Raw genomic sequence first — 57,671 nt, forward strand, 5'->3', positions numbered from 1 at the left:
GTTTTAAATAGCGTCTCATCATCGGCCATCAACACATTTTTGTAGGCCATAAATACCTTGAGCGAAGTAATCCCTTCATTTCGTACGACTGCTCCTAATTCCTCGAGAACTTGATCGTTCGCATCTGAAACCATCAGGTGGAAGCCGTAGTCGATGACCGCTTTGCCCCTTGCTTTTTCGTGCCAAGTCGAAATGGATGAATGCAATGGTTCTCCTTTACTCGTCAGGCAAAAATCGATAATGCTCGTCGTCCCGCCAAATGCTGCTGCCTTTGTGCCTGTATAAAAATTATCGGAAGTAACCGTTCCGCCAAAAGGCATATCGAGATGGGTATGTGGATCAATTCCTCCTGGAAAAACATAGTATCCGGTAGCATCGATTATTTCGGCATCTTTCACATCCAGATTGGAGCAAATTGCGACTACCTTTTCCCCTTCAATCAAAATGTCCGCCTGATACGTGTCTGACGCTGTCACGACTGTGCCATTTCGAATCCATTTTTTCATCCGATGATCATCTCCCCTTCAACCCGTCATCGAGTAGACATGCCTTCCCTTGTACACGCTATGCACCCCGGGCCGAAAACATGACTGCCTTACAGCTCGCAGCTGCCACCCGCAGACAAAGCAGCCTGTCGCTGATTCCAGCTGAGAGGGACTTTTTCGCTCGGAATTTCGACCATCTCGATCGTTCCTTCCACCGGACAAACGATGGAGCACAAATTACAACCTACACAATCTTCTTCGCGTACGACCAAGCGCTCTTTGCCCGTCGCTGCATCAGGAACAATGTCAATGCATTGATGCGAGGTGTCCTCACAAGCGATATGGCACTTGTTGCAATTAATACAGGTCTCTTCATGGATGTGCGCCACGACCTTGTAATTCAGATTCAGATGTCCCCAATCCGAGTACGTATGCACGGCTTTTCCGACAATATCCATCACAGAGGCAATTCCGCGCTGATCCAGGTAATTGTTAAGCCCATCAATCATGTCTTCCACGATCCGGAATCCATGATGCATGGCGGCTGTACATACTTGAACACCCGTTGCTCCCATCAGCAAAAATTCAACGGTATCGCGCCAATCAGAGATTCCTCCAATACCAGAGATTGGGATACCAACCTTGGGATCGCGTGCACATTCTGCGACCATGTTCAGAGCGATTGGTTTGACAGCAGGCCCACAATAGCCGCCGTGCGCCCCTTTTCCATCTACATGTGGGATCGGCAGCCATTTGTCGAGATCAACCCCAATCAAACTGTTAATGGTGTTGATCATGCTGATGGCATCGGCTCCACCCTGAGTCGCGGCCCGTGCTGTAAAGCGTATGTCCGTAATGTTTGGGGTGAGCTTGACGATGACGGGGGTCTGGGCTACTTCTTTTACCCATTCGACCTGTTGCCGGATTAAATCTGGATGCTGACCGACCGCAGAGCCCATCCCGCGTTCTGCCATGCCGTGCGGGCAGCCGAAATTCAGTTCCAGACCGTCTACGCCGATTGCCTCCACCTTTTTGACAATCTCGTGCCACGCTTCCTGCTTATGTTCAACCATTAGCGAAGCAATCAAGGTGTGCTTCGGAAAACGGCGCTTCGTTTCATCCATTTCCTTCAAATTGACCTCGAGCGGTTTGTCCGTAATCAGTTCAATGTTGTTGAAACCAAAGACGCGCTGACCCCCGAAGTTCAGTCCTGCAAAACGGGACGTGACATTGATGATCGGCTCTCCGAGTGTCTTCCAGACCGCACCACCCCAGCCCGCTTCAAAGGCACGCTGTACTTGGTAGCCTGAATTAGTCGGCGGCGCAGAGGCCAACCAGAATGGATTCGGGGATTGGATTCCCGCCAGATTAATGCTGAGATCTGCCATGATAGGTCTCCTCCTTATACCGGCTGTTTTTGATCACTGAGAGATTGGTGGATGGCATGAGCAGCTCGTTTCCCATGATTAGCTGCATCGACTACCATCGCATCTGTCTTGCCTCCCCCAAAAATGACATCACCCGCCGCGTAAACTTTGACATGGGAGGTTCGATAGGTGCTTTCCTCGACCTCGACAATCCCATTGCGGTGTTGAAGCCCAAATGATTCAATCAAAGACAGATGTCTGTTTTGTCCGATCGCTTTGACGACATAATCTACTTCGATGACAAAATGACTGTCTGGAATTTGTACCGGACGCTTTCTTCCTTTCTCATCCGGCTCACCTAGCTCCATTCGCACTAGTTCCAAGCCTTTCACACGGCCGTTTTCCTCCAGAACACGTGTTGGGGCAACGAGCCAGCGGAATTCTACGCCATCCTGCTTGGCGAATTCGTACTCAAACTGATAACAGGACATCTCTTGAACCGTCCGCCGGTACAGAATCTGAACATTGTCTGCTCCCAGTCGTTTCGAACAGGTGGCAGCGTCAATCGCCGTATTCCCAGCACCGATGATGACGACTTTTTTGCCGAGCATCCCATCTGATAGTGGCTTGGTCTTAGTCTCCTCCACGAGTGCGATGGCATCGAGGACACCTTCCAATTCTTCTCCCGGGATATGCAGTGAAGGGACATTGCCCATACCTGCTGCCAACAGGACGGAATCATATTGGTCCAATAGCTCTTCTGGTGATACATCCACGCCGATTCGCGTATTGGTACGTATCTCTACTCCCAGTGCTTCTACTTGCTCTACTTCCCATAGCGAAATTTCCTGTGGCAGACGGAAGGAGACGATGCCGTACGTGTTCAATCCTCCTGCCTTTTCCTTTGCTTCAAAAACCGTAACCGCATAGCCGAGACGTGCAAGCTCACGCGCAGCTGATAACCCCGCCGGGCCTGCTCCGATGATGGCTACCCGTTTCCCATTTGCTTCGCCTTTTGAAAAAAGCGTTACTTGATTTTTGATTGCCCAGTCTGTCGCGTGACGTTGGAGAAGACCGATCATGATTGGCTTGGAAGCTGAATTTAGTACACAGGCACCCTCACACAGCTCCTCTGTTGGACATACGCGCGCGCAGCTCGCCCCGACGGGATTCGATTCCATGATCGTCCGGGCTGATCCGAACATATTCCCGCTCGCAATTTTTTTGATGAAGGAAGGGATGTCAATTGACGTGGGACAAGCCTTAATACAGGGTGCGTCGTAGCAATACAAGCAGCGATTCGCCTCATCGATGGCTTCCTTCGGTTTTAGGGCAGGCACGACTTCTGCGAAATTTTTCGCGAGCTCATTAGGAATGCTCATCTGTCCACAACCTCCTCACCAGATCTATACATGCTTGCTATTAATCAATGTGCGAAATCGCTTTTTTATGATTGTTACATTTCGTATTTGCCTAGCAAGGAAACGAAATCAATCTGCTTGTATTGACATGAATGATTTCAAGTTCGAATAGGATGTAAACAAACACGCAAGAAAGGGCCGTCCCGTATGAAGGATTACGACCTCGAGATCAGGATAGTGAAACAAAAAATCGCGGATGCACAAACACTTCTCAGCCAATTGGAAGCCGAGCGCAAGAACTACCTGACGCAACTCGAAAGGCGCAAAGCGTTTCTCTCTTCACGCGAAATACTAGACATCCTAGAGACGAAAACTGGCCGCTTAGGCAGTATGGCTACTGTCAAGCGTTGGGCAGATCAAGGCTATTTAGGGGATTATTTAGACGAACGAGAGACCTTCCCCCTTTTGGTCAGTAAGCAAGGAAACAAACGATTTCTTTTTCCTCGAGAATCCGTACTCACTTATCTATATAAAAAAGGGTATCTTCGCCCTAGCTATGAGGTTTTGGATCGTGTCCAGCTCACAAGAGATAGCCAATGCTGCTGGGGAATTATTACCTCCGTCGAGCGAAGCGATCAGCACTTCACCTACCAAGTCCAATTGGAAAAAACGGGAGAAGTATTGTTGTCGGTAGCAGAAGAAGAACTGCTCGTCCCGTAAGGAGGCACTATGGAACTGGCCGTCATCAAGCTGGAAAATACAGTTGCCAACCAAGAGAGATCACGACAAATCCGCGACTTGCATAAAAAAAAGGGCCAGCCCCTCGCGATTCGTTTTAGCGAGGAACTGACCCATATTATTCTAGAAGCACCATGCTTGTATATCCCCGACCAGGAATGGTTGGACGAAGCTGTTGTCATCGAAGGCTCCTTAAAAAAGTCAACGGAGTACCACGAGCTGCACCCGAGAACCAAAGGGAAAACTGTCAACCTTCACTTGGATTCCGAATTGGTAGCTGAGCTGGAGCTCATTCGCTCTCTCGTCAGCAGCAAAACACAGCAAGAAGTCCTTCGTGAGTTGTTCGTTCGAGGTATGCGCTCATACTTAGCCGAGAAGGAAACAGCCAGCTCGCCCCTCAGCGCCAAAAAAGAACGCTAATCCCTGCTCTCTACCAGGTGAACGTGATTTTGTCACCCGTGATTTGATAGCGAACGGTGTAAGTCTGTTTCTTCTCTTTCATGCTAACTTCAAACATGATTGCTTTTTTCGCTAGATCAGGCTTGACTGTATTGACATCCAGCATATCAAACGGCTCGTTTGCCTTTTTCTCCATCCCTACAATTTCTATCTTTTCATGTGTAGTGACATGATAAACTCCCACACCCATCATCGTCTGATACAAGACCCAATTGTTGTCCAACCATGTTACTTCATCGAGAAAATAACCTGGAAACAGTTGAGCTTGCGGTGTGTAGTCTGGCTGATAGAAGCGAATGTTCGCGGTATTGTACAAATTGTCTGAATCAATTACCGCGATCTTTTTCTTGTCTGGTGATGGAATTCCAGCTTTTTTCGCCAATTCGATTTTTTCTTTTTCGGTTTCGATTCTCATTTTTTCGATCAAGAACAGGGAATCTTCTTTGGAAAAGACGATGTTTTTTACGTTTTTCAAGTCAGGGAGCTTGTCTTTGCTCGGAAAATTACTGTAGATGGTTAACGTTGCATCATCGGGCATCCCATCGTAGGCGATGCCTCTGGATGGATATTCCCACGCATATGTACCAATTCCTCTGAGGTGGTACGAAAAATCTGGCTTACCCCATGCACCAAAGATAGAAAAATCAGCATATTCAGCCGGTTCCCCTAATTTCTCACCATATTCCTGCAAATTTTTAGCCATATCAACAAGCGCTTTTGTATCGGCAATCTGATCTCGACGATAAATGGAAATGGCTTTTACTTTATCCTGAGCGAACGTGAAAAACAGGTGATAGCCCTGTTCCGCATAGCCAATCAACTCGAGTTTTTCATCCGAAAAATGTGGTTTACCCAAGACTCGGACAATCTCGTCTTTTCTTTTGGAGGTCGTAATCCCTTTTACAACTTCTCCTTTATAAGAAGGTTCAACAAGAACGGCAAACGCTTGCTTGTTTTCGTCCCACTTAATGCTGACTCCTTGTGGATAATACACATATTCATCAAATTCTTTCACGGATTTCCCTAGTAGCTTCGTAAGCGAATCTTGTCTCCACTGATGGGAAGTGAAGGTATTCACGAGCAGCCCTTTTGACAAATCTGCTGGCGCCTGCACGGATGTTCCTGTTCCAATTTGCAGTGAGGTTGGCATTGTCGATGATGCGCTTGCTGCGAATGCTGTCGAAGCTAATAAACCGCAGGACAACAGTAGAATTATCGCTTTCTTTTTCACTTCATTCCCTCCCAAACTCTCAGCATAACTATACAACCATCGCCATAAATCAACGGTTATCCCTAAATCATACCAGAAATAGACAAAATCCGCTAAAAGGATTTTTTAATTCATTATCAATGGAACAGAATAAAGCGTCCTTTCCCCGTTTTTACGAAGTAAAGGACGCTTTTCGATGTACAGTATTTACTTCGATTCGCCGTTGAGATAGTTAAAGAACGGTTGATCAACCCAGAACTTGTATGTTTCTACCTTTACTTTGTCATTCAGCTTTTGAAAGCCTTCCACCACTTTTGGTGATGCTTCATTCAGAGAGAAAGACTGTACGACATAACGTCCATCTTTTAACACGTTGTTCGTAATGACAGCATAATCTGCCAGCTCCGTACGGGAATGATAAAGCGGCTGCCACCAAGATGCCTTGAGCAATCCGGTCATGTCTTCTTGATCCCGTTTGGCGTATTTCAAAACAAGTGGCTGGAACTTCTCTTTCTCTTCTACACTGTCAAATTCCAGGCTGAGATCGTACTCCTTGGCATACGCAATGTAGTTGCCGTTTTCAATCTGAACGACCTGATAATCCGCTGTTTGAACGGGCTCTCCCCATTCCTTCAAGTAAATGAAGGCAGAAGTTTTCGGTTCGAATTGAACTTTTGCCTGGACGCCTTCACTTTTTAACAGTCCGATTAATTGAATGGCGTGGGCGATATCACTATGCCCATACGTAATCGTGCGCTTTGGATCAAAATGAGGATCGAATGCGGCATCCTTCAGATTGTAGCCAGTAATCAAGTTTTGCTTCAAGCCTTTGTCTACGAGCTCTTGCAATTCACCGGCTTTAATGATTTGCGATTCGTTCCACGCCTGAGCGAGCTTGCCAAAAATCTCTTCATCGGCGATTGTGCCCAAATAGTTTTTGGCGGAGCCATGGAACTCTGCTACTTTTGCTAGCAATTGACTCGCAAGCTCTGCGGATACTGCCCCGTCTACAGAGGCTGTCTTCAAAGAATTGGCGGACACAAGCCCCGTGTCAATGGCTACAGCCAGCTCTTGTGCTGCCTGCAAGGTAAGCGTGCCACCTTTTTTGTAGGAAATCCCTGCTTTTTTCAAGGCAACCGCTACTTTTTCCTCGCTATATGTATACCCGAGTTCTTTTAACTCTGCAGCTTTTGCAGCAGCACTGACCGCTTCCCATACAACCAGCTTGGAGGCATCTTTGGATTCAGGCAAGAAAGTTTTGGCTGACACGTCTTTTTCCGATATACTAGTGGTTGTAGATACGATCTTGAGCAACGCTTTCTCAAATTGCTCGCGAGTTACCGTCTTGTCAAAAGTCACACCGTACTGCTGCTGCAAAAAGCTGTTCCACTCTACGTGTGCTTCTACCGTTGTTTTCGTTGTAGCACCGACTGCAGTTGGAAAAACGAGTGCCGCTGAGAGTACAGCAGCTGAAGTGGAGAGTTGTAGCCATTTCGCTGATCTGTTCATGAAGAATCCTCCTGACGTATGAAGACGAATCATATTGATATTATTCCTATGTATTTACTAGGGATATAATCAACTACATTAGCACTCCTACATACATCCTGTCAATAACTAGAATAACCCGAATTCCTCCCACAAATGGAGGGCTTCGGGTTATTTTTTTGCACGTTGTTAGTTATCCAGTTCCGACCATTTGTCTACTTTCACTGGCGGTGTGTAATCTCGCATACGATCCAGCAAAACAGCAGGATCACTCTCGCAAAGGATCAATTCGCCCTGCATAGCGGGAATAAATCCGGCTTCGGTCGCATGCTCCACCATCTGCATCAGCGGCGTATAGTAACCATCCACGTTCAACAGTCCGATTGGCTTTTGGTGAATGCCAATTTGACCCCAGCTCACCACTTCAAATATTTCTTCAAAGGTTCCCAATCCGCCGGGCAAAGCAATGAAGCCATCAGACAAATCGATCATTTTGGATTTGCGCTCGTGCATCGTCAAAACCTCATGCAATTCTGTCAGCCCTTTATGTACGATTTCTCCGCGGAACAAACCTGTAGGCATGACTCCGATTGCTTTGCCGTCGCCTTCCAGTACTGCATTTGCAACGCGCCCCATCAGTCCCATGCTGGAACCACCATAGACCAATTCAAGACCACGAGCGACCAGTTCTTTCCCCAATTCCTGTGCATACCGCTCGAAAAATGGATTTACACCCGGATTGGAACCTGCATAAACACAAATACGTTTCATGTCATCCTCCCAAAACTTGTTGAAGTAGAATGGCTTTTCCATAAATTTCTTTGCATGTAATATAATTATACTAAAATCAGGAAGGGACAGATATATGTGAATATTACTGAGTTTCAAAAATGGGTCGGAGATTTTTATGAAGAACGCGGATGGACAGGGTACGGTCCGTTTATTCGTGTAGGTTTTCTAATGGAAGAAGCTGGCGAGCTGGCAAGAGCTGTACGCGCCATTGAAATTGGCCGAGATCGTCCGGATGAAGGGGAAAAGCCCGCAGCAGAAGCTCGGCAGGAGCTGGTGGAAGAGTTGGGCGACGTACTCGGGAATTTAATCTTGCTGGCAAACCAATATGAGGTTTCTTTTGAAGAGATTTTGGAAGCACATCGAGTGAAGCTGCAAAAACGCTATCAAAAATCGGAGACCGAATAAGAACAGCGGCAGCTTAGGATTTTCGCATGAACTGCACCCCGTCAAGTAGACAGTACAAATAATAAAAATTTAGGCGGCCTTGGTCCTGAACTCCATCGGACTGAGGCCGTTTAGTTTTGCTTGTAATCGTTCGTTATTGTAAAAGTGGATATAGGCCTCAATATCTCTCTCAAGTTCCTCAAAAGTATGGTACGTGTGCAAATAGTACTTCTCACATTTGAGGGTCCCCCAAAAAGATTCCATTGGGCCGTTATCGATGCATCGTCCCACACGGGACATGCTCTGGATTATGTTGTTGTCATCCAAAAGTTTCTTAAAGCCCAAGGAGGTGTATTGGTAGCCTCGGTCGCTATGAAGCATGGGGCTGCTTCCTGGTACTGCCTGCAAAGCCCGTTTCAACGTCTGGAATACAAGTGGATTGTTATTGGAACGCCCTAATACATAGGCGACGATGGATTTATCATGAAGGTCGAGAATAGCGCTTAAATACGCTTTCTGGCCGTTACCGTACTTGAATTCCGTTACATCGGTGAGCCACTTTTCATTCGGAGCATCAGCATGGAATTTACGGTTTAGTAGGTTCTCCGCCACCTGCTGCGGCGTGGCGTTCGCGTACTTTCTTTTCTTTCTCCGGATAACAGACTGGATTCCCATTATCTTCATTAACCGCTCTACGCGCTTATGGTTAATGATTTTTCCGGTTTGTTTGCGCATATGCAGGGTTAATCGACGGTATCCAAAAGTACGTTCCACTTTCTCATAGATAGTCATCATCACCTGGGTCAATTGCTCATTCTCCAGCTCTCGAACACTGGGTTTGCGATTTAGCCACTTGTAATAACTTGAACGTGCAATTCCTGCAATTTCACATAGGAGTTGGACGCTAATTAACCCATCCTTTTGAAGTGATTGGATGGCAAGGTAAATCGTTTCCTGCCGTGTCTGATTTAGCGTCGCCTTCTTTCTAGCTCCTCTAACTTTTTTAAGAATGCATTTTCCGCCCGAAGTCGCTCAATTTCGTACTCCATCTTCTTCATCTTGAGTTTCTGTTGATCGGCCTCTGTTAACTCCTCCGGAGTTTTCTTTCTCCCTCGGCCATCCTTTAACGCATCCTGACCGCCATCTTCGAACTTCTTCACCCATTGGTATACTTGCTGGTAGGAGACCTGAAAATGTTCAGCTGTCTTTTGGTAATTATGTTCATGTGCCAGACAATACTGCACAATCTCAATCCGTTCTTGCCAAGTCGTAGAGCGACCCTTTGTCATAGCTTTTGCTTCCCCTTTATAGGCTTTTAAGCTGCTATGACCATTATACTTGTTGATCCAATTAAAAAGCTGTCTCGTGCTAGCAATCTTGTATTTATCGATGATCTGGTACTGAGACAATCCCCCCTCAAGGTAATCCTTTACCGCTCGGAGCTTAAGCTCAGCACTGTTGCTTTGAAGATGCGTACGGCGCTGCAGTCCTTCATATCCATACGTTTTGTACCGACGCTGCCATTTCATTAAGGTCGTCTTGTTAATCCCATATTTTTTCGCAGCTGCCAGAAAACCAATTTCCCCATTCGATACTTCCTCAAGAATGGTGAGTTTCTCCAAAGCATTATATTTTGCTCTAGACATGAAAAAGCTCCCCTTACTGTAGCAGGCTTTTTATTATTTCACCTGTCTACCGTATGGGGAGCATATCAGCATCTCCTAGTCTGCCGCTTCACTCATCTATTCGTCTTTTCGTCCAAGCTTCCTACTCCAATGTCTCAAACGCTTCCCTCATAACCTGCGCAATAAAATCGATATCATCGCTCGTCGTGGTAAACGGCGGTGAGAGTGTCAGCACATTGTTGAAGCTCGGAATAGTGTCGCCATTACGCCCGATGATCAGTCCACGTTTTTTGCACTCGGCAATCACCTGTGTCAATTTTGCGGGCGCAGCTGGTTCCTTCGTTTTGCGATCCTCTACCATCTCGATTCCCATCAAGAATCCAAAGCTGCGAATGTCACCAACGTATGGATGATCCGCGAGAAACGCCAGTTTGGCTCTCAATTCTGCACCGAGTTCCTCTGCTCTCTCCACCAGTTTTTCCTCTTCTAAAATTTCGAGGTTTTTCAGGGCCAGCGCGCATGCCGCCGGATTGCCCCCAAACGTGTTGACGTGACGGAAATGCAGGTTGTTCCCCTGCTCATTGAACTTGTCGGCGATTTCGGCCCGCACAGCCGTTGCGGAAAGTGGCAGGTAGGCGCTGGTAATACCTTTGGCCATGGTCACGATGTCTGGCTTGATTCCGAAGTTTTGGTGGCCGAACTTTTGACCGGAGCGACCGAATCCACAGATGACCTCGTCCACGATCATCAACACGCCGTACTTATCACAGATTTCCCGCACTTTTGGCATGTATTCCGGCGATGGAACGAGGACGCCTCCCCCGGTAATGGTCGGCTCCATGATGACTGCTGCCACTGTCTTTTCGCCTTCCCAATTAATCACTTGATCGTAATATTGGGCACACTCCAGATTGCATTTGCCGTACGATTTTCCCGCTGGACAGCGATAGCAGTAAGGCGGCGGTACGTGAAGAAAGCCAGGCGCTAATGGCTCGTATTTTTCCTTGCGTATGGATTGACCCGTTGCAGCGAGAGCCCCCATCGTATTCCCGTGGTAAGCACGATGCCGCGATATAAACTTGTAACGTCCCGGCTCCCCGTTCTGGTGATGATATTGACGTGCAATCTTGAATGCGACCTCGTTCGCTTCCGAGCCGCTGTTGGAAAAGAAAACACGATACTCCTCCCCAAGCCATTCGCTGATCTTCTCGGATAAACGAATGGCAGGTACGTGGCTTTGTGTGAGTGGAAAATAAGCCAATTGCTTCAACTGCTCATAAGCGGCGTCTGCGAGCTCCTGTCGGCCATAGCCAACATTGACGCACCACAAGCCAGACATTCCATCCAGGTACCGGTTCCCGTCGATATCTGTGATCCATGATCCGCTCGCTTCCGTTACGATCATCGGATTGGGATTGTAAGGGGACATATGGTGCCACATATGCGAGCGGTCGGCATCCAGTAAGCTCTCTTTATCAAAATCTTTTGTCACTTGTTCTTGCTCCATCGCGCAATCCTCCTTTTTTTTCGCAAGAGGCTATTTGACAAACACTTTCTGCGAGCCGATGCTGGTATCTCCATCCTCAAACCACCTGGAAGTGACCGTTTTCTTCTTGGTGAAAAACATCACGCCATCCTTTCCGTTCGCATGCAGATCGCCGTAAAAGGACTGCTTCCAGCCCGAGAAAGCGAAGAAGCCCATTGGAGCCGGAACCCCAACATTGACACCGACCATACCCGCTTCCACCTGCTGAACGAATTCTCTTCCCCATTTTCCGTTGTTCGTATAGATGGTCGCCCCATTGCCAAAACGGGAGCGGCTGATCGTCTCTAGGCCCTCTGCAAAGTCTTTCACACGCATGACACTCAGAACAGGCGCGAAAATCTCGTCGCGGACAATGACCATCTCGGCTTCTGCCTTGTCAAAAATCGTTGGCCCGAGGAAGTAACCATCTGGCAGCTTGCTTGCATCCTCGCGACCATCACGAACCAGCGCGGCACCAGCAGCAACACCTTTTTCGATATAGTCATGTACTTTGGACAAGTGCGAATCACGGATGACAGGACCGAGGTCGACGCCTTCCTCCAAACCATTTCCCATGGCCAAAGCATTGGCTTCCTCGATCAGATGCCCGATCAGCTCATCGGCAATCTCCTCAACAGCCACTACGGCGCTCGCTGCCATACACCGCTCTCCTGCACAACCGAACGCTGAGCTGGTAATGGTTTTGGCTGCGCGCTTCAAATCCGCGTCAGGCATGACCAAATGGTGGTTTTTCGCACCAGCCAGTGCTTGCACACGCTTCCCGTTCGCCGCTGCTGTCTTGTACACATATTCCGCAACTGGCTGCGAGCCGACGAATGAGATTGCTTTTACGTCCGGATGTTCCAACAGACCATTGACGACATCGTGCGCTCCGTTTACAACGTTGAATACACCGTCTGGCAGTCCTGCTTCCTTGAGCAGTTCAGCAATCCGAATCGAAGACAGCGGCGTACGCTCTGAGGGCTTCAGTACAAACGTATTTCCTGCCGTAATGGCAATCGGGTACATCCACATCGGGACCATTACAGGGAAGTTAAACGGTGTAATTCCGCCCACTACCCCCAACGGAAAACGGATCACCTGACTGTCGATGCTGTTTGCAATATTGGGCAATGTTTCCCCCATCATCAGTGTCGGCATCCCACAAGCGAACTCTACCATTTCCAGCCCACGCAATAGTTCCGCCTGTGCCTCAGGTAGATTTTTGCCGTTCTCCATGGTGATCATCCGGGCGAGTTCATCCTCGTGCTTGACGAGAAGACTATGAAAACGAAACATAATGCGCGCACGATCCACGACAGGGGTAGCACTCCAGCTCACAAACGCTTCCTTCGCAGCAGCAACAGCCTTGTCCACATCTTCTCTCGTAGACAGTGGCACGCGTGACAACAATTCTCCTGTTGCCGGATTGGGTACATCCTCAAAACGTGTTGTCAGTGAATCTACCCACTGCCCCCCGATGTAGTTTTTCAACGGATTTCCAACGATAGCTGTGTTCATCTCTTCAACTCCTCACGTTCAATTCATTGACAATTCCATTTTATCTAAAAATAATGCCTGTCAGCACTAGACAAAGCGTAACGCGTTGCGTAGGGTTAATCATACAAAGTGTAAATGGAAGAGGTGATCCCGATGAGCAACGATTTGCGCCTGACTATTGCAGAAATCATCAAGCGTCCTTTGTTTCTACATGCCCAAGTCGTGGCGGGGCATCGCGGCCTGTCCCGTCCTGTTCGCTGGGTCCACGTCTTGGAGACTGCCGATACGGGACAGTTTTTGAATGGCGGCGAGTTGATCCTATCAACCGGGCTAGGATTTGGCGAAGAAAAGGAAAAGCGACTCGCCTATTTAACAGAACTCATTCGGCGAAAAGCAGTCGGGCTGTGCATCGAGCTCGGACGTTACATCCCCTCCATCCCTGAAGATATGCTAGAGCTGGCCAACCACCACCAGTTTCCGTTGCTCGTTTTTCATCAGCCTGTCCGCTTTGTCGACATCACGCAAGATTTGCACGAGCATTTGATCCATGCGCAGATGCAAGCACTTCGCAATCTCGAAGCATACTCTCGCAGCTTGCAACAGCTCAGCCTGCAGGCAGCGGGCACGCCTAAGCTACTACAGCATTTTCAGGTGGCTGTTCAGACTCAGGTCTTCTATTACGCACCAGATGGCTCTACACAATTTGCTCCGGTGGTACCGCATGATGTTGCCGTTGAGATGAGCGATTTGATGCGGTCTCATTTTTCCGAACTGGATAGTAGTGAAGCGGGCGTCCGTTTTCTTTCTCTATCGGCGACCAGGCAGCTTGCCTATCAGCCAGTGATGGCGATGGGTCACGTACTCGCCTATGTCGGCATTGTCTTGTATGAACGCAGTCCGGACGAGTATTTGCTCCTGACCTTAGACAATACAGTCAGCGCGATGGCCCAAATTTTAATGCGGAAAATGTTTGTGGAGGAACAAGCGCTTGCTACCGAAAACCGGCTGTTTGATGACTTGATTGCCAACCGCTCCATCCCGGAAGAACAAATGCGTTCCTTGCTCGGTATCACAGGCAGTGGTAAAGCCTCAACATATCACATGATTATCCTATCGTTTGAGAAGACGAAGAACCTGGCTGAGGATTCCCTTCCGCCGCACGATCTGACGGCCATTTTCCGATCGCTATTGACGCGTCATCGCTTTCGTCCTTTCATACGTTGCATGGGCCATCGCTTTTACTTTTTACTGATCGAACAGCAGCCGCTTGCAGATTCCCGTCGTTCCCTGGAAAAAGCCTTTCGCGATGTCAAAAGAATCATGACACAAATGCTAGGAGCAGACGTTCAAATACGGATGGGGGTCAGTCGAGCGGGAAAACGGTTGTCTGACGCTGGACGGCACCTCGCGGAGGCTGAACAGGCATTGGCTTTTTGTCATGAATCATCCAGTCCGTTTTTCGCAGATCTCGGCTTGTTCCGACTCCTGTTTTACGTACCGGATGAGCCTGTGCTGAAAGCCTTCATTAGCGACTACCTCGGCCCGCTGTTAGCTCATGACCAAGCTCACGGTTCCTCGCTCGTGCATACGCTTCGAGTCTATTTGGATGCCAACCTGTCCAAACAAGAGGCAGCGGAAAAACTGTACATTCATCGTCAAACTCTCTATCATCGCTTGGAAAAAATCGCAGAAATACTCGGCGAGGACTATACGGAAACGCAAAACCGGATTTGCCTAGAGATCGCCCTACGAGCGCGGGACTGGCTAAGCAAAGAGGAGCAGCATCTCTAAAAAAAGACACAACCTTTCATCTGTTCAAAAGACGAAGGTTGTGTCTGTTATTTATTTTCCTGGCTGATTCATATACATGCGATACTTTGCTTCTTTGCCTTCCGTTAGCACTACCCGAATTTTGTACAGGCCGCTTCCTTCGATATTCACCGTTAATTGCTCAGGATTGTCGGAGGTTGTTGCAGAAGCAAGCTCTTTTGAACGACTGTTATATACGTACAAATCGACATCTGCATCCTCCTTCCATTCTACGGACAATTTCAAATCCCCAGGCTCATTGACGCGGATTAAATATTCCATGTACTTCTGCTTTTTCGTCAGCGTCCCTGTTCGCGAAGGCTTCCCTCCAACCGGTGGCTCTTCCTCTTCCTCATCATCAGTCTTTTGCCATTTTCCCGTTGTCGCTAACGCATACGGCTGAGGTCCTTTCGGGATGTTATAGCCTTCGACAGTTACGGTGTAGGTTCCCTCTTCGGGCTCGGTAATCCATACCTGTTCGACGTTGTTAAGGTTGTCCACTTCGTCGTTGTATGGGGCCTCAAAAAAGTCGTTGCCGTTCAGTTTTTCTCCACGCGGTGTCGTCACCTTCAGATTCAAATCATTGACCAGCGCACGTTTTGCCACAATGGCAGCGGGATAATCTGTCCACGCAAGGGTGATTGCCAAAGGCTTGGAATCATCTGAGACCTTGACCTTATACGTGACTTTTTCACGCGTGCGAATGCCATCCTTCTCGTCCTTATAGCTCGTTTCAATCGCATGCGCCAGATTGGCTCGTCCGAAGCCTTGCTCTCGCATGTCTTCATCCAAGTTGTCTGCACTCGTCAACAGCATAGCCTTCACTAATGCACCACTCGGATTTTTTTCTCCTTCTTCCTGTAAAAATTCCCGAATTTGCGCCACACCGCCCGCTAAAATCGGCGTAGCCATGCTCGTCCCATTCATATAAGCGTAATATTCATTAAAACGCTTGTAGAAGTTTTTGCTCGGTGCCAGTGAAGAACGCGTGGACAAGATCGCTGAACCAGGCGCGACAATATCGGGCTTCAAACGTCCGTCGTCCGTTAAACCGCGACTGCTCGATACCCACACGTCGTCCGCTCTATCAGAGTTCTTCCCCAAATTGGGCCGGACATTTTCTGTAGCACCCACAGCAATGACGTTTTTAGCCGTAGCTGGGCTCCCGATCGTTTTATAGCCTTTCTCGCCATCGTTTCCAGCCGCAACAAGCACCGTCATATCTGGATGCTCCCATAAAAAGCGATCAAATAGAAGCGATGACAGACTGTACGCTCCCTTATCATTCGCTCCCCACGAATTGGAGTGAATGCGGGCTCCCTCTTCGTATGCTTCCTGCAAAATGGTCTCGACATCCGTGACGAGCTTCCCTTTCGCGTTCTCTATGGAATGAAAAACGAGCTTCGCACCCGGTGCTGTTCCTTTATACTGTCCATCGGATGCTTCTCCTGTGCCGACAATCGATCCAGCTACATGCGTACCATGACCGTGGACATCACTGGCATCATTCGGTCGGCCAAGTGAAATGAGCTTCTCAATCTGGCCCTTAAAATCTGGATGCATTGTTTGAAGCTTTCCTGTATCCAGTCCGGTATCGGCGACTCCGACAATTTGTCTCTTCCCTGTGTACCCTGTCGAGGCCAGCTTGTCCGAACGAATGATGGTAGCTGCCACATCATTGTGCAGCTTGTTTTCTGGTACAGGGACGACCGCAATGACATCATCCGATTCGATCACTTGTTCAACCGTTTGCTGATCCATCTTCGCGATTGAAATATGCGGAGCATCTTCTGGCGTTTGAATATCTCGTATCTCTTGATCCTCCGTCATTTCCGTCATCGTTCGATACATGTCTACCCGTTGATTGAAACCGATAACGGCAACCTCGACCCGCTCTCTGTTGCCCCCTGCAAAGCGAAGCTCAGGCGAAACCTTAGACTTGGGTGTGAACGCCATGACGTCTTCGACAAAGGACAACTCCTCGACCTCCCTTCTTTCTTGTTCATCCTCGATTTTCGCGATGAATGCATAATCCGGTATGTAATCACCAAGTATGACGCCGATATCCTCCAGTTCTTCTTTCCATTCCTCACGAACAGGACCAGAAAGCTGGATAACGACGAGCTCGGACTCTCTCTTCTTCGACGAGAGCTTGTCCAGTGCCAGACCCTTATCGGCCTCGATCTGGATATTGCCCCGACGCTCTCCCTCTTGCTTGGCATCCGCCGGAATGCCCTCCAGCGAAAGTGTCAGAACAAGTGTCGTGCATAAAGCTGCCTGCCATTTTTTTCGCAAACCAAACACCCTTCCCCCATGGCGTAATGTAACCATTAATATCCATTATAAGAGAAAGGGTGAATTGTCAAAAGAGTAAGAAGGCACAGACATGGGACAAAAACTAATTTTTTGCCCCATCTTCTTCCGTCCATTGTAGTAGTGGTTGAAAATCGACCCATACCAGTTGCATCAGCATTTCCTGATTCCATTCCTGCTTTGGAATATCCATCAGTCGCACGGCCTGGTTTTGGATCGCCTCTTGCAAAAGGTTATAGCTAAAGCGACCGTTGCCATTCAAACGAAGATCACTGGCTGCTTTATCCAAAGACTGCGAGATCATTTCCAGCACGTTCTTCTCAATCGCATACCCAACGTCACATGCAGCCTGTTCAAGAATGTGCACGAGCTCCTTAACTGTATAGTCAGGGAATGCAATGTATTTTTTAAACCGCGACAAGAGTCCGGGATTGCTCATCAATAATGAATTCATTTCGAGTGGGTAGCCTGCGAGGACCACGACCAGATTCTCTTCGTGTTTGGTCATCTCTTCTACGAGCGTGTCAATTGCTTCCTGACCAAAATCCCGCTCTCCCCCGCCGAGCAGCGAATACGCTTCATCGATAAACAAGACCCCGCCCAAAGCTTCTCGAACTTTTCTGCGAGTAAGCGCTGCGGTCTGACCGACATACCCCGCTACCAAGTCGGCTCTACTCGCCGTAACAAGATGACCCCGTTTCAAATAACCGATTTCTTGTAAAATCTGTGCATACAGCTGAGCAACCGTCGTCTTCCCAGTACCTGGATTTCCAGTAAAGACAGCATGCAGTTCAATCGGACTTTTCGGCAGGCTTCTTGCTGCGCGTTCTTGCTGGACGGACACATACGCAGCGATTTTTTTCAGCTCCATCTTCACTTGAGCAAGACCAATCAACGCTTGCAGTCGAGCTTCTGCATTCCTTTCTTTTTGCGGCGAATCGAAGCCACGGACATCCTCTGGTTTCAGAATGGTAAAGTCATCCCATTTCAGTTCCTTGCCGTCTGTCTCGCGCCCTTTGGCAAAGATCGCATCGAGCACGATGTTCGTGACTGTCCGCGCATTGCCAAACGTCTCGTCTACTTGCGCTTTTTCAATACGCTGACGCAGGGTAATTTTTGCTGCCTCTGTAAGAGTAAAATCGTTCCGTACTGCTACTTCTTCTGCGATTTGCACCAGTTCGCCCGCCTGATAGTCCGGCAGTAAAAAGTGGCCCGTCTCTGGAAAACGGCTATTCAGCCCAGGGTTCGCGTACAAAAAATGACGCATTTCTTCCGGATAGCCCGCCAGCATCACGACAAAGCGTCCTGCATACTCGCCACTCGTCATAGCGGATACAAGCGTGTCGATCGCCACTTGTCCGTAGTCACTGCCAGAGCTATCTGGGCGCTTCAAGCTGTATGCCTCATCGATAAACAGCACTCCACCGTCAGCCTGCTTAATCGCTTCCATGACACGCTGCTCTGTCTGTCCCACGTAAGCACCGACCAACTGAGAACGATCCACCTCGATGAGTTGTCCTTTTGCCAACAGCCCTAGCTCCTGATACAGCTTGGCAATTAAGCGAGCCAAAGTCGTCTTACCCGTGCCTGGGTTACCCATCAGCACGAGATGAAGGGGAAGCTGGTCTTTCATATGCCAGCCTCTTTCTTCGCGCAGCTGGCGATAATTGAGAAATTTTGCCAACTGCCGAACCCGATGTTTGATCTCGCCCAAGCCGATCATCTGCTCCAATTGCTCTAAGGCACTCAAATCTTGCTGCGGCGCTTTTTCACGTTCTTCTACCATTTCGTTTCTTTGTGAAAGAAGCTTTTCCTTCTGTTCTTGCTGGTTGGTTAACGTGCGGATCGTCTCTTGCAATTGGACGAGCATTTCACTTGAATAAAAGACACCGGATAAAGATGCTCCGTACGCTTGAACACGTTCTTGCAATTGTGCCAGTAAATGTTGTCGTTCGGTGTATAACTGCACGAGGCCAGCAGCTGTAGCTTCCGCCTCCGAATCGTTCCATTTTTTCGCTGCATGGAGCGTCTCCTCCGCAAGAGAGAGCCACTTTGTGATTTCAGCCAGTTCATTGGTTGCCTGCTCTTCCAACACTTCAACAGTTCTCCTGCGCATGACGACGTTATCCGTTTCGCGCACGGACTTGAATGCAGTCAGAAGGGCATGAGATCGTAACTGAGAAAAGTACAGATTGAGCTTAACCTCTCCTGCGTAGTGATAATCTGGGGCTAGTTGAAGCGCACGATCCACCCACTCAGTCGCAAGCGTATGGCCTCCTGTTTTGTGCATCCGTAAAGCAGACATCCGCGTCAACACCATCGCTTCCGTCAAATCAAGCGCTTCGCCTGGATGTTCTTGTCGATGCTGTTCGATCATTTGCAGGAATGTTAGGCATTCGCCTTCGGATAGTGATTGGATGCTGGACGGATTGTCGCTCATACTTGCAATCAGTAACTTCGGGTCCCGTTCTTCTTGATGCTGCATTTTTGATTGCTCCTCCCGCTCCATTGTTTCATTCCTGTTGTAGCATATTTAGCCGAACATGAAAAGTCTGTCCGAAAATCAGAACTCCCCTTGACTGTTCGCTACGGTTCTTTTCACCTTTTGACGTGCAAATAAAGTCGCCAATGCAATGAGGATACCGGCAATTCCGAATTCGAGCCAGATTCCGCCCCATTCTAGCAGCATAGCACCTACTACCGGACCTGCGGCCATCCCCGTATAGCGGATGAAATTGTACACACCAATGGCCGTTGCACGCTCAGCTTCAAATACTTCGGACAGCAAGATTGTGTGTGCAGACAGTCCTACTCCCAAGGTTAAGGCAAACAGCGTACTTGTCACCACAAGCAGGAGAAAAGAAACATCAGCCGCAGTCATAAATAGAAACATCGCCAAAGCATTTGAACCGGTCGTCACCAGTAAAGTTGTACGTGCTCCCCATCGATTTTGCAAAAGAGCAGACAGCTTGCTACTGATAATAAAGACGACTGACACGAGCAAGAAAACCAATCCGATTTTTTCAGCGGAGATCTGGTAATGATTCGTCAATTGGCCAGGGAGAAACAGCAAAAAACAATAATAGGCGTACATTTGGCTAAAGCCGATCATAATGACGGATGCACCAACCGGGTGGAGCAAAATATTGAGGAATGACCCTAACGAAAAACCGCCCGATGAGGTTGCTTGATTCCTCTTCGTTTCGGGTAACAGTGTTGCATTTATGACGACGAGAAAGACCGCGCAGATCGCCAAAAACAAAAAGACCGCAGAATGTCCACCGAGGCCACCTAGCCAGCCACCTAACAGTGGACCAATTGCCGGACTAAGCGCTAGTAGCATCTGATAGGTGCCCATCGCAGATGCACGATCGTTTCCTTTAAACAGGTCTCCAATAATCGTTGCTGCTACAATCGGAATGGCAGCAAAGCCCGCCCCTTGCAATGCCCGGAAAAATAACAGCGCATAAATAGAATCGACCAGATAGCATCCGATCGAAGCAATCGTATATAAGATCAGGGCAGGTATCATCACACGTTTTCGGCCCAAACGATCGATAAATGGCCCGTAAATCATTTGCATAATCGCGAGCATGATGGTAAAGATCGAAATGGTCCAGTTAATCATGGTTGCACTCGTCTGAAACTCTTGTTGCATGGCTGGTAAAATAGGCATGAACAAATTTTGCGCGAACATACCTAGCATAAGTGTTATTCCAAGCAGATAAAGTACTTTTTTTGAACTCATGATTGCTCTCCTCTTTAATCTTGTTATTATTGTGTCCAAGGAAACTATTTTTACAAAAAAAATTAAGTCAAGATTGTATGTTTCCCCTATTCCTCTGTTGCTTCTCTTAGGACATCCTCCAAAAATGCCATTTCAGCGGGAGTATACCGATCCAAAAATCGGTACATGTCTATCTCTAGCTGTTGATGGTAACGTTCGTGAATCTCGTTTACCATTTCTCCTACTGATGTCAGCCGAAAAAAAACTTCCTTCTGATTGTCTTCGAGTTGGTAGCGCTCGAGTAATCCTTTTTTCATCAGCTTGACAGTTATTTTGGATATCGCACTCTTTGTTACCCCAATTTGCTGGGCAATCGTCGTCACATTCACTCGATCTTTACCCCCTACCTCTTGAAGGACGTGGAGTTCTGTTATAGATAACCTTCCAACTTTATCGTAATCAGGCACGCTGCTTCTGATCTCACGCAATAGCAATTCTTCACGTAGCTTGCTGCGCTCCTCCTGTTTATGTAGAAAGGTGATCCATCGATTCCAAATCTTCTTTTTAGGGTCCAATGCAGCATCAGCTCCTCATCTATTTCGATTTTTAGTTTCCAAGGAAACAAAATAACCTTATCATGAGATTTCATTTTGCGCAAGAAAAAACCGCAGCCCTGCATGCGCAAGCTGCGTTCCGAATCCAGTCTCTATCCATTTAGATTGCCCAATTCCTTGTCCCCACTAAAATGAGCACGAGCAGCCTCAAACACTTCACTTTCCGATCCGGCCGAGATTTTGAAGCTCGATACCACTTTCTTGCCGCATCGCACTTGAACATTATACTGTGAATCACCATCATACGTTGACTCGAAATGATAATCCTCACCATTGACCTGAATAGTTCGTTCCATGGTTACACCTCCCACCTTAGTGTGACCAAGCAACATCGCAATCATCCACTATTTTGTTGCAAAGAAATCCTTTTTCCTGTTGCAGCTGACTCCAATGTGTTCGTAGAAGACGTACCATATGATCGCATACTTCAATTGGCAAGCCTTCCTCGTCTTTTTTGTCCAGAACAGCCGTTAAGGCACTGACCTGCACGATTTCTTCCTGAAGCAAATAACGCAGCAGATCTACTTTATGAATGCCCAAGTCTCCTGCAACACCGAGTGCAGAACGATTCTTTGAGAATCGCACCGGTAGCCTTAGCAGCTGCAAGCATAGCCTAGGTACCTTCACTCGTCGTTGCGAATGAGCTAAGATAGGCGCACGTTCCTCTATGACTACCACGAAATCGCCCGACATACCCATGGAAAGCTGCGTAAGGCCGAAAAACTGACGTTTTCAAACGATTAATCCAGATCTCTAGCCCAACTAACTAACTCTTCATCTTCAAAATTATATGGATTCTTGTAAATATTTGAGTAATAGTACTCTGCTTCTAGTACGTCTCTAATTTTATTGAACGTATGATTGGTTGCATCAAATCCATTACTGATTGGAGCAGTAAACGCGAGTGAACCATTATGAAATCCATCTAGAGAGCCTGAAAGTTCTTTTTTGACTATAGATTCAACTGCTTCTATCTTTTCTTTGATAGGCTGCTCTTTGTAAATTTGTATACAGAAATTTCCACCATGCTTTATTAATTCAAAATCTCCGTTGGGATGGAGTTTTAATGTATCTCCTTTCGCAAGGCCTAGAGCTAGCCCTGGAGATGCACATAATTTGAAATTTTGATCGCTTAGGTATTCTGCAGGAAGCTCTTCTAAAACTGATCCCTGTGAACTTGTGCCAGCAAAAACCTTAATCAATGTTAATTTATCTTCCATACGATGCTCCACACCTATTTTTTATTTGTATGACATATCATCAGGATGCCGATCAGAGGTTGTAGCTGCTACTTATGACTTAATCATACTAAGTAATTACGTAGTTCAACAACAAAAAAACACCACCTGTTTCCAGTGGCATTTTCCCGAAATATGAATCCCCCTCTCATCAAACAGGTTTACCAACGATCATACCAACCAGGTATTACTAATTTTAGTGTCACGCAAAAGGATGTCTGGATCTGCAGCTTGCAGGAACTGAATAGATTCGCCGTAATCCCATCCACTAGGAAGATACCCTCCTATAAAAACTGGACGTGTTACTGTCAACAAAGTGTGGCACGACGCTGGTTGGTCAGCACCGTGCCCCTTTTCTACAAATTAGCAGTGCGACGTGCTTTTTTTCGAGCCAACCTCTTTTCACGAATCCCCTCAAAGGTCGCATAAAGAACAGGAACCAAAACGAGTGTAACCAGGGTATGAAAAATCAAACCCGCAATCACTCCAGTAGCAAGAGGCGCCTCTAGTTCCGCTCCTTCTGCAACAGCGAGGCCCATTGGCAACATACCGAGTATCGCTGTTAGCTTGGTCATAATCACCGGACGAACTCGGTCTCGTGTGCCCTGGACAATCGCCTCTTCTAACCCCATTCCCCGTGAGCGGAGCAGATTGATTCTGTCAATTAACAGAATCGCATTGGAAACAACAATTCCTACGAGCATGATAAGCCCTATCATCGCCATTTCACCAAAGGTTCGCTGCGTGATCACGAATCCGAGAATGACTCCCACCAAGGCCATAGGTAACGACAGCATGATAATAAACGGCTGGGATAACCTGCCAAACTGTGCCACCATAATCACATAGATGAGGGAAACGACCGCTACCAAGACGATGATTCCCTGGGTAAAGGTGTTACTCTGTTCCTTCAAATCACCAGCAATCTCGAGCTTGTATCCAGCGGGCAAAGCCACAGTGCCCAGCTTCTCATTTATTTGTCTGCCCGCCGTACCAATGTCCGTGCCCAACAATTCTGCTGACACTGTGATGATTTGTTCTCCTTTTTCATGCTTGATCGTAATAGGAGATTTGCTGAAATGAAAATCAACCAGCTCTTGTAACGGCACCTGTGAGCCTGTTTCTGTTCGTAGCATAATCTGTTGGAGTTGATCAGGATGCGTCGTCCATGACTCTGGAAATCTGGCGACAATAGAGGTTTCAATACCATTTTGACTGATTGTGGAAAGAGGTTGCTCCCCAAGTAACATACTGATTTGGCTGTACAATGAATCAGAGTCAACCTGCAATTGAGACATTGCCTCCTGATTCGGTGTCAGGGTTACCTTTTCTTTCCCTCTTTCAAAGTCATTTCGAATATTGATGACTCCGGGAATACTCTCCAGCATTTCTTCTACTTTTGCGGAAATCGACCGGGAAACCTCCAAATCTTCGCCCGCCACTTGCAACTCAATGGGTGCCGACTGACCTGAGAATCCAAACGTCATACTCGTCCGTTCCACTCCGTCAATGGCATTCAAACGACCGTTTACTTCTTGCATAAATTCTTCTTTCTCTTGCGTTCGTTGCGACTTGGTCACCAACGTGATATTTAACTCCACTGTCTCTTTTTTTGCCGTGAAAAATACTTGATTCACATCGGACAACTCTCTTAACGCTTTTTCCGCTTCAACTGCCGCTGTTCGCGCCTGTTCCAAGCTAGTGCCGTCAGGCATAGTTAACGTGGCAAAAATTTGATTCTCATTGGCATTCAAGCCATTTCCTATTTTAATCAATGGAAAGAGACTCAGCGCCCCTACAAACACTGCAAGAGCCACCAGCAAAGTGAGAATCCGATGACGAAGTGTGATCAGCAGCAGTCGCTGAAAGAGAGAAACAATCCGATTCTTCCCTTCTTTCTCGCCGTGGGGCTGCAACTGCTTATCATGTTGGAGAAAACGCTCCGAAAAAATCGGAACAAACAGAAAAGCTGCAATCGTTGACGCAATAATGGTCGAGGAAACGGTAAACGCAATGGTATGAAGAATGGGCTTCAGCCACTGTTCAAAATCCGCTACTACAAGCGGTAAAAACACAATGATCAAGGTTAGTTGGGAAGCGAAAACAGGTGCCATCACTTCTTTTGAGCCCTGAACGATGGCCTGTTTCAATGGCATTCCCTTTTCTCTCAGATGATAAATACTCTCTAGAACAACGATCGCGGCATCCACAATCAATCCGATTGACAAACTCAGTGAAATCAAAACCACCATGTCAATGTTATAGCCAGCAGCTTTCAGAGCGATGAAAGTCATCAGGATGGAGAGGGGCAGAGTCGTTGCAATGACCATCGTCACGCGCCAATTTCGCAGGAATATCCAGAGAACGAGGATTGCCAGTATTCCGCCAATCACAACATCCCGACTCAAATTAGTGAGCGCTTTTTTAATAAAGGAGACGGACTCAAACATGACTCTCAGCTCGTAGTTTCCGCCTGCTTCTTCATTGATTTGCCTCACAACTTCCTCGACTTTCTTCTGTGTGGTGATCAGGTCACTCCCCGCAGCGCGCTTGACGCTTATTTGCACAAAGAGGTTTCCTTCTGTCATGGAAATAGCGTCCTTCACGCTTCCGCGCAGGTCACTCACCGTTGCCAGTTGTTCGAGAGCAACCTTGCCTTTGGGTGTTTTGATCAACACGCTGTTGAACTCTTCGATGCTTTTAAAGCTGTTATCCATCATCACAACGGTGTCAAACCCTGGATTCTCCAATATCCCCACAGCTTTTTTCCAGTTAGCACCATTCAGCTGACCAACAACCTCCGCTGCAGTCGTTCGATAGGCGGTAAGCCGCTCAGGTCGAAATGTGATCGCAACCTTATTTTCAAAACCGTCCTCGGATACAACCACTTCCTTCACACCAGGGACGGATTCTATTCGATCCTTAATCGTCGTCTTCATCAAGGTAAGCATGGTCTGTGTATCGGCACCCACCATTGCGTAGTCGATTAAGTCCTCATCACCTAAGTTCGTTTGCGTGACTGTGACGGTATCCACTACTTTGGGAAACTCGTTGCGCAGCCGATTCACAATATTTTGTGTCTCTTGCTTGACCTTTTCACCTTCCCCATCCTCTGCAAGGATCGAGATACCAGAAAACCCCGTCCCTGTTTTCGATGAGAAATTTTTAATGCCAGCCACAGATTTCAATTCTTGCTCTATTTTTTTTGTGACCTTTTCCACCATCTCTTCAGGCGGCAGCGCTCCTCCTGAAATATTTACTTCAACCCAAGGCAAATTCGTTTTAGGTACGAGCTCCACGTGGAAGGAAAAGAGAGCACCGATTCCTGTAAGCACGATAAGGAAAGTGCATAAATAGAGGATCACCTTTCGTTTCAGCAAAAAGAGAATGACCTTGTCCATCGGTTACTCCCCTTTCACCGTAACGACTTCTCCTTCGGCATAGTACGTTATGCCGGAGATTAGGATTTGGTTGCCTGACTGAAGACCCGATAGAATCTCGACCTTATTTCCAAAAATTTGCCCTACTTCTACGTCGCGTCTCTTGATTACACCATTTTCGACAACCATTGCAAAGCGCTGCGATTCTTTAATGCCAACACTTTGGACGGGAATGAGCATTCCGTTTACTTTGCGTGACATCTCTACAGTCGCAACCATCCCCTCTATCAAAACGTTGTCATTGTTAGAAACAGCTATCTCTACAAGATACTTTCCCGTTTCCGCATTAAGAACGGGGGAGACAAATGTAATGGTCCCTGTACTTTTGGCCTTTCCTTCTACTGCCACAGTCACCGTGTCCCCTTGCTTGTGGTTTTCCATCACATCCAATGGGACATCGACCTTCAGCTTTACTTCCGAGCTGTCCACAAGGTGAATGATACTTTGACCTGGCTGGGCAAGACTGCCTGCCTTCTGGGTCACATCGATTACTGTACCGCTAAACGGCGCGACCAGCTGCGTTTCTTGAAGTGTTTTCTTTGCGAGCTCTACTTGACTGCTTGCTTGTTTCAAATCGGCATCTACACTGGCAATCTCGTTGACTTCAGCACCCTTTAGCAACTTTTCCAGCGTAATTCGCGCCTCTTGTAGCGAAATCTCGATTTGCTCTTTTTCCGATCGCGCACTGTCCAGCTCACTCTGTGAAATAGCGCCCCCTTTAAACAGTTCCTGGGATACCTCCCATTTCCGTTGCGCATCCTTCATCCGTTTTTCCTGGCTTTCCACTGCCAAGCGTTGTTTACTAACGAGATCTGCACTGGCTCCTTGTAACGTTTTTGAACGCAATGCAGATGCGCTTTGAACTTGGCTCTGTGCCGCTTCCAGCCCTTTTTGATAATAGTTCGTATTTAATGAGCTTAATATTTGGCCCTGTGTCACCTTTGCCCCTTTCGATACGTTCATACGTTCAATCGTACCTGATGCCCCAAAGGCCAATTGGCTCTCCTGTTTGTATTCAACGAAAGCAGTAAGTGAAATCGGCAAGGAATCCGTCTGTTTTACGGTGTGCACCTGCACGATCTTTTGTTTGGTTTGCTCCGTTTCCTGTTTCGTTTCCACTCCACATCCCGTGATGAACATCAGTACAACGGTCAAAACGACGTAGTGCATACTCTTCACGTAGAGTCCTCCAGAAGTTTTGTCATTGTCTTTTTGAATGAAACTGACATCATATTCTCTCTCTAGTTATCGTGACCTTGCTCAAGCAGACTTGTCTGTAGCAACCACCGGTTCATCTTTTTTCTTAAAGTATTGACTCACTTGTTTGTTCAGATGAGCGATCAAGGCGATCACGAAAATGACGGCACCTGAGACCAACACGAGATACGGCCAATAAACGGCCTCCAGTAAAATACCGTACAACCAGATCCCAAACGGTACGGCCACTCCGGTAAAAGTGCCGACCACACCAAACATGCTGGCACGCAAATGCTCAGGCGTGTTTAATTGAACAAAAGTAAAGATCGGGATGTTCCCCATGGAGTTGAAGATTGCGGAGACCAATAAAATTCCGACAAACACGCCCGTAATGATCCACGAGGCGTTACTCGTTTCCGGAACAAAAATCGGAAAGACCCACGTCATCAAGAGAATCCCTTGCACTTGAATCAAAAGGAAGATTTTATTCTCAACGTATTTGCTCACCTTTTTCATAGAAACAACGGCCGCTCCAATAATAATCCCGATAAACCAGGACGACTGAATAAAGGAGAATTGCTCCATCGATACTTGTTCAACTCGATAGGCAATATGCAGCAGCCCCACATACATGAGCGGAGGGAAAATAAAGTTGAGCAAAAGGAAAATCAGGAACAAGTACTTCATGACAACCTGTTCTCGGATATATTGGAAGACTTCCTTGATTGTGTCTGTATAGCTTTGCGTTGTCTCCTGTACTACCTCGGTCTTGCGGAAACGGAGGAACATCTGCATGATCCCTGCTCCGATAAAAGAAAGGCCATCAATCAGCAAAATCATTTCCATCCCCAGTAAACCATAGGCAACTGCCCCTACCAAAGGACCCGCTACATTGAGAATGGCACTGATCGCTTGATAAATAGAGTTCATACTTCCTACTCTATCCTCGTCTACCAGCTCAGGAATGGATGCTTGCAAAGCGAGATACGTAAAAGCCTGAATGGTACTGATCGTGAAGGCGTATCCGACAAAAAGCCATAGATTTGTGGGGAACTGGAGGAAGAACAGTAAAAACAAAAGAACCAGCGCCCCGCTTAAAATCTCTGTGACAACCATGATCGTCTTCTTGTTGTGTCTATCAATATAGGCGCCTGCAAAAATATTAATCAGCACCCCTGGCAAGTAGGAAAAACCCAAAACAGTTGCAAACGCAGCGGAAGAACCCGTCACATCCGCAATGTACAGGGCAAGAGCAAATTTGTATACACCACTACCTAATTCTGTGATGAAGCGAGTAATAGAAAAAATAAATATATTTAATCGGTACGATTGGTTTCCCATCTTAACCTCCCTGAATAGTAATCCCTCTAGGTGACGACTTATTTCGGCCGATGATCCCGCCACACCCCAAGGACAATTGGCCCCGGAATAGAGCGGAATCCATCTGCCGATTTCCAATACGATGCCTAGACGACTCTTAGCGTATGACTAGAGGTGTTCCTATCAATTTTTTCGCTTCCTCCTCTAGTACCACTCGTAGCTTCCTTTCATCCTCTCGATATGGCAAAGCCATAAAAATAGTCATTTTGCCCGTGGATGTATAAGAAGCCTCAAAAAGAATACGCTTCTTTCCTTTTATAAACAGATGATCGTATTCATTTGGTTGACTCTTGTTCTGCTCTCCCAAGAAGTTGCAAATCATAGGTGTCATCTGCAAGGATCGCATCAGCGTTTGATTGGAAAGAGGATATTTTTCTGTTACGTCAGGATTTTGCGCCAGATTGGTAAAGTGTATGTTCCTCTCTTTTGTGACATCTAGCCGAGCCTTCACATACGTTTCCAACTGATCGAGACCCCACGACGGATCAATATGAAGTGGAATATGATCGATGCATTCGCCAAGCACATCGAAGAAATGGTTCCCCATAAAGGATCTACCAAAGTTCATCAGGAAGATGGGAGCCTTTTGGACTCCATAACTTCTTTCACAAAATCTGGCTAAGAGAGCAATCGGAATCCGCGCATTTTCTGTCTCCTGTGCGTTGTCCATATTTAGTTCGCAGGTAACAATCGTGTATCCGTCCAAAGCGGATGACGATGGAAGCTGTCTTTCTATGGACAAAAGACTATTCTCAAATGCGTGAAGGTCAAATTCCTCCATGAGCTGCTGATCTTCGATACTGACTGGACCCTTGGTAATTTGCCGGACGAAATCCCAATACGTATTCCGATCATTTTCCGAGAGATCTGTGCCATTTTCCAGCGCTTCGTAATACAGGTTGATGTCATTTTGCAGGACTTCACTGCTAATAAAATCAAAAATGAGATGCGATGCAGGCAATATTAACGAGTACTCTTTCTCGCTCTCTTTCAGCAAGATCACTTTGTATGACAAAGAACCGATCGGACCATCCTGCTTGTAAAAATATTCGCTCAGTAAAAGATGGCGCACCTCTTCTTTTTTGTCTTCCGAATCGCTCGATACATCGACCACAGGGAGCGCAATCTCACTAGGGCAAGGATATTCTTTCCAATATGGCTCTTCTTGCTCAAAAGCCAACGTGCATCGAAGTAAATGATGCCGCTCCAGGACGCCCAGAAAGGCCTTCTCCAGCAACTTTGGTTCGATCATCTGCTCAAAGCGAATCACGGTTCCAGAAATGTCCTTTTCCTGTACATGATAGCGCTGTGAAGGTGACAGAGGCTGTCTGATAAAAGTCTGCTGATTGACGATTGCCTCTGTGTAACGAAGGAGCTTCTGATCGAGGTCGTTGACGAGGCGCTCCTGCCATGGCAAGGATTCCTTCTCATCAAGCGTAGCCTCTGGGAAATGATTCTGCTCTTTTTCCCATGCTTTTTGCGAGAGATCCCGATAATGAATCGCGTGCGGCTGAATCGCAGGATCGCAAGACTTTCGCAAAAGGGACAGTATTTCTTGGTGTTTGTCCCGCCCATTTTCCTCCACGTACAGAACAGCCCCGTGCTTGCTTCCAAAAGGCATCTCTACATAGTGGCTTCCTACTTGAAAATGAGCGTAGATCAAGGCTTCCAGCTCTTTTTTATCTTTCGCTTTTGCGGTGCGGATTCGGTTTACTGTATCTAAATATCCTGCTAGCTCTCTGACAGTATCGTATTGGAAGACCGTTTGAATCTTCACTTCTATTCCTTCCTTATGAAGCCGTGCTACCAGTTGGATCGCTTTAATAGAATGTCCGCCCAGATCATAAAAATGGTCATCCACACTGATTTCCTCTAGGTCGAGCACTTCTTTCCAGATTTCTGCAAGCTTTATCTCCTGCTCTGTAACAGGGGGATTCAGTTGCTTACCTGCCTCCCTGATCATGACAGGCTCAGGTAATGCTTTCCGATCTATTTTTCCATTGGGTGTTATAGGCATTCTCTCAAGGATGTGGATATACGTTGGTACCATATAGGCAGGAAGAGTGGCCAAAAGCTCCTGACGCAAATCTCTGCTCCATTCAGGCTGCTCCCAGACCAGATAAGCAATTAGGCTGGTATCTCCTCCCTGCACTTTTTTTGCCAACACGACAGCTTCCTTCACTCCTGCCTGGGATAGGATCACGTTTTCAACCTCATCAAGCTCGATACGAAAACCACGTATCTTGACCTGGTTGTCCATACGCCCCAAATATTCCAGACTGCCATCCGCAAGCCATTTCACCATATCTCCTGTCTTGTAGAACCTCGAACCCGCAATAAACGGATCTGCCACAAATTTCTCGCTCGTCAATTCCTCGCGATTGATGTAGCCATCAGCGATCCCAATGCCCGCGACAGCCAACTCACCAGGAATTCCCTGGGGCTGCAAATGACCATGCGCATCCAGGACGTACACTTTTGTGTTGGCAATGGGCTTTCCGATTGGCACTTGCTGCGGCAGCCTCTCTTGCCCTTCATACGTCCAAGTCGTTGCACAAATCGTTGTTTCGGTTGGACCATATGCGTTGATGTATCGGCAATGCGCGCTCCATTTATGGACGAGCTCCCAGTTTGCTGCGGAACCTGCGGTGATTAACGTTTGCAAAGTCGGAAAATTTTCCGGCTCCAAATACGTCACAAAGGTAGGCGGAAGCGTCGCAACTGTTACTTCATGCCGTTGCAAATACTGACTAAAAGCTTCGGGATCAAGAACGACATCCTTTGAAACAATGACCAATCTCGCCCCAGTCAATACCCCCATCGTAAACTCCCAGACAGAGGCATCAAATGAGATGCTGGCAAATTGCAATACCTTGTCCTTTTGTGTAATACCGAGATCGTTGATGAAAAACTGCTGGAGGTTGGCGATTCCGACGTGGTGCAGCCTGACCCCCTTTGGCTTCCCCGTTGACCCGGATGTATAAATGACGTAGGCCAGGTCACTGGAACGGTGAAGGGTCTGTATATCAGAGGTAACGCCTTTGTATAAACGCGTATCATCAAGATTCATCAACGTTGATGAAGGGAGAATACGCTCTGCATACGCTACAGTTGGATCATGGATCAAAACAATACTGGCTCCACTATCTTCGATCATATAGCTGATCCGTTCACTCGGATGGTCGGTGCTAATTGGGAGAAAGGCACCGCCCGCTTTTAGAACGCCCAATATGGCGAGGCTGTAAGCAGTAGAGCGTTCCACCATTACAGCAACAATGCTGCCTGGTTTTACCCCTTTCTCACGCAGCACATGGGCTAGCGCATCAGATTTGTCATCTAATTCCTGATACGTGTAGGTGCCTTCTTGATCGACTACAGCAATTTGATGCGGTCCCTTTTTGACCTGTTCCTTAAATAGCTGGTCCATGGTTAGCGTTTGATCAACCAGCATATCCGTGTCATTCCATTGTTGCAAAATGAGAGCCTGCTCCTCGTCCGTGACCATTTGCATTTTGGCAATCGGCTGGTCGGCATTGTGGATGACACTTTGAATCAACTGATTTAAATGCGCTCGCACTTTTTGCAGATAGGCATCGCTGTAAGCAAGTGCATTATAGATAAAGTGAACTTCCAATTCCTTGCCGGGAATGATGCATAAGTTGAAGTCGTAGCTGGTCTGCTCATAGCCTTGGACATCAGTAATTCCAAATAAACCGCCTTTTCCATCTTCGTCGAAAGTATCCTCCGTCAATGGATAGTTTTCAAAGACCATGAGATGCTGAATCAGGTTTTGTTTTAATGCGGTTTCGGACTGAATATCCGCCAGAGACAAGTATTGGTAGCTGCTTGTAGCTGTGAAGAACTGTTGCACCTGCCGAAGCAATTCTGAAAATGTCTGTTTGCCTTCACTTCGAATCCGCATCGGGATCGTATTGACGAACAATCCGACCATTTCCTCGACGCCAACAAGTTCAGAGGGGCGTCCCGAAACGACTGATCCGAAGACAACATCATTGGCATAATTGTATCGTTGCAGCAACAAGCCCCAGAGGGAGTGAAAGACGATGCTAAGTGTCACATCATTTGATCTTGCTATCTGCTCCAAACGAGCAGTCGTTTCCCGATCAATACGAAACACGATCGATTCTCGTTGGTATCCCTTACCGGTTGAAATATATTCAACCGGTAAAGGAGATTGCTGATCAAATCCATCCAGACTCTCTCGCCAGAACAAGAGTCCCTCTTGTTTGTTTTGCTTGCCAAGCCAGGTGACATAGCTACTGAAGGAATACGGTGGAGCCAGTTCAGCCTTCTTATTTTGAAGATAAGCGTGGTAGATATGGAAAAAGTCTTTGGCGACAATCCCCAGGCACCAGCCATCCATAATAATGTGGTGGAAGCTCCACACCATCTTGTAGTTTGATTCACTCAATTTAATTACGGTAATGCGAAACAGCAAGTCTTTCTCCAGATCAAATCTCTTGCGCCGATCCTTTACGAGAAATTGCTCCACAAATACTGCTTGCTCTTCCTGAGTCAGGTCAGAGATATCCTCGATCTGAATCGCTGCTTCTCTTTGCTTCAACACAATTTGAAGTGGCTTTTTACTATCTTTATAGTGAAAGACTGTTCGCAGGATATCGAATCTTTCGACGAGGTCGCGGAAGCTCTGATTAAGGTGATCAAGCTGCAACGACTCCTCCATCGTAATCACCGTTTGTTCGAAGTGAACCTCTGATTCAGGATGAAGGATAAAGTGATACAGCATCCCTTCTTGCATAGGTGTCAATCGGTATATATTTTTTATCTGAACACCATTCAAATCTCATCACCATCTATCATTGAATTTTGTCACCCAGCAATTGGGAAAGATGATCTAATTCCTCAATGGACAGCTCATCGTATGTGAAATCTGTTGGGCTTTGCTCGACTGACTCTTTCGATATGCAGTGCGTAATGATTTCGACGATTTTTTCTCGGTAAGCATCCAAGAGGCGCTGAATGGTTCCTTCTTCAAACTCTTCACGATGATACGTAAACGTAAGGGTCAGCTTGTGATTCACCACCATTCCATTCACATCAAGCGCAAAGGATCGAATCGAGGTGGGACTGATTTCTCGGCCTGGAGAAAGAGAGGAAGTCGTCATGCTTCCTGACTCCAAGTCTGTATCGAACTGTCCCAAGTAGTTGAAACTGATCTCGGGCTTTACTTGGAACGTTAACGGAACATCGGTTTGTCTCGCAGTCACATACTGTAAAATGCTGTATCCAACACCTTTGTTCGGCACACGTCGCAAGCTGTCTTTCACCATTTTGATCTGGTAGCCAAGCGATTCGGATCGGCTCATATCCAGTACGAATGGATACTGGGCTGTAAACCATCCGACGGTGCGGGAAATATCGATGCCCTTCACGATCTCTTCTCTGCCATGTCCCTCCAGATTGACAAGCACATGTTCTAACCCCGCCCACTCTTTTACCGTCAAGCCCAACGCCGTAAGCAACAGATCGTTCACTTCCGTGTTATAAGCCTGGTGGCTCTGCTTCAATAGTTTTTCTGTGTAGGCTTCGTCAAGCTCGATGGTGACATCTGTTGTGCCTTGCATCAGCGGTGCTTCAATCGTTTCCTCTTTTGCCAGAGGAGAGAACGGCGTTTCCTCTACCTGCTTCCAATATCCGATTTCCTGTTGAATCTCGCTTCCCTGCGCATATTTTTGCAATTCTTCTGACCATGTTTGATAGGAATCGGTTTTCATAGGCAAAGCAGGCTCTTCTTGCTGCAGCAAGGAGTCATACAGCATATGGAAATCTTCTAGAAGAATCCGCCACGAGACACCATCGACAACGAGATGATGAATCACGATTAACAAGTGATCTCCTGCATCTGTTCGGAAAAGGCCGAGATTTACCAGCGCAGTATCCGTCAAATGGATTCCTTCCTGTATGAGTTGCGCAGCCTGCTCCATCTCCTCTACGGATTGAGCCGGGAACTCTCTGATCGAGATGGGAACCAGGCACTCGTCCAATTCCCGATGATCTTGGACAATGTCTGACTCATTCATTTGGAATTTCATTCGCAAAACATCATGATGCTCAATCAGCTTCCTAAATGCTTGTTGAACCAGCTCTGGATCGAAGCCAGCTTCTCTGAACAAGATGACAGATTGATTGTAATGATGTGGGTTCTGATGCTTTTGTTCAAAGAAGTTCATCTGAATCGGTGTCAACGCTACTGCTCCCACAACAGGCCCCTGTTCAATCTGTCTGGTCAGCGTCTGGAGATATCTTGCCGCACTGCGAATGCGTGGGTTTTGGAACAAGTCTCTCAAACGAAGCTCGTACCCATGACTCCTCAATCTCGCTATCATCTGAAGAGCTTTAATGGAGTCTCCCCCAAGCTCAAAGAAGTTGTGTGTCACACTTACTTGCGCAAGCCCCAGCACATCCTTCCAGATGGTGACCATGATTTGTTCCTGTTCATCGGACGGCTCGACGATGTGTTCCTCCACCAAGGTAGAGCGATCAGGAAGGGGCAGGTTTTTCCGATCCACTTTTCCAACAGCCGTAATCGGCATAGCGTCTAGTCGAACAAAGAAAGACGGGATCATGTAATCGGGCAAATCTTTGGCGAGCAGGTCCCTCCACTCGTCAGCCGCAAGCTCATGCTCTGTCACAATATACGCGCATAAGTACTTACTTCCATTTTCTTCTTCTCTAGCAATAACGATTGCTTCTTTTACCTGTTCCAGCAAAAGCAGCTTGCTTTCAATTTCCCCTGGCTCGATTCGATAACCCCTGATTTTGATCTGAAAATCCTTTCTGCCCAGGAAGTGGATGTTTCCATCTGGTAAATAGACAGCCAGATCTCCTGTCTTATACATTTTTTCATAGCCAGGTTCCGCGTATGGATTATCGACAAAACTCTGCCTCGTTAGCTGCTCGTTATGCAAATAACCTAGTCCAAGCGGCATGCCTGAGATGAAGATTTCTCCTGGTACACCTATCGGCACTCGTTTTCCGTACGCATCGAGTAGAAGGATTTTCGTGTTGGATATCGGTTTTCCAATCGGTATGCGATCTTCCTCTCCCGTAATTTGATAGGCAATGCATCCGATACTTGCTTCTGTCGGGCCATACAAATTCGTCGGAGATACATACTGGAATATTTTCAGGAATTTGGAAACTGTGGACGGAACGATTTCCTCGCCGCCGATAATGATCTTTTTGAGCGATTGTAATTTCCCCTGCAGTTCAAGATTTTCAGCTAACTGATTTACGATCACATTAAAGACAGATGGGACAAAATCAGTTAAAGTAATCTGTTCGTCTTCAATGATTCCACCCATGTAATCAGCCGAGACAGTCATCCCTGTAGTAGGCAAGACCGTTTTTCCGCCATTGGTCAGAGGCCAGAAGAATTGCCAAATCGCACTGTCATATACATGGTTGGTGGTCTGAAGGACAGATTGCGCTGCGTCTTGTCCAAAGTAATCATCCATCCAGAGAAAGCGGTTGACGATCCCTCTATGCGGCACAACGACTCCTTTTGGTTTGCCTGTTGAGCCAGAAGTAAAAATGACATAGATCGGGTCTTCCAGCGATACGGGCAGATTTGGATTTTCCGCTTCCATTGTCAGTTGCCCCAGATCAATCGCGACCAATTTCGCACCCAAATCCGTTTCTGTAAAGGAATTTCCAGATTCTACGAATACGAACTCGCTACCCAGCTCGGCAATAACAGACTCGAGTCGATCGACAGGCCACTGAATGTCCAGTGGTGAAAATGCTGCCCCTGTCTTCATTACACCCAGTAACGATATGACCAATTCCAGACTTCTTTCCATAAGTACAGGTACATACTTGCCCTTTTCTATACCGCGTTTCAGCAAATCAGAAGCGACTGCGTTGGCTTTCTCGTTTAATTCTTGGTAAGTGATTGTCGAACCTTGATAGGAAACAGCAGTTCGATTTGGATAAAGTCTGGCTGATTCCTCAATGGCAACATGTATCGGCTGTACTACAGGATACTCTCGCTTCGTATCATTGCTGAGCTTCTCCAAAAGCTGCACTTCTTCAGGAGACATGAGGTCAATCTCGCCAACAAGCATATCCATGTCAGCAGCTACCTGCCGCAGGATGTTGGTAAAATGGTTAATAAAACGCTCCATCGTCTCAGGTTTAAATAGACTGCTGCTATATTCGCACTCTACAAAAAAGCCTTCATTTCTCGTCTCGACATTCATCACGATGTCTAATTTGGATATTTTCGTTTGGAATGGATAAAGGCTTACCTCTACCCTGTTCCAGTCAAAGGCCGTATCTGCCACATTGTCATAGGCGAACATGGTGTCAAACAACGGATTCCGGCTTGGGTCACGTCGCACCTGAAGCTTTTCTACCAGGTCTTCCAATGGATAATCCTGATGTTCAAACGCCAGTAGTGACTTCTCACTAAGCTCTTGGACAAACTCGCGGAACTTTTTGGTGCCTGTTGGATAGTTTCGCAGAGCCAGCGTATTCACAAACATTCCCACTACATTTTGAACGTCGGTGTGGTTTCGTCCTGCCACTGGGGTCCCTACGACAATGTCCTCTTGCCCCGTATACTTGGACAACAAAACGTTGTACGCAGCCAATAGAATCGAATAGACTGTTACGTTTGCTTCCCCCGCCAAATCGTGCAATCTGCGGGATACATCCGCCTCAATCTCGCTTTCAACCGTATCCCCTTCAAAGCTTTGAAACTGCGGTCGCTGATAGTCCGTAGGCAAATTCATGACAGGTAGTTCCCCGCTGAATTCATCTAACCAGAACTTCTCCTGCTTATGCGACTGCCACGTCGTCTTGATCTGTTTCAACCAAGCAGAATAATCCTTGAACTGAATGTTGAGTGGCTCTAGATTTCGCCCGTTATACAATTGGTTTAACTCATCAATGACAATGCTTACCGATGTTCCATCTGCGATGATGTGGTGCATGTCAATCAGGAGTAAATGCTTGTCCTCCATCAGTTTGACTAGCCTAACCCGCAATAATGGGGCCTCGCTCAGATCGAATGGTTGAATGAACGTCCGAATGAGATGCTCTATTCTTTCAGGGCTGTCCTCTGCCTCAGCATGATCGATGGCAAAACGGACAGAATCATGGATAAATTGTTTCGGCTCACCATTTACGTAGCCGAAGGACGTACGGAAAGCCTCATGCCTTTGGATAAGAGACTGGAATGCTTTTTCCAATGCCGCAGAATCCAGCTGCCCGGAAAGAATCAGAGCGCCGGCCATGTTATAAGCGACACTCGTTTCATCGAGTGATTGAACGGTAAAAATCCTTTTTTGCGAAGGTGAGAGCTCATAATCCTCTTGTTTTCCAACCGCCTGAATCAAAGGCTTTTCGGTCTGTGTAGCTTCAGAAATGACGTGGGCAAAGCTTCGGACGGTAGGATTTTGGAAAACGGCTCGCAGCGGAATTTCTACCTGCCATTCCTTGTTCACTTTGGCAAGAAGAATCGCAGCATGCAGTGAATGTCCACCAATTTCGAAGAAACGATCCAAAACACCCACTCGTTCGATACGCAAGACCTCTTGCCATATTCCCGCAAGTTTTCTTTCATTTTCTGTCGCAGGCGCTACGTATTCCTCGGATACCAGCTTAGACAGATCAGGTTCAGGCAGAGCATTCCGATCGATTTTGCCGTTTGGCGTCACAGGCAACTCTGCCAATTGGATGATAAAGGTTGGAACCATGAATTCAGGCAGAGAATCGGCTAGAAACGCCTTGATTTCGGATGCACTTACACCCTCATCCGTTGTGTAATAAGCGCACAATACAACTGAGTCGTCTCCTTTTGACTTCGGAAGCACAATGGCATTGCGAACCTTCTCATGCCGTAACAGTTGATTTTCGACTTCGCCCAGCTCAACACGATATCCACGAATCTTCAATTGGTAGTCTGAGCGACCAACAAACTCCATATTTCCATCTGTCATCCAACGCACAATATCGCCGGTCTTATACATGGTCTCACCAGGACGGAAAGGGTTTTGGATGAAGCGCTCGCGGGTTAATTCCTCTCGGTTCAGATACCCCCGTGCAACACCTGCTCCCCCGATATATAGTTCACCGTACACGCCCACCGGCAGTGGCTGCAATTGGGAATCCAACACATAAAATTCTGTGTTTTGCAGCGGTTTTCCGATCGGAACATTTCCGGTTGTCATTTCGGTATCGCCAGCTATTTCGAAGTAGCTGGAATCAATAGCAGCCTCAGTGACTCCATAGCTATTGATGATTTTGATCTGCCCGAAACGCTCGACCAAGCGGACAAACGCTTCGCTTTGGCATGTATCCGAACCAAGAATCAGCAGTTTTAGATGATGGAGCGGCAAACCATTTTGATAAATGTACTCCATAAAAGGAAGAACAAGAGCAGGTGTCGATTCAAACAAGGAAATTTCATACCGGGTCAACCACTGATAAAGGGCCGGAAGATCAATCCTTACATCACTCGGGCAAATCACCAAATGTCCACCATGCAGCAAGGCCCTGCATAAATCACCTGCAAACACGTCAAAGGAGAAACTCGCCATCTGCAAGAGATTCACATTGATATGTTCAAGGTCGTACTCATACCGCCATGTATTGGCTACACTCACCAGATTGCGATGCTCGATCATGACTCCCTTGGGTTTGCCAGTTGTGCCCGATGTATAAATGATATAAGCAAGATCTGTCGGTCCGGATACGGCGAAGAGATTGGACGAATCCTCGCTGTAACTGGCATCTGTATCCATATCGATAATGGAGCCGCTGAAGTCTATTCCGTCCTGGCTATTTTGATTGACCAGCATGACCTTTGCCTGACTGTCTTCCAGCATGAACGAAATGCGGTCCTTCGGATACTGAGGATCAATCGGTACATAGGCTCCCCCCGCCTTCATGACTGCCAGAACAGCAACGACCATGTTAATCGAGCGTTCTGCCAAAATTGCAACCGCGCTATTTGGTATTACACCCTGATCACGCAGAACCCGGGCCAGGCGGTTTGCTTTCGCATTGAGTTCCTGATAGCTGATCTGCTCTTCCCCGAATGAGACCGCCGCTTTCTCTGCATGGCGGTTTGCTTCTGCTTCAAACCATTCATAGAACGTTGGATAGAGAGAGGCTGGTATTTGCTTCCTCGCTTGATTAAAGTCGGCGACAACCTGCGTGACGTCTGCGCTGGACAGGTACTCCAAATCAGCTAGGCAAATCTCATTCGATTGAAGAATGGAGTGAAGAATCATGGCAAAGTGATTTGCCATCCGCTCAACAGTATCGCGTTTAAACAGATGAGTGCTGTAATCAAATTGGAAAGTGAGCATTGTCCCGTCATCATGTACATCAAGACTGAGATCAAATAGGGACACACCTTTTGGATATTCATACGTAGTGACTTTGAAATCATCTGAAGCCACGTCGTCAAAGGATTCATAATGGTAATCAAACATGGTATCAAATATAGGATTCCGGCTCAAATCTTTGTTGAGTTGAAGAGAATCAACCAGTTTTTCAAACGGGTACTCCTGATTTTCAAAGGCAAGGATGGCTTGATTTTTCACTTCTTTCAGGAAATCCTTAAAGGTCTTGCTTCCTGTTGGATAGTTACGGATAGCCAATGTATTTACAAACATGCCGACCATTCGTTCCAAATCAGGGTGTTGTCTTCCCGCCACAGCAGAACCGACAATCAGCTCCTCCTGCCCCGTGTATCGGTAAAGAAGTACATTGTAGGCAGCAAGCAATACCATGTACAAGGTCGTGTCAGTTTCCCTAGCCATTTGGAGTAACTGCTTCCTGACTTCCTCTCCGATCCCCATCGTCAAGCGATCACCTTCAAAGGATTGAACAGGTGGTCTTTGATAATCAATGGGAAGCTTCAATACCGGAAGTTCTCCTTGACCAAATTGCGCAAGCCAGTATTCCTTTTGAGCGAGAAGCTGTTCTGACTGCTCCCTCTCTTGTTCCCATGCCACAAAGTCTTTATATGTCACACTCAGTTCTGGCAGTGATTCTCCTCTATACGCATGTAGCAGCTCTCGGATAAACAAAGAGACCGAATAGCCGTCCGAAATAATATGATGCATATCCACAGCCACAATGAAGCGTTTGGCTGAGACTTGGAAAACCTTCGCCCGAATAAGCGGGGCTTTGCTGAGATCAAACGGCTGGATAAAGGTGCGAATCGCCTCATTTACATCCTCTTCGGCCAGTTGTTCGACCTCAATATCCAATGGCAGATCATCATGCAATATTTGCACGACTTCATTATCCCTGATGACAAAGTTGGTCCTGAAAGACTCATGCCTGTGTACGACCTGTTGCAAAGCGTGAATCAGACGATCAAGTTCCAGTTCCCCATCCAATTGTAAGTAACCAGACAGGTTATAGGCGGTTCTTCCATCCAGACCTTGGAGGATATACATTCTTTTCTGCGCGGAAGAAGACGTATAGTATGGCTGCATCTCGCATGAACGAATGGGAGCAAAAGTTTCATGCTTTGACGAGTCTACATATTTGGCTAATTCACGTATCGTCTGCGATTGAAAAATTTGATGCAAAGGAATTTGCACGTGGCATTCCTTGTAGATTCGGCTGAGCATGACAGTCGCTTGTAAGGAGTTCCCACCTTGTTCAAAGAAATTGTCATCCAAATACATCGGGGAGCTTCCCAAAACTTCCTGCCAAATGACTCTGATTCTCTCCTCAGTCGCCGTTCCAGCCGGCTCTACTTCTCTGACTCTCGTGCTTTTTCGCCCTGCAAGCTGATCAGATGAATGGATGATATGGATTTCCCCATTTCCTAGGGGAACAGCAGATCTATTTGTTCGCTGCCAATGAGACGGGGCTGAATGCTCGAATCCCCCATCATTCAGATACACCTGTCCGAACGCACCCACAGGGGCCACTTGCTGATACTGATCCAGTACATAGAGGGAAGCTCGTCCTACTCGATCATCTGGGACATCCTGCAATAGTTCTTTCCATTCTTCTGCATATTTGCCCAGGTTGCCACTGGATTCACGTATCATTCTTTCACTTTCATCGGGCTGCAAAAGGGACAGTGCACGAATTGTTTCCTGATCGTCCTCTGCAACACGATGCAAAAGATTCGCAAAATACACGCCCCACTGGCGTAGAATCTCCGTGGTTACTACTCCGCTTCGTGCATCCACATCAACAACAAGCTCTCCGCCCACTTCTGTAACGTTTATAAAGAGATCGTACTTGCTGTAAATGATTCGATTTGGCAGCAGCGCAGCTTTCATCTGAGCGAAAGTCAGGTTGTGAAGCGGTCGATCCATATTGAACAACACAGAAAGCTCCGGCAAGTTCTGATGCGGCAGATTCTCAGCTAATGCTGCAAATGAGTAGGCTTGATGCTTTTCCATCTCAGAAACCGCCTGTTTCACCCGGGACAAATAATCCGCTGCAGTATCATTGCCGTCAATCTCGGTGCAAACAGGCAACAAATTGACGCAGTTTCCGATCAAGGACATCTTGCCCATATGGGATTGACCCGCAGTGGGAATCGCCACAACCATCTTTCTATTTCCGAGAAGGCGGTGAAGAAACAGGTTAAAAGAAGCCAGCAAGGTAATAAACAGACTGTTCTTGTTTTGAATGCTTCTTTTTCTTGCCTTCCTCGTGATGCTGCTGTCGATCTTGAAGGTAATTCGCTCACCTGTAAAAGATGGTTTTCCCGTTTCTCGCTGTTCTAAAGGAAAAACGAGCTTGGGTATTGGATCTGAGAATTTCTCGTTCCAGTATGCGATCGCTTCTTGAAACTCTGGTTTCTGCATCTGTGCTTCTTGCCAGGTTTGGTAGGCAGAAAACGGTGTGGAGGGCTCTAGCGGCACTGGTCGTTTCTGTGTAAGCGCCGTGTAGATATCATCCAGCTCTTTTATGAAAACAGCCATGGACCACCCATCTGCAATCAGGTGATGGAAGGTATAGGAAGTTAGGAATTTGGCGGTAGCCAGTTTAATGACACTTACCCGATACAGGGGGTCCTCAGAAGAAAGCTCAAATGGTGTACCTGTTTGTTCATCCAATAGCTGATTCCTTTTTTCTTCCTGTTCCTCGAATGGAAGGTGGCTCAAATCCACGACTCGAACTCGTATGTCCCGCTTTGGCAGTACCTCCTGATACTCTCCGTTTGAGTCAATGATGGTTCGCAATGCTTCATGACGATCCACCATGATTTGGACTGCCTGCTCAAACACAGGGATATCAAGCTCACCCTCCACCTGAAGGGAGATGGTCTCGTTAAAAGCTGCGGATGCTTCCACGCGAGATTTGACTGCAAACCACATCTGTTTCTGTTCAGGGCTAAGGGGAAGCCTCAGTTGTTCCCCCACACTTTCCACAAGCGTTGCCTCTGGCTTTTGCCCATCCTGTCTCGTAAAGTTTGTCATTTCGACAACTTGCTTTTGTTTCCGTCCTCCATTCGGAGAAGTAGGCGGTGGCTCCGGTAAAAAACCTCCTCGCCTCAGATCATCGATACTTTCCTTCACCGCATGGATCATTCTTACTATATCCTCGTCGGAATGAGCAGTGGAAAGGAAGCAATTTCTGCCCTCCCAGATATAAATGCCCTTGCTGATCAGGTGATAGAAGAACAATTCTATATCGGTAAATGATACGAAGCGGAACAAAGAGCCGCAATTGATCATCTGGATTGGAATCTGCTCGTCCTTAAAATACGCGTTAAGCGTTTCTACCAGGTATAGGGTCTTTTGAGTCAAGGCTTCCTGTAGCTTCGGCCCCTGTTCCTTCAAATATTCCAGTGTAGCGATCGCAGCATGCATCGTCAGCGGATGTGTGCAAAACGTTCCGCCCACAAACGTCTTTTTCTCGGCGTGTAACGGGTAGGAATCATCTCCAAAATTCCAGGTTCCTCCATCCACTGCATCCATGAATGCAGCTTTACCGGCAACAACACCGATCGGCATGCCACCACCTGGAACTTTCCCATACGTAACGAGGTCTGCTTCTATTCCATACCACGCCTGTGCGCCACCAAGATGTATGCGGAATCCTGTAATGATTTCGTCAAAAATAAGGGCAGTGCCTAATTGGCTAGTTATCTCTCTGACTTCCTTCAAAAATTCAACTGGCTGTAGATCCGGACGTCGGCTTTGAACAGGCTCAACCAACACTGCGGCCAGTTCATGTGCATGTTTTTTGATCAGCTCGATTGATTTTGGATGGTTGTAGTTTAAGATAAGGACGTCATCCACCGTATGCTGGGTAATCCCTGGAGCCATCGGTATGGCCTTCCCGTCTCGTGACTCAGGATCAGCGACAGTCAGAATGCCGTCAAAAGTACCGTGATAGGAGCCGGAAAATAATGCGATCTTCGAACGGCCTGTGACTGCTCTAGCCAGGCGCAGTGCCACCATAACTGCCTCTGTCCCCGAATTGTAAAAGGCAACACGTTCCACCCCGGTTAGCTCGCCGATTAATTCTGCTACTCTTCCAGCTGCATCCGACATAGGACCAAGCGGAGGCAGATCAGATTGAATCTTCTCCTCCAGCTTTTTCATGATAAATGCGGGATTATGACCGAGCAGATTTACACCGAAACCCATCGTCAGATCGATATATTCATTCCCATCCAGATCCCACATTTTTGAACCAGATGAAGATTCTGTGATAATCGGATAAACCATTTCCTTCCAATAGGAACGGAATCCAGACACATTGCGATTGTTGGCATGAACCAATCGGTGCTCTTGCGTATACTTCTTAGAGCGTTTTGTCTTTTCCGTATAGCTTTGAATGAATCGGTTTAGATACTCTCTTTGTGCCGGTGTAAAATTACCGGATTCGCCGATCATTAGTGGCTGATACGGTATAAATGGCTTCTGGCGTTCCTCTTCATTCACCTTGACGGATGGTTTTACTTCGGGTTTCCTGCTCTCAGGAGCAACAGACACAGATTCAGCGTGTTGTTCAGGTACATAGCTTTGTTCTTGATTCAACAGCTCCAATTGCTTTTGTAACAGCGTAGCCATTTGATTTTGGTGTTCAGACAAGAGCGAAATCTGCTTTTCGATGATTGTTTCAACGGCCCCTGCGCTTCTTGCGACTGGCATTTTCATGGTCTGTTCTTTCAGCTCTAATTGTTGAATATTCTGTACAACCTTACGCTCTACAACAACGTTTTCTCTCGGTGGCTCGATTGCCATCCTTTCCATTTGCTTGGCAGAAGCCACAGCTGGGCTACTGGATAGTTCCAGAGCGATGTGGGCCGCTAACTTATCAATGCTAGTAATGGTTTCAAACAACTCTTGGGTTGGAATGACCACACCAAACTTTTCCTGAATTTCACGATTAATTTGTACGAGCATGATTGAATCCAAGCCAAGCTCCAGAAAATGAAGGGATGGATCAATTTCTTCTACACCAAAACCTGAAGCATGATGAACCAATTCTTTCAGAACTTTTATGATTGGCGCAGTCCCTATCTCTGACACAGTAGCACCTCTATTTCCGCGTATAGTATTCATCTGTTCTGGAATAATGCTGCTCACATCATCTGTAATCCAAGAGCGATGCTGATCGAAGGGATAGACCGGCAGTGGCATTTTTCTTCTCTTTTTTCCATCTCTGTAGAACTCATCCCAGTCAACCGTAGCTCCCTGTACATACAAATCGCATAATGTCTTTGCATACGAATATTTCATCTCTGGACTCGCCTTGTGGTACTTTTCCTGCACATCCCGAGCGGATTGATTCAACAGATGAATCGTTTCATCTGGAACGCGTTTCTTACCAGGTGCGTAGACAAAAACATCTCGATCATTTTCAAGCCGGACCGCCAATCGATCGAGTTTTTGTTCAAAATCATTGCGACTATGCAAAACGAGCGCAATGCGATAGGAAAGCGATTCTCTCCCGGTATTTGCCGTATAGCACAAATCAGTCAGAGAAATCGGTCCGCTGGAAGATAGAAGCTCACGGTACTTTTGAATCAGTCGTTGAAGGGCTGATTCGGATTTGGCCGACAAGGTAAACACTTGCACCTCGTCTGAGACTGTCATCTCCGTTTCATTAACCGGCTCATACTCTTCCAAGATAACGTGGCTATTGGTCCCGCTAAACCCAAACGAGCTGACCCCGCATCTCCTCGGATGAGCATCTGTTTCCCATTTTTCCAGTCTGTTTTGCACATATACTGGCGACTTTTCAAAGGAAAAATTCCGATTGGGTTTCTGGAAATGGACGAGGGCCGGCAGCTCTTTGTACTTTAACTGCAAAACAACCTTAATCAAGCCAGCGATTCCCGCTGCTTCATATAAATGTCCAATATTCGCTTTGACAGTGCCGATTCCACAAAACTGTTTCTTCTGTGTATATTGGCGGAAGGCTCTCTGAATTCCATCCAACTCAACAGGGTCCCCCAGTTTTGTTCCCGTTCCATGTGCCTCTATATAGCTAATCGATTCAGGATCGACTTGCGCATCCTCCCAAGCGTCTACAATCAATTCTGCCTGCGCCTGTGAGTTCGGTGCGGTAATCCCGACTGTAACGCCATCTTGATTAACAGCACTTCCCTTGACCACGGCATAGATATGATCCCCGTCCTCAATGGCTTTTTCCAAAGGTTTTAACAGAACAGAAGCTACGCCTTCGCCCCAACCCGTTCCATCAGATTGATCGTCAAACGCCCTTGAACGGTTGTCAGAGGATTCCATTCCGATTCCAGCCTTTTGTGCCAGAAGGATGGTTTTGACTCCACCTGCCAACGCCATCTCACAATCTCCGCTTTGGATAGCCTTGCACGCCATATGAACCGCAACCAAGGAAGAAGAGCATGCTGTATCCACCGTGATCGCAGGGCCGCGTAAATCAAGCAAGTGCGAAATGCGGCTCGCAATAATAGAAGGAAGATTACCTACTACATAAGAGGGCAAATCCTTGGGACTTACGACAGACAAAAGGCGTTCGTAATCGTATCCCAACTTGGAGAAGCCGACATACACCCCTACTTTTTTCCCGGAAAGCTTGCGTCTGCCATAGCCTGCATCCTCTAGCGTATTCCAAGCATTTTGAAGGAACAGTCTTTGGTTGGGGTCCATCAGCTTCGCTTCTTTCGGAGTAATCGAGAAGAACGAATGGTCAAACTTGTCAATCTCCTCTAAATAACCTCCCTCAACAAGCGGAGCATCACCCTGTTCGCCTCTTACCAGCGAGACGTATTGTTCTGTGTCCTTTCGTCTTTGACCATGGAGTTCATGTATGCAATCCTTTCCTCCCCGGATGTTTTGCCAAAATTGATCCACATCCTGAGCATGCGGGAACTTACAAGAAATCCCGATAATAGCGATATCCTTTTGTTTCTGTGGACCAGCATCAGTCTGTTTTGTGAGATCAGTCACTTGTTCGGAGTGGAATAGACTGCGGGCTAGCCTGGAGATCGTCGGATAGGCAAACAAATCGGTTACCGCCAACGTAATCCCCATCTCCTCTTCTATCCGCCCTGCTAACTGGGTCAGTTGCATAGAGGACGCGCCTACGTCAAAATAACTGTCGTCTGGTCCCAAACTGTCTGACTGAAGCACCTCGCGGCAAATGGCAAGCATTTGTTTTTCTATTTTTTCGCGCATCTGAGGTGATTTATCGTTGGTTTCCTCTATTACCTCTTCTGTGTTTCGTCGTTTCATTTCCTCGGAAACATCGTGAAATGCTCCAGACTGATACTCCCTAGCCACTCTATATCGTTCGACTTTTCCACTCGTTGTTTTGGGAATGCGCTGAATCGGTAAGACTTCGCTTATTCTCCATCCTGTTCGCTCGTTCAAATGCTTTTTCACTTTCTTAGAAAGCGCAACGAACTCGTCTACACTTTTCCGATGAAGGATAAACACAAGAATATCCTCTTCTTTGGTTTCCTCGTTGAATACCCCGCAGGCAACAACCTTTCCAAGCTCGACTCCTTCTACTTCTTCAGCAATCCGCTCAATGTCATGCGGATAAACGTTTTGACCATTCACGAATATAATGTCCTTCGCACGCCCCGTAATGACAAGACGTTCCTTTCTCATAAAACCCAGATCCCCTGTTCTGAGCCATCCATCAGCCGTCATTACATTTGCAGTGGCAGCAGGGTTGTTGTAGTACCCACTAGTTACATTCTTCCCTCTAATATGGATATGGCCAACAACACCCTCTGGTAGCTCTTGATCCTCGTCATCACATATTCTTACCTCGCAAAAATCAATAGGGTAACCCACTTCTACTAGTGAAAGAGCTTCTGGATTTGTTTGATCTGTCATCTTGATTGGCTTGCCTACTTGGATAAACCTTCGATCAAGAGAAATCGTTGTAAAATACTGGTTCTGATCTGGTATGGATACTCCCACAGAGGCTTCAGCCAATCCATAGCACGGGAGCATGCTCGTTTTCTTCAATCCATAAGGGCTCATCTGATCCAAAAACTGATGAATCAATTCGGAAGCAATTGGTTCTGCTCCATTTAATATCGTGCGAAGCGTAGACAAATCCCACTCTTCAGCCACTTCCGGTTTAAACCTGGCCAACACATATTTATATCCAAAGTTCGGAGAAGACGAAATCGTCGCCTTATGCTCACTTACTTTCTTCAGCCATAGCGTAGGCCGCCTGATGAACAGTGACGTATGAATAAAATAATGATGAACCCCTGCATACAGCGGTGATAAATGGAACCCGATCATCCCCATGTCATGCGTTAAGGGCATCCAGCTTAGGAATGAGTCAGACTCAATCGTTCCAAGTCTGTTATTAATCGCACGCACATTATGGACAAGGTTTTCATGCGTCAGGGTAACCCCTTTCGGATCTCCTGTAGACCCTGATGAAAATTGAATAAAGGCCACATGATCAGCAGAAGGATAGTAGATGGTGCCCTTCTCTTCATTTTTCCCGGTCTCATCAAGCAGGAAGGACTTCGACTTCAATGATTCCATTTCCGTCAGGTAGTTGTGTTTACTAAAGAAATCCTCCAATCGTTTCCAGACGCTGTCCGTCGTAATCAGATACGGATTGATTAACGTCTTCCAAACCTTTAACAGCTTCAGACGATGCTCTTCGTTATCCCCTACAGAGATAGGCACAGCGATCATTCCACCGAGTAAGCATCCCCAGAAAAGGCAGACAAACGTTCGGAGATTACTATCCTCAATTTGAAAAACGACTTCATCACCAGGCTTTATTCCATTTTTTTGGAGGACAAATAAATAACCGAGGGCTTCTTCATATAATTCCTTATAGGAAACAAACATCTCATTCTGGTCTCCCAAAATGAAGGTAACGCCTTTTTGGTCCTCGTTCTTCCACAATTCCAGCGCTTCTACTAATGTCTGAACAATATGCAAAGCGTTGTTCCTCCCTTGTTCCGTGTTTGATAGTTTTTAGCTCTTGCCTGGTGAGCATACCCACTCCCCATGCCCCTCTTGCATGGCATGGCAAAACCGAATACATAGAGTCCTTCTGTGTTCTCCCCACGTGTGCATACAAGAGATGTGATTTTCCCCAAGCCATGACCCGTTGTACGAAGCGCCAGTCTCCCTTTTCTTTTCCGGGCAGCACATAGGCTCGTACTCGGAATGACAAAACTGCCCATTATCATTCTGAATATTAGGAACCTTTACCCGGAAACCATGTAGCCACTCCCGCGGAAGAAAAAGCTCAGCCCATTCTTTTTCTTTCAGCAGTTTGGAATGAAACAATCAGATATCAAGCTATTCCTTTTATTACCTTTAATTCTATTTTTTTCAAATAGTAAGCAGTAAAAAACCATCGCCTTTTTGAGATGGGTGATTCTTTACCTTTTTCCTGGAATGAACGTATCGATCGATGATTTTTTGGGAGATGGCTGTTTCTTTTGTCTTTACTAGGAGTGGAGTAAGAGCGACGATTAGAGTAACGGTCTCATTGCAGCGAGTATGGCAGGGGAAAATGTTGATTGATTTGCAAATATTCACGTAGGTTAATATGATGATAAGTAATAAGAATATAGGTGAGTTGGGAATATTTTACTATTCCAAATATTAGAAGACAAGCCTTTAATTATTAATTTTTGCAATTTATTTAAATGAAAATTCATTACAATATTACTCTTTACTTATCTTGACACATATCAAAAAGGCTTTCACCCGCTCCTTGTAAAGAGAGGTGGAAGCCTTTTGCTCTTACTCTATCACTCTACGGAGTACACTTTGCGGCTCGGCAGCTCCAAGCAATGCAGACGGCCGCCGTATACGGCACCTCCGTCAATGCCGATGATATTATTTTCACCGTAAAACACATCATGTTTACCGTGCAAATAACTGGTTGGCGTGTGACCAAAAACAACGGTCTTCTCACCCTGGTAACCTTTATGGAACTCATCACGTATCCACATCAACATATACGGGTCAGTCTCTGCAACCGGAGTCTCGGGATGTACTCCCCCGTGAACAAAAATATAATCATCCGTTTCATAATAGCAGTCCAATCCAGCCAAAAATTCCAGATGCTCTTTGACCGAAGAGGTGATTTCCAAGTTCTCGGGTGCGCCAGACTCCGTATCTGCTGCGGTATGACCATAGCTCGCCAACGTCTTTTGTGCGCCGTTTCGGAACCATCGTTCGATAAAGACAGGGTCTTGCTCGAATGATTTAACCATCATATGATCATGGTTGCCCATCAACACGATTGCCCCTTCTGCATGGAGCTGTTTCACCTTGTCGACGACCCCCTTCGACTCTGGTCCACGGTCTACATAATCACCTAGCAGGATCAATTGATCGTTTTGTGGATCGTACTGAACTTGCTCCATCAACGATTCCAGTTTCTCCAATTCCCCATGAATATCGCTGATTGCCAACAATCTTTTCATCCTACACCCTTCTTTCACTCGTCTGCGGCTTCTCTTTCGTTATTGTCATGTCTTCCTAATTGTACGCCCCATTTCACCTGATTGCCAGCATGTCTGTCCCTCATATGCTTGTAAACGCGAAAAAAGCCCAGGCCCAAAAATCATATCAGGCCAAGGCTATTCCATTTCTCCGTGCTTATTTACTCGGCATCTCATTCCAGAATGTAATCTCTTCTACATCCAGGCGAGTGGTCGGATGACCAGGCTGTGCCGCTTTTCCGACTGCAATCAACATGACTGTTTCATATTGATCTGGGATTTGGAAGGCTTCCTTGAATTTCTCGCTGTTGTAACCTCCCATTGGTACGGTGTCATACCCTCTAGCTTTAGCAACGAGCATCAATTGCATCGCGACGAGACCTCCGTCTACCAAAGCAATTTCCTTGATGATCGCCCGATCCCGATTCTCATAACGCTTATTGATGTTGTCGATGAGCGTTGCTTTTACTTCCTCTGTCATGTAACCTGCTTCGACTGCTTTTTTGTAAATGCTCCCCGCTTGCTTGTAGCCCTCATAATCAGCCAAGACGGCAATAACCGCCGCAGCTTCTACCACCTGCTTTTGGTTAAATGCGATGGGTAGCAGTTTTTCTTTCAATGGCTGTTCATCGATGATCAAAAAACGCCATGGTTGGAGATTGGAGCTGGAAGGTGCTAACGTCGCTTCCTTTATCATTTCTTTTAGTTCATCCCGCGAGATTTTTGCTGTTGGATCGTAATGACGTACGGAACGACGCTCGCGAATAACGTCCATAAAAGCCTTTTGATTGATGACTTTTTCCATGATTCCATCCTCCATTGGTAAGGTTCAGTAAGTTACTAACTTTATTACAAAACACTCGTGTTCAAACTGTATCACATACTCTAATTCGCTGGCAATCTTTTCGTATGCAAAAAAACGCTTTGGCTAAACGACTCACATCCTATCATGGATGTAAGCGCGTCACCAAAGCGTTTCTCTGTTAAACCGGAGAAAAAGCGGATAAAACGGCTGGCTGCTTCACGGTGTCTCCATTCGGAAGCTCCACAACGACGTAGCCACTTCCTTCGTCCTCAGTTGCTTCCCACCTCAATGAAAAAGCTTTGCGGCTAAATGCTTCCTCTTCGTCCAGACACGCAAGCATTGTCTTCAATGTGTCTGACGTAATCGGCACAGGCACACTTGCGCCTTGCTCTTGTGGAAGGGAGAGCAGCTTCGGCGCCTCTTCGAAATATTGCACAGTATCAAGAAGCAGAGAAACCTGCTGCCAGCTTAGCGGTGAAACAAAGGCTTCAAACGCCATCTATTCATCATTCCTTTTATCTCGATGATTTCCATCGAACAGGCTTGCCTGGACATTAGATGTTTTCTATTGCCCTCCTGTGCCAGATCCGTCTCCTGAGCCTTTTGCAGGCGCATCGTCCTTCGGTTCATCTGTAGGCAAAATGGTTTCAAAAGCAACTGCTTTTACCCCACCCTCCACCAGTTGTCGGCCGATACCACCTTGCTCGTTGACGATCACTTGCTCTGTCTCGACAAGAGTCCATTCGTTCTGCGACGTCCAGGCAAAGACCGATTCCTCGATAAACATCGCGACAAGTTCATGCGGATTATTTTTACGTTTACGAATCAACTGTACGCCTTTGCCTGCGCGTGCCTGGAGTGGAATCGCAGCAATGGCCGTGCGTTTTACCACTCCTTCAGCCGTCAACAAGCTAAAGGCACGAGAGTCGTCTTCCTCAATCGGAAGCAGCGTGATCACATCGTCGCCTGGAGCAAGTGTGATTGCTTTTACCCCGCTTGACGCTCTACCTGTTGCGCTGACTTCACTGCGCTGGAATCGAATGCCCATGCCATCCTTGGTCGCACCGAGTATCGCCCCAGCTTCGTCAGCCACAAATACATTAACAAACTCGTCATCGTCGGCTTTCAGCTTCGCAGCTACCAACGCACTGGAACGATTCGTTTCGTATTCGGACAACGCCGTCTTTTTCATCAAACCATTTTTACTTACATGGTAGACATACAGCGGTTGTTTGAAGTTCTCTACGATCGTAAAACCAACGATCCGCTGATTCTTCTCCAATGGGATGATATTGACGAGGGCAGAACCGATATCCTTCCACTTATCGTCTGGGAAAGCGTTGACCAGTGTGGCGAAGTATTTACCGTCCTGGGTAAAGAAGAGAGCAGTATGGGACGTGTTCGTCTCTACGAAATAACGGACACGGTCTCCCTCTTTTACACCACATGTCTCCAGCGTTCCCCCTACTGATTTGAAGGAGCGCGGGCTCGTCCGCTTGATATATCCTTCGTTTGTGAGGGTTACAATGCAATCCTCTGCATTGATTTGCATGGCGATATCGATTTTGATTTCCTCGATCTCGCCCTGGATTTCTGTCAGGCGCTCTTCTGCATATTTTTTCTTGATCTCGTTCAGTTCGCCTGTAATGACTTGAATCAGCTTTTTCTCACTTGCCAAAATCGACTTAAGTTCCTCGATTTCTTTTGCCAGCGTTGCCAATTCTTTTTCCAACTTGACGATATCCAAACGGGTCAAGGAAGCGAGCTGAATGCTCAAAATCGCATCTGCTTGGTTTTCGGTGAAGCCGTATTTCTCCATGATGTTTTTCTTGGCATCTGCACGGTCTTCCGAATCCATAATCGTATCGACGATCTCACGCAAAATGGACTTGGCGCGAATCAAACCTTCCACGATATGCTCGCGGCTTTGCTTTCGATTCAGATCATATTGGCAGCGATTCGTGACGACTTCTTTTTGGTGGTCGACGTACGCCCCCAACAAAGCCTTGAGTCCCATCTGGCGGATGGTCCCCTCATGAATCACGTTCATGTTGTAATTGTAATAGATTTGCAGATCCGTATTTTTGTACAGGTAGTTGAGAATCGCCTGTTCATCCGCTTCCTTGCGAAGATCCACTACGATACGGACTTTTTTCTGCTCGGCCTCTTTGCGACCGGTTTCATCGCGAACCGCCAATGCCCCCTCGATTTTGCGCTCCATCACGAGCTCATCGATTTGGCCGACGAGCTTTGACTTGACCACTTCGTAAGGGATTTCAGAAATGACGATTTTTTTGATCTTGCCGCCTTTTGGCTCTTCTACATGGGTCTTCCCGCGTATGATGAATTGGCCACGGCCTGTCTCAAACGCCTTGCGAATCCCGGATAGCCCTTGAACAATGCCGCCTGTTGGAAAATCAGGACCTTTGACGTGCTGCATTAGCTCATCCAGCGATATATTCGGGTTCTTCATCTGTGCTACAGCGGCATCGATGACTTCACCCAAATTGTGAGTCGGGATGTCTGTTGCAAAACCAACCGCGATCCCAGCAGCGCCATTCACGAGAAGATTCGGAAATCGTGAAGGCAATACTGCCGGTTGTTGAGCAGAGTTGTCGTAGTTCGGAATAAAGGTAACCGTATCCTTTTCGATATCGCGCAATAGCTCATTGGCCAATGCTGACAGTCTGGATTCGGTATAACGCATAGCGGCTGGCGGGTCTGCATCCAAGCTACCGAAGTTTCCGTGTCCTTGAATGAGCACCTGCCGCATTTTCCACCATTGCGCCATCCGCACCATCGTTTCGTAAATCGCCGAGTCACCGTGCGGATGATAGGTACCCATCACGTACCCGACCGTTTTCGCTGATTTGCGATATGGTTTATCGTTCAAGTTGCCTTCTTGGTACATTGCATACAAAATACGACGCTGTACCGGTTTTAGTCCATCACGGGCATCCGGGATCGCGCGTGAGAGAATAACTAGGTTGGCATAGTCCCCGAAGCGCTTTCCCATAATTTCCGCGAAGCTCTGTTTAATAATTTGATTGGACAGCATGCTTATTCATCCTCCCCCACTTCAAAGGTGACGTGGTTCTCGATCCACTCACGCCGTGGCGGGACTTTATCACCCATCAAAACGGTTACCAGCTTCTCACAGTGAGCGAGGTCATCCAGTTCAACCTTGATGAGCTTGCGCGTCTCAGGGTCCATCGTTGTTTCCCAGAGCTGATCGGCGTTCATCTCACCCAAACCTTTGTAGCGTTGCACTTCAGCACCGCGTCCAGTCTTTTTCAACGCCTGTTCTAGCTCGTAATCGCTCCAACAGTAGATCGCCTCTGTTTGCTTGCCCTTGCTCTGCTTTTTCACCTGATACAAAGGCGGTTGGGCAATATACAAGTGACCAGCGGCAATCATCGGGCGCATGTAGCGGAAGAAGAAGGTTAGCAAGAGCGTTTGAATGTGCGAGCCGTCAACGTCCGCGTCAGACATAATGATCACTTTGTCAAACGCACAGTTTTCGATGGAAAACTCTTCGCCAATATCGGTTTCAAGCACCTCTAGGATCGTGCGGAACTCTTCATTCGCCAATACCTCGGATAGCTTTGCTTTTTCCGTGTTCAACGGCTTCCCGCGCAGGCTGAACAAGGCTTGGAACTCTGAATTACGTGCCTGTTTTGCAGAGCCACCCGCGGAATCTCCCTCTACGAGGAAGAGCTCATTGCGCTTGGAGTCTCTGTATTGCGGCGGAGTAAACTTTTCCGAAATCGATTTGCGCTTTTTCGTGGTTTTGCCTTTCTTGTCGCCGCGCAGTGCTTCGCGTTGTTTGCGCAGCTCTTCGCGAATCTCAGCAGAACGCAACGCCTTGTCAATCAGCAGCTTGCCTATTTCCGGATTTTCCTCGAGGAAGAAGCCTAGCTTTTCGGAAACAATCTGTTCTACAATTGCCCGTGCTTCTTCGTTCCCCAGCTTGTCTTTTGTTTGGGACTCAAACTGGACGTCAGCCATTTGCAATGACAATACACCGAGGAAACCTTCCCGCAAATCGTTTCCAGTCAAGTTCTGGTCTTTTTCTTTCAAGTACCCTTTTTTCCGGGCAAATTCATTAAAAATCCGGGTCGTACCATTGCGGAAGCCCGTGACATGTGTTCCGCCGTCCGTTGTTACAATCGAGTTGACATAGGATACCAGCGTTTCCGCATAGCCGTCATTGTACTGAAAAGCCAGCTCAACGTAGATATTGTCCTTTTCACCTTCAAAGTAAACAATCGGATGAAGTGTGTTTTTCCCCTCGTTCAAATAGGAAACGTATGATTTCAGGCCATCTTCGAAGTAAAACTCTTCCCGTTTCTTTTCAGGTCCGCGCTCATCAATCAAAACCATGCGCAGCTTTTTCAGAAGAAATGCTGTCTCCCGGAAACGATCACGAATCGTCTCATAGTCAAAGCGAGCATTACCAAACACCGCATCATCCGGCAGAAAACGTACGGTTGTTCCTGTACGTTTGGTGTTCCCTGTGATTTCAAGACCAGTAACCGGCTTACCGACATGCTCGATTCCATTTGCGTCCACAACATATTCAAAGCGTTGCTTATGAATTTTGCCTTCGCGATGGATTTCGACCTCAAGCCATTTGGACAAGGCGACAACGACACTGGAGCCTACTCCGTGCAAGCCACCACTTTTTTTGTAACCGCCGCCGCCGAATTTACCACCGGCATGGAGCGTCGTAAAAATTACTTCTGGTACAGGTCGGCCAGTCTTGTGCATACCGGTTGGAATTCCACGTCCATGGTCTTCTACACTGACACTGCCATCCTTGTTCAATGTGACGATGATGCTATCGTTAACACCGGCAAGCGACTCGTCTTTGGCGTTATCTACAATTTCCCACAGCAGATGATGCAGGCCACGCGAGCCCGTGGAGCCTATATACATTCCAGGCCGCTTTCGAACGGCAATCAAGCCTTCTAAGACCTGAATATCTTCTTCCGTATACGTTAGTGTTTGCTGTGTTTCTGTTTCCTTCAATCGCGCTCTCCCCTCTACTCTTCGGACACGTACAAAAACGATCATGCCTTTTTTACTGATGGCTAGCGTCGTTTTCACCTTTTTTGAAAAACGCCGAGATGTTTCAATCCCCATGAGAGGAACGTTTTCCTAATAAAAGCGAACACTTAATCGCTATTGTACCGTATGGTTCCCATAGTATTCAACGCCAGTAGCAAAATGGGGCAAAAAAGCCACCTCGCCCCTAGCGAGATGGCCGATTATCCTCAGTATTCCTCGTTTCTTCTCATTCGTTCTGTACATGACATGCATATTCCATTAATTAGTGTAGCACTAATGGTGAAGATTGGTCAAAACGAAAAACCAAAACATCTGTTTCCCTTTTCTTTATTTCTTCCCCCATTATCGTAAATCCTGCTGCTATCAAGGAAAAAATGCCAATTGTTCTTGCGTAGCGTTCACTGCTTTGCCTCAGGTATTTTCCATTCATCCGCGCTTTGGCTTTGGGCATCCTAGTAAGGCATCGATTCCTGAGGCGAAAAAGGGGGGAATAATATTGATCAGTGCTACCAAGCCGTTCGTCAAATTCCATAAGTATGATGCTGAGCTTGCTTCTGACGTTCATGCGTTAAATTCCGCCGGATACAACAGTGATGACATCTGGGTTTTGAAATGGAATCCTGATAAAAATCACTCAAATCAACGAAACAATTTTTATAAATACAGTACCCACTTTGAAAGTGCCGTCGGTCACATTGACAGCATGGCGCATTTCTTTGACAATGGCGGTAAAGAACTCCGTACGCGACTCGAAAAGCTCGGTCTTACGAAAGACGAGTGCTCTGCGCTGGTTCGCGAACTACAGGATACAGACTACACCTGCCTACTCGTTGTACGAGACCTCAAGGATAACATTATTAAAATGAATGACTGATCGACCGCACGAAAAAGCCACTGCTTGGGTTCTGACGCCAGCAGTGGCTTGTTTCGTTCATACCGGGATTACTTGTCTTCTTTAATGAGTTCGATGCCTTCCAGCACTTCGTTCAGCTTCGCGTAAACAGTGCTCTCTTCGTCCTCTTCCAACGGTACCATTTCTCCGCCGTCCACTTGGAATACGAAGATGTCCACTTCTTCATCTTCTTCGCTTTCTTCGTCTTCCACTGCTTCAGCCAAGGCAATATATTCTTTACCGTTTAGGTCGAACATAGCCAATACTTCGAAATCCCCCAACGGTTCACCGTTTTCATCGTCCAATGTAATGATATCGCCCAACTCGAGG

32 protein-coding genes (2 of these 32 running past the window's edge) are annotated in these 57,671 nt (G+C 46.9%); 5 read left to right on the plus strand and 27 right to left on the minus strand.

The genetic code is table 11. The annotated features are described in order from the left end of the window. The 3 genes from hydA to ACFYU8_RS05170 all read right to left on the minus strand — a co-directional run. A protein-coding gene (hydA, locus tag ACFYU8_RS05160; RefSeq protein ID WP_390295195.1) for a dihydropyrimidinase crosses the window boundary here: on the minus strand, positions 1-506 show its beginning. It extends 880 nt beyond the left edge of the window; 506 of the gene's 1,386 nt are visible here — the first part of the coding sequence; its start codon is at positions 504-506; its stop codon lies beyond the left edge, outside the window. Between the two features lie 89 nt (positions 507-595). Next, positions 596-1,873, minus strand: a complete 1,278-nt coding sequence (gene preA / locus ACFYU8_RS05165) for an NAD-dependent dihydropyrimidine dehydrogenase subunit PreA (protein WP_390295193.1) — start codon at positions 1,871-1,873, stop codon at positions 596-598. Positions 1,874-1,887: 14 nt separating this feature from the next. Beyond that, on the minus strand, positions 1,888-3,234 hold the full coding sequence (locus ACFYU8_RS05170) for an NAD(P)-dependent oxidoreductase (RefSeq protein ID WP_390295191.1): 1,347 nt from the start codon (positions 3,232-3,234) through the stop codon (positions 1,888-1,890). A 216-nt stretch (positions 3,235-3,450) separates the two neighbouring features. Here ACFYU8_RS05170 and ACFYU8_RS05175 point away from each other — a divergent pair, with 216 nt between their 5' ends. Then, positions 3,451-3,933: a hypothetical protein gene (locus ACFYU8_RS05175; RefSeq protein WP_390295189.1), complete on the plus strand. Its 483-nt coding sequence runs from the start codon at positions 3,451-3,453 to the stop codon at positions 3,931-3,933. Between the two features lie 9 nt (positions 3,934-3,942). Continuing rightward, a complete protein-coding gene (locus ACFYU8_RS05180; RefSeq protein WP_390295187.1) occupies positions 3,943-4,371 on the plus strand; it encodes a hypothetical protein in 429 nt (142 codons plus the stop codon). Between the two features lie 10 nt (positions 4,372-4,381). Here ACFYU8_RS05180 and ACFYU8_RS05185 read toward each other — a convergent pair whose 3' ends face one another. The 3 genes from ACFYU8_RS05185 to ACFYU8_RS05195 form a co-directional block, all read right to left on the minus strand. Continuing rightward, on the minus strand, positions 4,382-5,641 hold the full coding sequence (locus ACFYU8_RS05185; RefSeq protein WP_390295185.1) for a hypothetical protein: 1,260 nt from the start codon (positions 5,639-5,641) through the stop codon (positions 4,382-4,384). 186 nt (positions 5,642-5,827) lie between these two features. After that, on the minus strand, positions 5,828-7,129 hold the full coding sequence (locus ACFYU8_RS05190) for a hypothetical protein (protein WP_390295183.1): 1,302 nt from the start codon (positions 7,127-7,129) through the stop codon (positions 5,828-5,830). Positions 7,130-7,297: 168 nt separating this feature from the next. After that, entirely contained in the window at positions 7,298-7,879 is a 582-nt protein-coding gene (locus tag ACFYU8_RS05195) for an LOG family protein (RefSeq protein ID WP_390295181.1), read from the minus strand. A 96-nt stretch (positions 7,880-7,975) separates the two neighbouring features. Between ACFYU8_RS05195 and ACFYU8_RS05200 the strand changes: the two genes are divergently transcribed. Continuing rightward, a complete protein-coding gene (locus ACFYU8_RS05200) occupies positions 7,976-8,305 on the plus strand; it encodes a MazG nucleotide pyrophosphohydrolase domain-containing protein (protein ID WP_390295179.1) in 330 nt (109 codons plus the stop codon). A gap of 69 nt (positions 8,306-8,374) precedes the next feature. Here the strand turns inward: ACFYU8_RS05200 and ACFYU8_RS05205 are convergent. The 3 genes from ACFYU8_RS05205 to ACFYU8_RS05215 all read right to left on the minus strand — a co-directional run bounded on the left by ACFYU8_RS05205 (position 8,375) and on the right by ACFYU8_RS05215 (position 12,955). Continuing rightward, positions 8,375-9,930 (minus strand): IS3 family transposase gene (locus tag ACFYU8_RS05205; RefSeq protein ID WP_390295177.1). Its coding sequence is split into 2 segments (ribosomal slippage): positions 8,375-9,300 and positions 9,300-9,930, totalling 1,557 coding nucleotides; the frame shifts between segments, so codons are not numbered across the junction. Positions 9,931-10,051: 121 nt separating this feature from the next. Beyond that, the gene (locus ACFYU8_RS05210) at positions 10,052-11,416 is read right to left on the minus strand and encodes an aspartate aminotransferase family protein (RefSeq protein ID WP_390295175.1); all 1,365 of its coding nucleotides are present in this window, start codon (positions 11,414-11,416) and stop codon (positions 10,052-10,054) included. 30 nt (positions 11,417-11,446) lie between these two features. Next, positions 11,447-12,955 carry a CoA-acylating methylmalonate-semialdehyde dehydrogenase gene (locus ACFYU8_RS05215; protein ID WP_390295173.1) on the minus strand — a complete coding sequence of 503 codons (1,509 nt, stop codon included), beginning with the start codon at positions 12,953-12,955 and terminating at the stop codon, positions 11,447-11,449. Between the two features lie 132 nt (positions 12,956-13,087). On the opposite strand from ACFYU8_RS05215, the gene ACFYU8_RS05220 reads away from it, so the two are divergent. Then, positions 13,088-14,725: a PucR family transcriptional regulator gene (locus ACFYU8_RS05220; protein ID WP_390295171.1), complete on the plus strand. Its 1,638-nt coding sequence runs from the start codon at positions 13,088-13,090 to the stop codon at positions 14,723-14,725. A gap of 51 nt (positions 14,726-14,776) precedes the next feature. Here ACFYU8_RS05220 and ACFYU8_RS05225 read toward each other — a convergent pair whose 3' ends face one another. The 17 genes from ACFYU8_RS05225 to ACFYU8_RS05305 all read right to left on the minus strand — a co-directional run bounded on the left by ACFYU8_RS05225 (position 14,777) and on the right by ACFYU8_RS05305 (position 56,524). Next, positions 14,777-17,047: a S8 family serine peptidase gene (locus tag ACFYU8_RS05225; protein ID WP_390295169.1), complete on the minus strand. Its 2,271-nt coding sequence runs from the start codon at positions 17,045-17,047 to the stop codon at positions 14,777-14,779. Positions 17,048-17,141: 94 nt separating this feature from the next. Beyond that, the gene (locus ACFYU8_RS05230; RefSeq protein ID WP_390295167.1) at positions 17,142-19,541 is read right to left on the minus strand and encodes an AAA family ATPase; all 2,400 of its coding nucleotides are present in this window, start codon (positions 19,539-19,541) and stop codon (positions 17,142-17,144) included. A gap of 78 nt (positions 19,542-19,619) precedes the next feature. Then, positions 19,620-20,804: an MFS transporter gene (locus ACFYU8_RS05235; protein ID WP_390295165.1), complete on the minus strand. Its 1,185-nt coding sequence runs from the start codon at positions 20,802-20,804 to the stop codon at positions 19,620-19,622. Between the two features lie 86 nt (positions 20,805-20,890). Continuing rightward, a complete protein-coding gene (locus ACFYU8_RS05240) occupies positions 20,891-21,358 on the minus strand; it encodes a MarR family transcriptional regulator (protein ID WP_390295163.1) in 468 nt (155 codons plus the stop codon). A gap of 131 nt (positions 21,359-21,489) precedes the next feature. Then, a complete protein-coding gene (locus ACFYU8_RS05245; RefSeq protein WP_390295161.1) occupies positions 21,490-21,693 on the minus strand; it encodes a hypothetical protein in 204 nt (67 codons plus the stop codon). Positions 21,694-21,709: 16 nt separating this feature from the next. Continuing rightward, the gene (locus tag ACFYU8_RS05250) at positions 21,710-21,982 is read right to left on the minus strand and encodes a Gfo/Idh/MocA family protein (protein WP_390295159.1); all 273 of its coding nucleotides are present in this window, start codon (positions 21,980-21,982) and stop codon (positions 21,710-21,712) included. 155 nt (positions 21,983-22,137) lie between these two features. Continuing rightward, the gene (locus ACFYU8_RS05255; protein WP_390295157.1) at positions 22,138-22,617 is read right to left on the minus strand and encodes a DUF4265 domain-containing protein; all 480 of its coding nucleotides are present in this window, start codon (positions 22,615-22,617) and stop codon (positions 22,138-22,140) included. Between the two features lie 374 nt (positions 22,618-22,991). Then, the gene (locus tag ACFYU8_RS05260) at positions 22,992-26,036 is read right to left on the minus strand and encodes an efflux RND transporter permease subunit (protein WP_390295155.1); all 3,045 of its coding nucleotides are present in this window, start codon (positions 26,034-26,036) and stop codon (positions 22,992-22,994) included. Between the two features lie 3 nt (positions 26,037-26,039). Continuing rightward, positions 26,040-27,245, minus strand: a complete 1,206-nt coding sequence (locus ACFYU8_RS05265) for an efflux RND transporter periplasmic adaptor subunit (RefSeq protein ID WP_390297244.1) — start codon at positions 27,243-27,245, stop codon at positions 26,040-26,042. Between the two features lie 90 nt (positions 27,246-27,335). Further along, on the minus strand, positions 27,336-28,613 hold the full coding sequence (locus tag ACFYU8_RS05270; protein ID WP_390295153.1) for an MFS transporter: 1,278 nt from the start codon (positions 28,611-28,613) through the stop codon (positions 27,336-27,338). 136 nt (positions 28,614-28,749) lie between these two features. Continuing rightward, positions 28,750-33,474, minus strand: coding sequence for an amino acid adenylation domain-containing protein (locus ACFYU8_RS05275; RefSeq protein ID WP_390295151.1), 4,725 nt, complete (start codon positions 33,472-33,474; stop codon positions 28,750-28,752). Positions 33,475-33,490: 16 nt separating this feature from the next. Further along, positions 33,491-49,051, minus strand: coding sequence for a non-ribosomal peptide synthetase/type I polyketide synthase (locus ACFYU8_RS05280; protein ID WP_390295149.1), 15,561 nt, complete (start codon positions 49,049-49,051; stop codon positions 33,491-33,493). Between the two features lie 824 nt (positions 49,052-49,875). Continuing rightward, a complete protein-coding gene (locus tag ACFYU8_RS05285; protein ID WP_390295147.1) occupies positions 49,876-50,556 on the minus strand; it encodes a metallophosphoesterase family protein in 681 nt (226 codons plus the stop codon). A 175-nt stretch (positions 50,557-50,731) separates the two neighbouring features. Further along, positions 50,732-51,379, minus strand: a complete 648-nt coding sequence (locus ACFYU8_RS05290; RefSeq protein WP_390295145.1) for a nitroreductase family protein — start codon at positions 51,377-51,379, stop codon at positions 50,732-50,734. A 178-nt stretch (positions 51,380-51,557) separates the two neighbouring features. Continuing rightward, on the minus strand, positions 51,558-51,878 hold the full coding sequence (locus ACFYU8_RS05295; protein WP_390295143.1) for a hypothetical protein: 321 nt from the start codon (positions 51,876-51,878) through the stop codon (positions 51,558-51,560). A gap of 66 nt (positions 51,879-51,944) precedes the next feature. Next, positions 51,945-54,437 (minus strand): DNA topoisomerase IV subunit A, encoded by a 2,493-nt coding sequence (parC, locus tag ACFYU8_RS05300; protein ID WP_390295141.1) that lies wholly within the window; start codon positions 54,435-54,437, stop codon positions 51,945-51,947. Positions 54,438-54,439: 2 nt separating this feature from the next. After that, positions 54,440-56,524, minus strand: a complete 2,085-nt coding sequence (locus tag ACFYU8_RS05305; RefSeq protein ID WP_390295139.1) for a DNA gyrase/topoisomerase IV subunit B — start codon at positions 56,522-56,524, stop codon at positions 54,440-54,442. A gap of 421 nt (positions 56,525-56,945) precedes the next feature. Here ACFYU8_RS05305 and ACFYU8_RS05310 point away from each other — a divergent pair, with 421 nt between their 5' ends. Continuing rightward, entirely contained in the window at positions 56,946-57,323 is a 378-nt protein-coding gene (locus ACFYU8_RS05310; protein WP_016743484.1) for a YflT domain-containing protein, read from the plus strand. A gap of 68 nt (positions 57,324-57,391) precedes the next feature. Here ACFYU8_RS05310 and ACFYU8_RS05315 read toward each other — a convergent pair whose 3' ends face one another. After that, positions 57,392-57,671 carry the 3' portion of a DUF1292 domain-containing protein gene (locus ACFYU8_RS05315; RefSeq protein ID WP_007718819.1) on the minus strand. The gene runs 20 nt beyond the window's last position, so 280 of the gene's 300 nt are visible here — the last part of the coding sequence; the start codon falls outside the window, past its right edge — the gene reads right to left on this strand; it ends in the stop codon at positions 57,392-57,394.

This window comes from Brevibacillus sp. NPDC003359, assembly GCF_042878995.1.
In the GTDB taxonomy this organism is placed as follows: Bacteria; Bacillota; Bacilli; order Brevibacillales; family Brevibacillaceae; genus Brevibacillus.

Excerpts from the sequence above, each read along its gene's own strand:
- ACFYU8_RS05305 (WP_390295139.1), bottom strand. The coding sequence starts at position 56,524 with ATGGGGATTGAAACATCTCGGCGTTTTTCAAAAAAGGTGAAAACGACG.
- ACFYU8_RS05295 (WP_390295143.1), bottom strand. The coding sequence starts at position 51,878 with ATGGCGTTTGAAGCCTTTGTTTCACCGCTAAGCTGGCAGCAGGTTTCT.
- ACFYU8_RS05245 (WP_390295161.1), bottom strand. The coding sequence starts at position 21,693 with ATGGAACGAACTATTCAGGTCAATGGTGAGGATTATCATTTCGAGTCA.
- preA (WP_390295193.1), bottom strand. The coding sequence starts at position 1,873 with ATGGCAGATCTCAGCATTAATCTGGCGGGAATCCAATCCCCGAATCCA.
- ACFYU8_RS05290 (WP_390295145.1), bottom strand. The coding sequence starts at position 51,379 with ATGGAAAAAGTCATCAATCAAAAGGCTTTTATGGACGTTATTCGCGAG.
- parC (WP_390295141.1), bottom strand. The coding sequence starts at position 54,437 with ATGCTGTCCAATCAAATTATTAAACAGAGCTTCGCGGAAATTATGGGA.
- ACFYU8_RS05190 (WP_390295183.1), bottom strand. The coding sequence starts at position 7,129 with ATGAACAGATCAGCGAAATGGCTACAACTCTCCACTTCAGCTGCTGTA.
- ACFYU8_RS05285 (WP_390295147.1), bottom strand. The coding sequence starts at position 50,556 with ATGAAAAGATTGTTGGCAATCAGCGATATTCATGGGGAATTGGAGAAA.
- ACFYU8_RS05220 (WP_390295171.1), top strand. The coding sequence starts at position 13,088 with ATGAGCAACGATTTGCGCCTGACTATTGCAGAAATCATCAAGCGTCCT.
- ACFYU8_RS05170 (WP_390295191.1), bottom strand. The coding sequence starts at position 3,234 with ATGAGCATTCCTAATGAGCTCGCGAAAAATTTCGCAGAAGTCGTGCCT.
- ACFYU8_RS05195 (WP_390295181.1), bottom strand. The coding sequence starts at position 7,879 with ATGAAACGTATTTGTGTTTATGCAGGTTCCAATCCGGGTGTAAATCCA.
- ACFYU8_RS05265 (WP_390297244.1), bottom strand. The coding sequence starts at position 27,245 with ATGCACTACGTCGTTTTGACCGTTGTACTGATGTTCATCACGGGATGT.
- ACFYU8_RS05215 (WP_390295173.1), bottom strand. The coding sequence starts at position 12,955 with ATGAACACAGCTATCGTTGGAAATCCGTTGAAAAACTACATCGGGGGG.
- ACFYU8_RS05210 (WP_390295175.1), bottom strand. The coding sequence starts at position 11,416 with ATGGAGCAAGAACAAGTGACAAAAGATTTTGATAAAGAGAGCTTACTG.
- ACFYU8_RS05235 (WP_390295165.1), bottom strand. The coding sequence starts at position 20,804 with ATGAGTTCAAAAAAAGTACTTTATCTGCTTGGAATAACACTTATGCTA.
- ACFYU8_RS05270 (WP_390295153.1), bottom strand. The coding sequence starts at position 28,613 with ATGGGAAACCAATCGTACCGATTAAATATATTTATTTTTTCTATTACT.
- ACFYU8_RS05255 (WP_390295157.1), bottom strand. The coding sequence starts at position 22,617 with ATGGAAGATAAATTAACATTGATTAAGGTTTTTGCTGGCACAAGTTCA.
- ACFYU8_RS05260 (WP_390295155.1), bottom strand. The coding sequence starts at position 26,036 with ATGGACAAGGTCATTCTCTTTTTGCTGAAACGAAAGGTGATCCTCTAT.
- ACFYU8_RS05180 (WP_390295187.1), top strand. The coding sequence starts at position 3,943 with ATGGAACTGGCCGTCATCAAGCTGGAAAATACAGTTGCCAACCAAGAG.
- ACFYU8_RS05230 (WP_390295167.1), bottom strand. The coding sequence starts at position 19,541 with ATGCAGCATCAAGAAGAACGGGACCCGAAGTTACTGATTGCAAGTATG.